A 54,570-nucleotide genomic window follows, 5' to 3' on the forward strand; every position below is an offset into this window, starting at 1 on the left:
GAGCGCTCTGCGTGGGAGCTCCTCACTGGACGCTCCGCGTCCGCTTCTGTGACGCAGAGCGTCACAGGCTGCGTTCCCACGCAGAGCGTGGGAACGATCAAAAGGCCGGCTGGCGTGAATGCAGCCCCTTTGTCATCACCTTGTGAGGCTGTAGGACAACCACCTCATGTCACGCCTGGCGCTTTGTCGCAAACCCGACACCCCGACAGCTTTGCGACAACCCACACTCCTATAAATCCGTTTTAAATCAATAGGTTGTCCTCTGGTACAGCGCTTGCAACACCCCCGTCACAGCCTAGCGACGCACCCACGGGGGTAAGCGATGAAAGCCAAGGACATTGCCGAGCTGCTCGACGAGCCCGCCTGCGAGCACAACAAGAAGGAGAAGTCCGGCTGCGCCAAGCCCAAGCCGGGCGCCACCGACGGTGGCTGTGCCTTCGACGGTGCGCAGATCGCGCTGTTGCCGATCGCCGATGTGGCGCACATTGTCCACGGGCCGATCGCCTGTGCCGGCAGTTCCTGGGACAACCGCGGCACCCGCTCCAGCGGCCCGGACCTGTACCGCATCGGCATGACCACCGACCTCACCGAGCAGGACGTGATCATGGGCCGCGCCGAGAAGCGCCTGTTCCATGCCATCCGCCAGGCGGTGGAGAGCTACGCGCCGCCGGCGGTGTTCGTCTACAACACCTGCGTGCCGGCGCTGATCGGCGACGACATCGACGCCATCTGCAAGGCCGCCAGCGAGCACTTCAATACCCCGGTGGTACCGGTCGACTCGGCCGGCTTCTACGGCACCAAGAACCTCGGCAATCGCATCGCCGGCGACGCCATGATCAAGCACGTGATCGGCAGCCGCCAGCCCGACCCGCTGCCGGCGGGCAGCGAGCGGCCCGGCATCCGCGTCCACGACGTCAACCTGATCGGCGAATACAACATCGCCGGCGAGTTCTGGCACGTGCTGCCGCTGCTCGACGAGCTGGGCATCCGCGTGCTCTGCACCCTGTCCGGCGACGCGCGCTTCCGCGAGGTGCAGACCATGCACGCCGCCGAGGTGAACATGATGGTCTGCTCCAAGGCCATGCTCAACGTCGCGCGCAAGCTGCAGGAGCGCTTCGGCACGCCCTGGTTCGAGGGCAGCTTCTACGGCATCACCGACACCTCGCAGGCGCTGCGCGACTTCGCCCGGCTGATCGGCGACGCCGACCTGTCCGCGCGCACCGAGGCGCTGATCGAGCGCGAGGAGGCGCGCATCCGCGCTGCGCTGGAGCCCTGGCGGGCGCGGCTGGAGGGCAAGCGCGTGCTGCTCTACACCGGCGGGGTGAAGTCCTGGTCGGTGATCTCCTGCCTGCAGGACCTGGGCATGAAGGTGGTCGCCACCGGCACCAAGAAGTCCACCGAGGAGGACAAGGCGCGCATCCGCGAGCTGATGGGCGACGACGTCAAGATGCTCGACGAGGGCAACCCGCGCGCGCTGCTCAAGACGGTGGAGGAGTACCGGGCCGACATCCTGATCGCCGGCGGCCGCAACATGTACACCGCGCTCAAGGCGCGCATCCCGTTCCTCGACATCAACCAGGAGCGCGAATTCGGCTACGCCGGCTACGAGGGCATGCTCGAGCTGGTCCGCCAGCTGTGCCTGACCCTGGAAAGCCCGGTGTGGGAGGCGGTACGCCGCCCCGCGCCGTGGGGCAACGTCGGCGGCGCGCCGCTGGGCGCCCCGCTGTCCGCCCCGGCCCTGGCCGCCGGCGCCTGAGGAGACCGTCATGGCCGAGATCATCAATCGCAAGAAGGCCCTGGCGGTCAGCCCGCTGAAGGCCAGCCAGACCATGGGCGGCGCCCTGGCCATCTTGGGCCTCGCGCGCAGCATGCCGTTGCTGCACGGCTCGGCCGGCTGCACGGCGTTCGCCAAGGTGTTCTTCGTCCGCCACTTCCGCGAGCCGGTGCCGCTGCAGACCACCGCCATGGACCAGGTCAGCTCGGTGATGGGCGCCGACGACAACATCGTCGAGGCGCTGAAGACCATCTGCGAGAAGCAGAACCCGGCGGTGATCGGCCTGCTCAGCACGGCCCTGGCCGAGACCCAGGGCTGCGACCTCAACAGCGCGCTGCACCAGTTCCGCCGCGAGCATCCCGAGTTCAAGGACGTCGCCGTAGTGGCGGCCAACACCCCGGACTTTTCCGGCAGCTTCGAGAGCGGCTTCGCCGCCACGGTCAAGGCCATCGTCGAGACCCTGGTGCCCGAGCGCCGCGACCAGGTCGGCCAGCGTCCGCGTCAGGTCAACGTGCTGTGCTCGGCCAACCTGACCCCGGGCGACCTGGAGTTCGTCGCCGAGAGCATCGAGAGCTTCGGCCTGCGTCCGCTGCTGATCCCCGACCTGTCCGGCTCGCTGGACGGCCACCTCGACGACGCCGCCTTCAACCCGCTGACCACCGGCGGGCTGACCGTCGCCGAGCTGGCCAGCGCGGGGCAGAGCATCGCCACCCTGGTGGTCGGGCAGAGCCTCGCCGCCGCCGCCGACGCGCTGGCCGCGCGCACCGGGGTGCCGGAGCGACGCTTCGGCCTGCTGCTCGGCCTCGACGCAGTAGATGAATGGCTGCTGGCGCTGGCCGAGATCAGCGGCAACCCGGTGCCCGAGCGCTGGCAGAAGCAGCGTCGCCAGCTGCAGGACGCCATGCTCGACACCCACTTCATGCTCGGCGACGCGCGGATGGCCATCGCCGCCGATCCCGACCTGCTGCTCGGCTTCGACCGCCTGCTGCGCGGCATGGGCGCGCGCACCGTGGCCGCGGTGGTGCCGGCGCGCTCCCCGGCGCTGGCCGAGTCGCCGCTGGCCTGCGTACAGGTCGGCGACCTCGAGGACCTGGAGCAGGCCGCGCGCGCCGGCGGCGCCCAGCTGATCCTCGGCAACAGCCACGCGCTGGCCAGCGCCGAGCGTCTCGATGTGCCGCTGCTGCGCATGGGTTTCCCGCAGTACGACCTGCTCGGCGGCTTCCAGCGCTGCTGGTCCGGCTACCGGGCGACCGCCCAGGCGCTGTTCGACCTCGCCAACCTGCTGGTCGGCCACCACCAGGGCATCGCGCCGTACCACTCGATCTACGCGCAGAAGCCGGCCGGCGAACAGCCGCAGAGGAGGCACTGAGCCATGGCCACTCCGACCCGGCAACTCGCGGTGCTCGACGGCGACGACGACGGCACCCTGCTGCAGGTGGCGTTCGCCTCCTCTGACCGGCAGACGGTCGACCAGCACTTCGGCTCGTCGCGCTCCTTCGCCATCTACGGCGTCAATCCCGAAAGCGCCCGCTTGCTCCGGGTCATCGAGTTCGGCGATCTGGAGCAGGACGGCAACGAGGACAAGCTGGTCGGCAAGCTCGCCCTGCTCGAAGGCTGCATCGCCGTGTACTGCCGCGCCTGCGGCGCCTCGGCGGTGCGCCAGCTGCTGGCCATCGGCGTGCAGCCGGTCAAGGTCGCCGAGGCGGCGCGCATCGACGAGCTGCTCGACAGCCTGCAGGCCGAGCTGCGCGAAGGCCCGTCGGCCTGGCTGGCCAAGGCCATCCAGCGCAGCCACGGCGGCGACCAGCAGCGCTTCGCGGCGATGGCCGCCGAGGCCTGGGACGAGTAGCGCCCACCCCCTTATCCAGCGAGGAATGCCCCATGTTCGAAGTCGAGGAACAACCAGCGGTGGTGCAGGACGGCGACGCCGCCCTCAGCCATCCGATCGTCAAGCAGATGGTGGTGCAGCTGCGCGCCATGGACAGCTACGGCACCTACGACACCTGGAGCGATGCCCGCGTGCTCGATCCGCTGGTGCTCACCAAGGAGCGCCGCAAGGCCATCCCGGTGGTCGGCGATCCGGACGAGACCACCATCTCGCGCATCAAGGCCTACTACAACGCCATCGCCCAGCTGGTCGAGGCGCAGACCGGGCTGCTCGCCGTGCCGGTGATCAACCTGACCCACGAGGGCTTCGGTCGCGCGCTGATCCTGGTCGGCAAGCTGGTCGCCCTGGACAAGACCCTGCGCGACGTCCACCGCTTCGGCTTCGACTCGCTCGAGGCGCTGGCCGGCGAGGCGCAGAAGCAGGTCGACAAGGCGAGCGCGCTGATCGCCGAGCACCGCGTGGTCGCCGAACTCTGAGTTGGAGGCATCGATGAGCGAAGACGAGATCAAGGCCCTCAAGAAGGACGTCAGCCAGAAGAAGCGTATCGCCACCGAATGGGCGTCGCAGATCCACGACCTGGTCGAGGATCGCCTGCTGACCGACTACCAGACGCTGCCCGAGCTCGCCCGCCAGACCCACCAGGCCTGCCTGGACTGGGCCGAGGCCAAGGCGCGCCTGGAGGCGACCGGCGCCGAGTGATCCGCTCGGTTGCCAGTGGGTTCGCCCGCACCCCGGTGCGGGCGGGCAGGGGGTCACGAGCCCCCTGCCGCTGACCCGGGCTCGGCCCGAACCTTGCGCCGCCTCATGGCGGCATCCGCCGCGTGCCGCCCACCCGGCGGCGCGACCCCGACCGCGGGTCGGGACGTTTAACCCTGAGCAGAGCGGACTTCGAGCCGCCTTTTCGACAACCGTAGGCCTGCGCCACCGCAGTGAGTGGCGCGCAGGAGATCAAACATGGCTGAGGCAATGATTACCGGGCGTACCCGGGGTGGCGCGGACTGGACTCCGGAATTCGTTACCGCCCTCGATGCCCTCAAGTGCATCGGTTGTGGCCGTTGCTACAAGGTCTGTCCGCGCGACGTGTTCACCCTGGCCGATCGCGCCGACGTGGTCGGCGAAGACGACGACATGTTCGACGAGGACGACGAGATGAAGGTGATGGTCATCCAGGACGGCATGGACTGCATCGGCTGCAAGGCCTGCGCCGCCGTGTGTCCCAAGCAGTGCCACAGCCACGCAGCCGCCGCGGCTTGAGGAGCGAGATCATGGCCAAGCCCGAGTTCCATATCTTCGTCTGTGCCCAGCGCCGTCCCGACGGCCATCCGCGCGGCAGCTGCGGCGCCAAGGGCGGCGAGGCGCTGTACAACGCCTTCGCCCAGGTGCTGATCCAGAAGAACCTGATCAATCGCATCGCGCTGACCAACACCTCCTGCCTCGGCCCCTGCCAGGCCGGCGCCAACGTGCTGATCTACCCGGGCTCGATCATGTACAGCTGGGTCGAGCCGCAGGAGGCGGCGCTGATCGTCGAGCAGCACCTGCTCGGCGGCGAGCCCTACGCCGACAAGCTCACCCCCGCGGAAATCTGGTAAGCGCCATGGCCGAGGTGCTGCTGTTCGCCCCCGAGCGTGCGTTCTTCTCCGACGGCACGCCGCAGAAACTGCGCGATCTACTCAACCTCGCCCTGTGCGCGGCGACCCCCGACGGCGTCGAGTCGCTGCTGCTGGAGGCGCGCCGGCGCTGGCCCCAGGAGCCCGACGCGCATATCGGTCTGTACAAGTTCTACTTCGTCAGCCGCCGCTACGCCGAGGCCGAAGCCGCGGTGTGGCTGGCGCTGCGCGAGGCGGCGCAGGCGGCCGGCTTCGACCGCAACTACCGGCGCCTGCATGCCGCCAGCGCCGACTGGGCGCAGCGTCGGGGCGCCGTGCGTCTGTACCTGTTCAGCCTCAAGGCGCTCGGCGTGATCCGCCTGCGCCGCGGCCGGGTGGCGCAGGCGCAGAGCGTGCTGGAGAAGCTCTTGGAGCTCGATCCGGTCGACGAGATCGGCGGCGGCGCGTTCCTGCACATCGCCCGCTCGTTCAGCGAGGAGGCGGCCTGATGAGCGTCGCCCTGGAGCAGCGCCTGCTGGAAGTCGAGCCGCTGCTGGCGGAGATCTGGCAGGCGCTGGCCGCCTGCCTGGCGCAGGCCGGCGTCGCGCAGCCGCTGGCGGTGGCCGGCACGCCGGGCAGCCGCAGCGAACTGCGCGAGGACCCCTTCGACCACAGCCAGGCGCTGTACGCCGAGTGGCGCACGCCGGGTGGCGCCCTGCAGGGCAGCGTGCTGGTCAACGGCGACGGCCAGGCCTTCGCCGAGTTCGACGTTCTGCTGCCGCACCCGCGCAAGCCGGCCTGGGTGATCGAGGCGGTCACCGCCTGGGGCCGTGGCGGCGCGCTGAAAAGCGAGCTGCGCCTGTTGCCGGCGCTCGAATCATGAACGCCGTCTACGACTGGCTGCTGGCCAGCGCGCCGGGCGATGCGCAGGTCGAGCGGCTGTGCCTGGGCCTCAACTGGACGGTCGCCCAGGTGGCCGGCCACTGTGGTTTCGCCTTCAGCCCCAAGCAGGTGCCGCGCACCCTGAGCTGGGCCGGCACCCTCGCCGGGCGGCCGAGCGGCGAGCTGCGCCCGTGGCTGCTGTCGTGGAACGCCGCCGAGGCGGCCGTCGGCCTTGCCGTGCTCAACGCCACGATCAACGGCGACTCCGCCTGCCTGCGCGAAGCCATGCCGCTGCGCGCCGAGGTGCCGGGCCATCTGCGGGTGTTCGCCCATTTCCGCCCGCAGCTGGAAGGCCGGCGGGTGGCGGTGATCGGCCACTATCCGGGCCTCGACCAGCTGTGGGCGGATCTGCCCTACCAGTGTCTGGAACGCAACCCGCAGGATGGCGATTTGCCCGACAGCGCCGCCGAGTTCCTCCTGCCGCAGGCCGACTGGGTGTTCGTCACCGCCAGCAGCCTGGCCAACAAGACCCTGCCGCGCCTCCTGGAGCTGTCGCGCCAGGCGCGGGTGGTGCTGATGGGGCCGAGCCTGCCGTGGCTGGAGGGCTGGGGCGAGTTCGGCGTCGACTACCTGGCCGGGGTGCGCGTGCTGGACGGTGCCGCCGCGCAGCAGGTGGCCGCCGAGGGTGGCGGCACCCGGCTGTTCGCCGGTCCCGTGGAGTACGCGCTGTTGGCCCTGAATCCATGATCGATCAGCAACAGGCCTACGGTCTGCCCTGGCGCATGCTGGTGTGCCACAAGCACCCGGTCAGCGCGCGCCTGCACTTCCTGATTCCCGAGGGCGGCGTGGTGCTGCCGCAGGCGCTGCCGCGCCTGGCGGTGATCGCCGCCGACGACGCCGAGTTGCCGCTGCAGAGCCATCCGGCCAGCGCGCTGCGCCATCTGCAGCAGCTGCTCGGCATCGACCGCGCCCTCGAACTGGTCAGCGACTTCCGCCTGCACCTGGAGGTGCCCGGCCTGCTGCTGCCGGTCTATCTGGCCGCGCTCGCCGGCTACGAGCTGTGCCCGCCGCCGCCCGGCACGCGCTGGATCGAGCTGCCGCAGAGCATCGGCATGCCCTGGCTGGACCGCGAGCTGCTGCGCCGGGTCTACGAGGTGCTGCTGGGTTAGCCGCTGGCTTCAGGCCACCGCTACAGGAAGAAGCGACCGGGCGCCGGCGTGAATGGTCGCCGCTGGCTGGCGATCCCGGAAACTGGCCGGTGCTTTCATGGGCGAGCCGGCGCGCACAGGCGCGGGCTTCGAGCGGGGCAGGGCGGGGAAGGCCGGGACGCCCGGCGCGTTCGGCAGGCGGCGCGGCCGCCGATGCCGGGCAGCCCCGGCTCCGGCGGCCGGTGGGCTCAGGCGCGCAGCAGCGCCTTGACCAGCTTGGCGGACAGCTGGTCCTCGGTGAACTGCGGCTCGTTCGGCGGATACAGGGCATCCTCGATGATGACGAAGCCGGACTCCTTGGCCAGGCCGATCATCTCGCGCACTTTTTCGCAGGCTTTGAGTTTCTCGCCCAGCGCCGGGTCGCTCTTGGCCTGGTCCGAGAAGGCTTTGATTTCCTTGGTGGACATGCTGCTCTCTCTATCACGATTGGCTGAAGGCAAGGCCGGCGGGCCGGGAGCGTCGGTCGCTGCTCTGCGTGCTTCGAGCGCCGCGAACGGCACCCAGGGGAGGGGGGAGGCCGCGCAGGGGTTGGCACCCGACCGACGACCCTGGCCCGCCGGGCCTTGGTCGAGGCTTGTGTTGCAACCCGGATGCCAGGAGCGATTCCTTTCAAATCAATGACTTGCGAAATCAGCCTTGTGGCATTGGCGCCAATCGTACAGGCCGCCTGTGCGGCAATCGCGACAGCCGGCGCCGGTCCTGGACGTGCTGCGACGCTTAGCGCGGCATGCTCGGACTGAAGCTGTAGAAGGCGCGCCCCTCGCAGTGCTCGTCGGTGAGCACGATGCGGTGGATCAGCCAGCGCCCGTCGTCCAGCAGCCAGGCGACCAGCGATTCGCCGTACAGGGTGCCGACGTAGAACTCCTCGTCGTCGTCGCTGCGCAGTTCGGCGATGCGGTAGTGGTGGGCGTAGTAGCAGGCGACCTGGCGGGCGTCGTAGCCGAAGCAGCGTTCGGCCTCCAGTTCCTGGTCGCGATGCACCTCGAAGCGCTGCGGCGCCACCACCGCCCCCTGCCATTCCGCCGGCAGGCGCTCGCGCCAGTGCTGGCGCATCGCCGGTTGGCGTTGCCGGCGGTCTGCGCCGTACTTGTATGGCTTGCTCGATAACATCTGCGTTTCTCCTCCGCGCGTGCTGCCGTGGCCAGCCGTTCGGCTTCCTGAAAACGGCGCCTGGCCGTCTCTCGCCCACCCGCCGCTGGGTGGTCGTTCGTTATATAGACAAAGCAATAACGATGCCGGGCTCGGCGCGCGGCGCTTGGCGGGCCGCTCGCCAGTCCTGCCGCAGAGTGCTGCGCGCCGCGTGGCGCCTGGCGCGCCAGAGCGTCGGTGAGTATGGCGCAGATCCGACATTCGGCCCGTTTTGGTGCGCCCCTGCGGGCTTTGTGTTTGTCGCAAAGCCCACAAGGCCGCGTCTGGCGGTCTGCTTCATGACAGCCGCAGCCATCCGCCGATTCTTTTCAACGGGTTGATTTGAAAGGGTTTTTTGTCGGCTAAACGGCTGGCATCGGCCTTGCACCAGCTCCTGCAACGGTTGGCCAAGCAACCGCACAACCGAGGAGACAAGCCGATGATCATCATGACCGAGAGCGCGAAAAGCGCCGTGACCCGCTTCATCAGCAGCACCGACAAGCCGGTGGCCGGCTTGCGCATCCGCGTCGAGGGCGGCGGCTGCTCCGGACTCAAGTACAGCCTCAAGCTGGAGGAAGCCGGCGCCGACGGCGACCAGGCCGTCGACTGCGACGGCATCACCCTGCTGGTCGACGAAACCAGCGCGCCGCTGCTCCAGGGGGTGACCGTGGACTTCGTGGAAAGCATGGAAGGCAGCGGCTTCACCTTCGTCAATCCGAACGCCAGCAGCAGCTGCGGCTGCGGCAAATCCTTCGCCTGCTAAGTCATCGAATCGAAGTCGCCGGCGACGACCGGCGATCCAGGAATCACCGGAGATCAGCCGTCATGTGGGATTACTCGGAAAAGGTCAAAGAACACTTCTACAACCCGAAGAACGCCGGCGCGGTGGCCGAGGCCAACGCCATCGGCGACGTCGGCTCGCTGAGCTGCGGCGACGCCCTGCGCCTGACCCTCAAGGTCGATCCGGCCACCGACGTCATCCTCGACGCCGGCTTCCAGACCTTCGGTTGCGGCTCGGCCATCGCCTCCAGCTCGGCGCTCACCGAGATGATCAAGGGCCTGACCGTCGATGAGGCGCTGAAGATCAGCAACCAGGACATCGCCGACTTCCTCGACGGCCTGCCGCCGGAAAAGATGCACTGCTCGGTGATGGGCCGCGAGGCGCTGCAGGCCGCGGTGGCCAACTACCGGGGCGAGGAGCTGGAAGACGACCACGAGGAAGGCGCGCTGATCTGCAAGTGCTTCGCCATCGACGAGGTGATGGTGCGCGAGACCATCCGCGCCAACAACCTGTCGAGCGTCGAGGACGTCACCAACTACACCAAGGCCGGCGGCGGCTGCTCGGCCTGCCACGAAGGCATCGAGCGGGTGCTCACCGAGGAGCTGGCGGCGCGCGGCGAGGTGTTCGTCGCCGCGCCGACCAAGGCCAAGGGCAAGTCGAAGTCCGGCCTGGTCAACCTCAACGCCCCGGCCCCCGCGCCGGCCGCGCCCGCTCCGGCCGAGGCCGCGCCGGCGCCGAAGATGACCAACCTGCAGCGCATCCGCCGCATCGAAATGGTCCTGGAGTCGATCCGTCCCACCCTGCAGCGCGACCACGGCGACGTCGAGCTGCTCGAGGTCGACGGCAAGAACGTCTACGTCAAGCTGACCGGCGCCTGCACCGGCTGCCAGATGGCCAGCATGACCCTCTCCGGCATCCAGCAGCGGCTGATCGAGGAGCTCGGCGAGTTCGTCAAGGTGATCCCAGTCAGCGCCGCCGCTGCCGCCCACGCCCAGCTGGAGGTGTGACATGGCCGACGTCTATCTCGACAACAACGCCACCACCCGCGTCGACGAGGAAGTCGTGCAGGCCATGCTGCCGTTCTTCACCGAGCAGTTCGGCAACCCCTCGTCGCTGCACAGCTTCGGCAACCAGGTGGGCATGGCGCTGAAGAAGGCCCGGCAGAGCGTGCAGAAGCTGCTCGGCGCCGAGCACGACTCGGAAATCGTCTTCACCTCCTGCGGCACCGAGGCCGACTCCACGGCGATCCTCTCGGCGCTCAAGGCGCAACCCGAGCGCAAGACCATCATCACCACGGTGGTCGAGCACCCGGCGATCCTCAGCCTGTGCGACTACCTGGCCAGCGAGGGCTACACCGTGCACAAGCTGGCGGTGGACAAGAAGGGCCGCCTGGATCTCGACCATTACGCCAGCCTGCTGAGCGACGACGTGGCCATCGTCTCGGTGATGTGGGCCAACAACGAGACCGGCACGCTGTTCCCGGTGCTGGAGATGGCGCAGATGGCCGACGACGCCGGCATCATGTTCCACACCGACGCGGTGCAGGCGGTCGGCAAGGTGCCGATGAACCTGCAGGACAGCGCCATCCACATGCTCTCGGTGTCCGGCCATAAGCTGCACGCGCCCAAGGGCATCGGCGTGCTCTACCTGCGCCGCGGCACCCGCTTCCGCCCGCTGCTGCGCGGCGGCCACCAGGAGCGCGGGCGGCGTGCCGGCACCGAGAACGCCGCCTCCATCGTCGGCCTGGGTGTCGCCGCCGAGCGCGCGCTGGCCTTCATGGAGCACGAGAACACCGAGGTCAAGCGCCTGCGCGACAAGCTGGAAGCCGGCGTCCTCGCCGCCGTGCCCTACGCCTTCGTCACCGGCGACCCGGACAACCGCCTGCCCAACACCGCCAACATCGCCTTCGAGTACATCGAGGGCGAGGCGATCCTGCTGCTGCTCAACAAGGTCGGCATCGCCGCCTCCAGCGGCTCGGCCTGCACCTCGGGCTCGCTCGAACCCTCCCACGTGATGCGCGCGATGGACATTCCTTACACCGCCGCCCACGGCACGGTGCGCTTCTCGCTGTCGCGCTACACGACGGAGGAGGAGGTCGACCGGGTGATCGCCGCGGTGCCGCCGATCGTCGCCCAGCTGCGCAAGCTGTCGCCGTACTGGAGCGGCAACGGCCCGGTGGAGGCCGACAAGGCCTTCGCCCCGGTGTACGCCTGAACCGGCGCGGCCCGCGCGGGCCGCGCCATCCCTCTCTTGGTCGGAGTCAGCCATGGCCCGCGTGATCATCGACGACACCACCCTGCGCGACGGCGAGCAGAGCGCCGGCGTGGCCTTCACCCCCGAGGAGAAGCTGGCCATCGCCCGCGCCCTGGCCGAGCTGGGCGTGCCCGAGCTGGAGATCGGCATTCCCAGCATGGGCGAGGAGGAGCGCGAGGTGATGCGCGCCATCGCCGGCCTCCAGCTGCCGGCGCGGCTGCTCGCCTGGTGCCGGCTGTGCGATCTGGATCTGGCCGCCGCGCGCGCCAGCGGGGTGGGCATGGTCGACCTGTCGCTGCCGGTCTCCGACCTGATGCTCCAGCACAAGCTCGGCCGCGACCGTAGTTGGGCGCTGGCCGAGGTGGCGCGCCTGGTCGGCGATGCGCGCCAGGCGGGCCTCGAGGTATGCCTGGGCTGCGAGGACGCCTCGCGCGCCGACATGGACTTCGTGGTGCGCGTCGCCGCCGTGGCCCAGGCCGCCGGCGCGCGCCGGCTGCGCTTCGCCGACACGGTGGGGATCATGGAGCCGTTCGGCATGCTCGAGCGCTTCCGTTTCCTGCGCGAGCGGGTCGATCTGGAACTGGAAGTGCACGCCCACGACGACTTCGGCCTGGCCACCGCCAACACCATCGCCGCGGTGCTGGGCGGCGCCACCCATCTCAACACCACGGTCAACGGTCTCGGCGAGCGCGCCGGCAACGCTGCGCTGGAGGAGTGCGTGGTGGCGCTCAAGCACCTCTACGCCATCGACACCGGCATCGACACCCGCGGCATCCCCGCGATCTCCGCGCTGGTCGAGCAGGCCTCCGGACGCCAGGTGGCCTGGCAGAAGAGCGTGGTCGGCGCCGGGGTATTCACCCACGAGGCGGGTATCCACGTCGATGGCCTGCTCAAGCATCGGCGCAACTACGAAGGCCTCAACCCGGACGTGCTGGGCCGCAGCCACAGCCTGGTGCTCGGCAAGCACTCCGGCGCGCACATGGTGCGCACCCGCTACCGCGAGCTGGGCATCGAGCTGGACGACTGGCAGTGCCAGGCGCTGCTCGGCCGCATCCGCGCCTTCTCCACCCATACCAAGCGCAGCCCGCAGGCCGTCGAGCTGGAGGACTTCTACCGCCAGCTCGACGCGGCGACCGGCGGACTGGCCGCAGGAGCCCTGGCATGAGCCTGTTCAGCGAGTGGCGCGACGATATCCGCTGCGTGTTCCAGCGCGATCCGGCCGCGCGCACCACCTTCGAAGTGCTCACCACCTACCCGGGCGTGCACGCGATCATGCTCTACCGGCTGAGCAACCGCCTGTGGCGCTCCGGCTGGCGCTATCCGGCGCGCCTGCTGTCGTTCGTCGCCCGCCTGGTCAGCAACGTCGACATCCATCCCGGCGCCACCATCGGCGCGCGCTTCTTCATCGACCACGGCGCCTGCGTGGTGATCGGCGAGACCGCCGAGATCGGCCAGGACGTGACCCTCTACCACGGCGTCACCTTGGGCGGCACCAGCTGGCGCAAGGGCAAGCGCCATCCGACCCTGGGCGACGGCGTGCTGGTCGGCGCCGGGGCGAAGATCCTCGGCCCGATCATGGTCGGCAGCCAGGCGCGGGTCGGCGCCAACTCGGTGGTGGTGCAGGACGTGCCGGAGGGCTGCACGGTGGTCGGCATCCCCGGCAAGGTGGTCAAGCTGCGCGAGGCCGGCCAGCTCAACCCCTACGGCTTCGACCTCGACCACCACCTGATCCCCGACCCGGTCGGCAAGGCGATCGCCTGCCTGCTCGAGCGCATCGACGGCCTGGAAAAACGCCTGGAGCAGGGCGGCCTGGTCGCCGCCGGCAGCCAGCAGCAGTTCTACCAGGGCTGCTCGCCGGACAACGCGATCTGCGAGAGCGACTGCGCCGGCGGCGCCATCGCCATCGGCCAGGGCGCCGCTCGCCGTCGCCCGGCCGCCAGCCGCAGCGAATAGCCGGGGGGCGCACCATGGATCTGCAGGATTTCAACGGCGACGGGCTGTACTTCGACGATCCGGCAGACCCGCAGGTGCACGCCTGGCTGGCCGCCGCCGCCGAGCAGTACGCCGAGGGCACCGCCGAGCAGCCGCTGCTCGCCGCCCAGGCGCTGGCGCCGGACGACCTCACCGTGCTGGTCGGCCTCTACCGCTTCTACTACTACCAGCACCGCTACGCCGACGCGCTGGCCATCGCCGAGCGGGTGATGGCGGTGGTCGGCCCGCGCCTCGCGCTGCCGGCGCACTGGCGGCAGATCGACCCGGCTGCCCTCGCCGCCGCCGCCGAGCGCGGCATCGGCCTGCTGCGCTTCTACCTGCTGGCGCTCAAGGGCGCCGGCTACCTGAGCCTGCGCCTGGGCCGCTTCGAGCAGGGCAAGGCGATGCTCGCCAAGGTGGTCGAGCTGGACGACGGCAACCGCCTGGGCGCCCGCCTGCTGCTGGAAGTGCTGGCCGAGCACGACGCCGAAATCATTCCCTTCCCCCTTGCGGCCACCGCGGAGACACGACCATGAGCGTTCAACCCTATTCGCCGGATTCCGACCTGAGCCTCGACGAGTCGCTCGAGGAGCTGGTGTCGGCCGAGGACTTCCTCGAGTTCTTCGCCATCCCCTTCGACCAGAAGGTCGTCCACGTCAACCGCCTGCACATCATGCAGCGCTACCACGACTACCTGGCCAAGGCGGGCGACCTCGAAACGCTGGCCGACGAGGCGCGCGCCGCGGTGTACCGCCAGCTGCTGGGGCGCGCCTACCAGGACTTCGTCGAGTCCGACGCGCAGACCGAGAAGGTGTTCAAGGTGTTCCACATGCACGAGCCGCAGACCACCTTCGTGTCCATCGACCAGTTGCTGAGCTGAGCAGGGGAGAGCAGCCATGAGCCTGCCGCAGTTCGAGTACGGCGACGAGGTGCGGGTGATCCGCAACGTGCGCAACGACGGCACCTACCCGGGCATGGACACCGGCACCCTGCTGATCCGCCGCGGCTCGGTGGGCTGCGTCTATGACGTCGGCACCTACCTGCAGGACCAGCTGATCTACCGCGTGCACTTCCTCGACTCGGGGCGCACGGTCGGCTGCCGCGAGGAGGAGTTGATCCTCGCCAGCGAGCCGTGGACGCCGAGCCGCTTCGAGTTCCGCGACAACGTCGTGGCCCTGCGCAGCTTCACGGTGCGCGGCGAGGTGGTGGTGGAACAGGGCCAGGTCGGCAGCGTGATGAAGGTGCTGCGCGACCTGCCCGAGGGCGTGCAGTACCACGTGCACTTCGGCGACGGCCGGGTGCTGCAGATCCCCGAGTCGAGCCTGGGGATGGCCGAATCCCACCTGGCCGAGGATGTGGAGGTGAGCGATGAGCAGTGAACTGCAGGGCATGTCCGGTGATCAGCGCTACTACCTGCTCAAGGTCGCCCACGAGCAGTACGGCTGCGCGCCGGGCGAGCTCAACGCCGAGCAGCTGCAGCGCGCCACCGGTATCGTCAGCCGCCAGCGGCGCATCGAGGAGGCGGTGCTGCGCAGCAGCGAGGCGACCGGGGTGGTCATCCCGCCGACCCAAGTCGAGGAGGCGCTGGTGCAGATCGGCAGCCGCTACGAGGACGGCGAGGCGCTGCGCCAGGCGCTGGCCAGCCACGGCCTGAGCGACGACGAGCTGCGCGTGCTGCTGGCCCGCGAGCTGAAGGTCGAGGCGATCCTCGCGCGGGTCAGCGCCAGCCTGCCGCCGATCAGCGACACCGACCTCAGCCTCTACTACTTCAACCATCCCGAACAGTTCGAGCGCCCCGCCGCCCGCGAGGCGCGGCACATCCTGATCACCATCAACCCGGACTTTCCGGAGAACACCCCGGAGGCCGCGCGGGCGCGCATCGAGGCGATCGCCAAGCGCGTGCGCCACAAGCCCGAGCGCTTCGCCGAACAGGCGCTCAAGCACTCGGAATGCCCGACCGCGCTCAACGGCGGCCTGCTCGGCCAGGTGACCGCGGGCACCCTCTACCCCGAGCTGGAGGCCTGCCTGTTTGCCCTCGCGGCGGGCGAGCTGGGCCCGGTGGTGGCCTCGCCCATGGGCCTGCACCTGATCAGGTGCGAAAGCATCACGCCGCCCCTGCGCATTTCCCTCGACGAAGCCCTGCCGCGCCTGCGCGACAGGCTCGAGGCCCGGCAGCGCAAGGCCTTCCAGCGCCAGTGGCTGGAGCGTCTGCTGCAACAATTCGCCCCCGTGGAGGGTCCGTCCCATGGCTGACACCGAGAAACCCTGCTGTTCCTTCTGCGGCGCGGAAAAGAGCCCGACCGTCCCGCTCATCGCCGGCAACGACGGACGTATCTGCGAGGCCTGCGTCAACCTTGCCCACCAGGTGGTGAGCAGCTGGGGGCAGCGCCGCAAGCTGCAGCAGCTGGCGCCGCAACTGCGCACCCCGACGGCCTACAAGCAGCACCTCGACGAGTCGGTGATCGGCCAGGAGGCGGCCAAGGAAACCCTCTCGGTGGCCGTCTACAACCACTACCTGCGCCTGCTCAACTGCGAGCGCGAACCGATTTGCCAGCTCGGCGAGCAGGTCGAGCTGGAAAAATCCAACATCCTCATGGCCGGCCCGTCCGGCACCGGCAAGACCCTGCTGGTGCGCACCCTGGCGCGCATCCTTGGCGTGCCCTTCGCCTCGGCCGACGCCACCACCCTGACCCAGGCCGGCTACGTGGGCGACGACGTCGACAGCATCATCGCCCGCCTGCTCGAGGCGGCCGGCGGCGACGTGCAGCAGGCGCAGTGGGGCATCGTCTACATCGACGAGGTGGACAAGCTGGCCAAGCGCAGCGGCGGCGGCACCGCGGTGCGCGACATCTCCGGCGAGGGCGTGCAGCAGGCGCTGCTGAAGATGGTCGAGGGCACCGAGGTGCGCATCTCCAAGGGTGGCCGGCGCAGCGAGCATGCCGAGGAGCAGGTGGTCGACACCCGCAACATCCTGTTCATCGCCGGCGGCGCCTTCCCCGGCCTCGAGGACCTGGTGCGCAGCCGCATCCAGCCGCGCAGCGGCGGCATCGGCTTCCACGCCCAGCCGCCGCGCCAGCAGAAGGCCTCCATCAACGAGCTGCTCGCCGCGCTGCTGCCCGACGATCTGCACGAGTTCGGCCTGATCCCCGAGTTCATCGGCCGCTTCCCGATCATCACCTTCCTGCAGGAGCTGGATCACGCCACCCTGCTGCGCATCCTCACCGAGCCGCGCAACGCCCTGGTCAAGCAGTACAAGCAGCTGTTCGCCTATCAGGGGGTCACGCTGGAGATCAGCGACGCGGCACTCAGCCATATCGCCGACCAGGCGCTGGTGCGCAAGACCGGTGCGCGCGGCCTGCGCGCGGTGCTCGAGGCGGCGCTGCAGCAGACCATGTTCAACATGCCGTCCAAGTCGCAGCTGCGCACCTGCACGCTGGAGCTGGTGGATGCCGAGTTGACGGTGCTGGAAACCTTCGCCGAGGCGGAGGTCGAGCTGCCGGCGGATAGCCAACCGCTGGCTGAGCAGGCGGTCGAGCCGTCGCGTCTGTCGGCCGATCTGTGAGTGTGGCAAAGCCGACAGGCTCGGGCGCGCGTCGTTTCGGGGCTGTCGACTTTCTTACAAGGATGCTGTGCTGTAATTAAAATTCCTTTTAAATCAATGCTTTGTGATTGATTGGAGAGGCCCGGCGAGTGGCCCGTTTCCTGCTGGTAGACAAGGGTCAACCTGGGGCCAGAGCCGAGAGCGGCAGCCCCGTAAACGGATTCCCAGAACGTAGTTAGAGGTGAGCTATGGCCAGGATTGGACTGTTCTTCGGCACCAACACCGGCAAGACCCGCAAGGTCGCCAAAATGATCAAGAAGCGCTTCGACGACGACACCATGGCCGATGCGCTCAACGTCAACCGCGCTTCGGCCGAGGAGCTGGCCCAGTACCAGTACCTCATCATCGGCACGCCGACCCTGGGCGACGGCGAACTGCCGGGCCTGTCGGCCGACTGCGAGAACGAGAGCTGGGAGGAGTTCCTGCCCAAGCTGGAAGGCGTCGATCTCAGCGGCAAGACCGTGGCCATCTACGGCCTGGGCGACCAGGTCGGCTATCCCGACGAGTTCCTCAACGCCATGGGCCTCCTCTACGACTTCGTCGTCGAGCGCGGTGCCAAGGTGGTTGGCGCCTGGCCGACCGAAGGCTACGAGTTCGAGGCCTCGGGAGCGGTGCGCGACGGCAAGTTCGTCGGCCTGGCCCTCGACCTCGACAACCAGAGCGGCCTGACCGAAGAGCGCCTCAACACCTGGCTGAAGCTGATCGCCGCGGACTTCGACCTGACCCTGTAAAGGCGCCCGGCTTCGGTCATGTGCTGCAACGGCCATGGCCGGCGGCCTCGCGTTACCCTTTTAACGCCTGTGCCGCGTGCCGGGTGTTGTTGCTGCGGCCTGTAAAGCGAGCCCTTGATAAGCCGTGCCCAGTTGCGTGAAATCGGGTTGGAATACCGGGACAACCATTAAACCGACAGCGGTTTAATAGGCTGCCGGGATATATCAGTCCGAAGTTTTTCGCGATCCGGCTCGGCGCGGAATCAGGTGCTTACGACTGCAGGGCAATAGCAAATAAAACGCCGCCCGAAGGCGGCGTTTTATTTGTGCAGGCAGTGGATTATTTCTTGAGCGAAAGGATCCAGCTCACCAGCATCCGGGCGTTGCCTTCGGTGATGGCTACCGCATTCGGCGGCATTGCCAGGCCGCTCACCTTGCCCTGCCAGTGGCTGGCGTAGGGGCTGGAGCCTTCGAGTACGATGCGGGTGAGGAACTCCTGCGCGCCCGGCTTGCCGGCGTACTGAGCGGCGACCTCCTTCCACGACGGACCCACCGGCTTCAGGCCGTCGGGACCGGCCTTGCCCGGCTCGATCGAGTGGCAGGCGAAGCAGCCACTCTCCGTGGCCAGCTTGTGCATGGCATCGTCGGTGGGGTTGGCCAAGGCCGATACGGCCAGGGTGAGACCCAAGGCGCCTACGACAGCTTGATGAATGGACTTCATCGCAATTCTCCCAAGTAATGAATAAATGCCGGAAAAGTGAAGCTTTCACAGGCCTGAAGTTGGGCCTGCGCTGAAAATCGCTACTTAGGGTCTGGATCTACTTCCAAGGTATTAATACTTTGGAAGTAGTTATCCGCGGTTGTTTTGCAACATTCTGTTTCAAGCAGTCTAGGGGCGCGCAATTGTCCCATTAATGATGGGAGTCAATTTTTTAGGACATTTTCCTGCCGTCCGCCAACCGGTTTTGAGTTGTCGGCTGTTTGTTCATGCGGGGCATTCCCGGCGCCCGTCGCAACAGGTCGCCGGATGCGCGGCATTGCTTTTGTCGCGAGGCGAAACGTAGGGGGGAGGGGCGCGGAACGCGGAAACAAAAAAGCCCGCACGAGGCGGGCTTTCTGTTCGATCCACCGATGGGCATCGGTATCTCGGGAGTTTGGTCGGAGCGACTGGATTCGAACCAGCGACCTTCTCGTCCCGAACGAGACGCGCTACCAAGCTGCGCTACGCTCCGTTTTGGTGGCCCGCATTGTACAGAAAAAACGAGATTACACAAGGGGTTAGCAGAAACAGAAAAGCCCGCGAGGGGCGGGCTTTTCTGGCTGATCCACCGTGTGGCGGGTGGATCGGGAATTTGGTCGGAGCGACTGGATTCGAACCAGCGACCTTCTCGTCCCGAACGAGACGCGCTACCAAGCTGCGCTACGCTCCGTTTTGGTGGAGCCGCATTCTACATAAAAAATGAAGGCGCACAAGGGGTTAGGTGAAAAATAAAAGCGCCGCAGAGGAGCTGGGCGTCGCAGCCGGTGTGGGTGCGCGCGGTGCGCTTGGTGCAATATACCGGTCACCCGTTCCATCTCGAACCCAACGCGGAGCCCCCGATGAGCAAGCATGCCGAGAGCGTTTTCGTTCCCCTCAACATCGCCGTCCTCACTGTCAGCGATACCCGCACCCAGGACACCGACACCTCCGGCGCCCTGCTGGTCGAGCGCCTGCAGGCGGCGGGGCACCAGTTGGCCGCACGCGTGCTGCTCAAGGACGACCTCTATCGCATTCGCGCCCAGGTGGCGCAGTGGATCGCCGAGGATGAAGTACAGGTAGTGCTGATCACCGGCGGTACCGGCTTTACCGGTCGCGACAGCACCCCCGAGGCGGTGGCCTGCCTGCTCGACAAGCAGGTGGACGGCTTCGGCGAGCTGTTCCGGCAGATTTCCCTGCCGGACATCGGTACTTCGACCATCCAGTCGCGGGCGCTGGCCGGCCTCGCCAACGGCACCCTGGTGTGCTGCCTGCCGGGTTCGACCAACGCCTGCCGCACCGGCTGGGACGGCATTCTCGCCAGTCAGCTGGACGCCCGCCATCGGCCGTGCAACTTCGTCGCCCACCTTAAGCAGGCGCCGGCCTGCGAGTCGCGCGGGTGAGCGCGCTGCTGTCGCTGGAGCAGGCGCTGGAGCGCCTGCTCGCCCAGGCCGTGGCCGAGCCGATCGGCGCGAGCGAGGCGATTGCCGCCGCGGCCGCAGCGGGGCGGGTGCTCGCCGAACCGCTGGTCAGCGGTCTGGACCTGCCGCCGTGGCCGAACAGCGCCATGGACGGCTACGCCCTGCGCCTGGCCGACTGGACGGGCGAGCCGCTGGCGGTCAGCCAGCAGATCTTCGCCGGCCAAGCCCCCGCGCCGCTGGCGCCCGGCAGCTGTGCGCGCATCTTCACCGGCGCGCCCATGCCCCAGGGCGCCGATACCGTGGAGATGCAGGAGAACGTCGAGGTGCTGGCCGACGGCCGGGTGCGCTTCCTCGAACCGCTGCGCGAGGGGCGCAACGTGCGCCCGCAGGGCCAGGAAATCCTTTCCGGCGAAACCTTGCTAGAGGCCGGCACCCTGCTCGGCGCCGTGGAGCTGGGGCTGATCGCCTCGATCGGCGTGGCCGAGGTCGAGGTGCGCCGCCGGCCGCGGGTGGCGCTGCTGTCCACCGGCGACGAGCTGGTCGAGCCGGGCCGGCCGCTGGGCGCCGGGCAGATCTACAACAGCAACCGTGCGCTGCTGGCCGCTGCCCTTGAACGCCTGGGCTGCGCGGTGCAGGACGCCGGCATCCTTCCCGACGACCTCGAGCGCACCCGCGGCCAACTGGCGGCGCTGGGCGAGGCCGACCTGATCCTTTCTACCGGCGGCGTGTCGGTGGGCGAGGCGGACTTCCTGGGGCAGGTGCTGCGCGAGGAGGGCGAGTTGACCCTCTGGAAGTTGGCGCTCAAGCCCGGCAAGCCGCTGACCTGCGGCCGCTACCGCGGCACTCCGCTGATCGGCCTGCCCGGCAACCCGGCGGCCACCCTGGTGACCTTCGCCCTGCTGGTGCGCCCCTACCTGCTGCGCCGGCTGGGTGTGACGCGCCTTGCGCCATTGCGCTTCGCCGTGCCGGCCGGCTTCGCCTGGCCGAAGGCGGGCGGGCGGCGCGAGCTGCTGCGCGCGCGCCTGGAGCAGGGCAGGGCGGTGCTCTACCCGAACCAGAGTTCGGGAGTGCTGCGCAGCGCCGCCTGGGCCGATGGGCTGGTGGAGATCCGCGAGGGCAGTACCCTGGCCGAGGGCGATGCGGTGACCTTCCTGCCGTTGGCCGGGTTGATCTGAGGCAGGCGGTCGCTCTGCGGGATTGGTCTACAGTGGGCGGAGTCTGATCGAAAGTCGCCGAACAGGAGTGTTGCGATGACCATGATGAAAGCCGCCGTCTTCGTCGAGCCCGGACGCATCGAGCTGGTCGACAAGCCGATCCCGCCGGTGGGGCCCAACGATGCGCTGGTACGCATCACCACGACCACCATCTGCGGCACCGACGTGCACATCCTCAAGGGCGAGTACCCGGTGGCCAAGGGCCTGACCATCGGCCACGAGCCGGTCGGGATTATCGAGAAGCTCGGCAGCAACGTGCAGGGCTACCGGGAAGGCCAGCGGGTGATCGCCGGGGCGATCTGCCCGAGCTTCACCTCCTACGCCTGCCAGGACGGCTACCCGGCCCAGGACGGCGGCTGCGCCTGCCACGGCTACAAGCCGATGGGCGGCTGGCGCTTCGGCAACAGCATCGACGGCACCCAGGCCGAGTACGTGCTGGTGCCGGACGCCCAGGCCAACCTGGCGCCGGTGCCGGACGGCCTCACCGATGAGCAGGTGCTGATGTGCCCGGACATCATGTCCACCGGCTTCGCCGGCGCCGAGGCGGCCAACATCAGGATCGGCGACGTGGTTGCGGTGTTCGCCCAGGGGCCCATCGGTCTGTGCGCCACCGCCGGCGCCAAGCTGCGCGGCGCGAGCACCATCATCGCCGTCGACGGGGTCGACGAGCGGCTGGAAGTTGCCCGTCAGCTGGGCGCCGACGTCACCCTCAACTTCCGCAAGGTCGACGTGGTCGAGGAGATCCTCAAGCTGACCGGCGGGCGCGGCGTGGACGCTTCCATCGAGGCGCTCGGCCTGCAGTCGACCTTCGAGAACGCCCTGCGCGTGCTCAAACCGGGCGGCACCCTGTCCAGCCTCGGTGTGTACTCCAGCGACCTGACCATCCCGCTGGGCGCCTTCCATGCCGGCCTCGGCGACAACAAGATCGTCACCTCGCTATGCCCGGGCGGCAAGGAGCGCATGCGCCGCCTGCTCAACGTGGTGGCCTCCGGGCGGGTCGATCTGGGTCCGCTGGTCACCCACCAGTTCAAGCTGGAGCAGATCGTCGAGGCCTATGACCTGTTCGGCCACCAGCGCGACGGCGTGCTCAAGGTGGCGATCAAGCCGTTCTGAGTTTGGGGGGAGAGAGGGGCAGGTTTCTGCCCCTCATTGTCTCAAAGCAGGCTGCTCAGGTGGCTGACGAGACGCTCCTGGTTGGCGAAGGTCAGTTCGTACATGCCGCTCAGGCCTGCAGCCTGCTCCTCGCTCAGGTCGGGGCTGAAGAGAATGAATTGGCTGCGCTCGATGCCGAGGCGCTTGCGCAGTTTCAGGTACTTGTCTATGTCCTGACGGAATTCGCCGCTTTTGCATTCGATGCAGATTGGCGTCTTGCCATCGATCAGCAAGAAAACGTCGAGCTCATGCAGGTCTTCGTTCTCGAACACCAAGTTGAGGTTGCGGGTGCAGGCCGCGACATGCTTTCTTTCCTGGAGCAGGGTGAGCGTCTTCATCAGCGCATACCACTCCAGCCACTCGCCGGCAAAAAAGCTGCGGACAGAGGATGCCGACTGGATGGTGGCGCGCCCGATCTTTTCCTGCTTCTGATAGAAGTACTTGGCGAGGAATGTGTGCTCGTACAGGCGCTTGCAGAAAGCATTGATTGCCTGGCCGTCCTTCTGGCTGAGATCGCCCAGCTTGAGGCTGAAGTTGGGAACATCCTTTTTCTGCCCCCAGCGAATCTTGTCGATCACATCGGACAGCAGTCCATAGTTGTCACCGATCTCGACGGCGATTTCATCAAAGAATCCCGAGGTATCTACCGCCTGAGGGGTCGGGCGTGCCTGGATCTTGCGCTGGCGGAACCACTCGATGATCGGTGCGTGCTGGGAGCTGTCGGCCAGTGCCGAGGTGTTGTGCAGGTCGATTTCCGAGAGGCTGGGGGCTTGGCGTGCGGTGGTGGCAGCGTCCGCGACTTCTGGCAGAGAGGCGCGCAGGCGCTTGAGTTCTTGCTGGAGTGCTCCGTACTGCTGCAGCACCTTGCGAATGAACAGAGTGGTGTCGTAGGTCTGTCCTTGAGCGTTGCAGCTGGGGCAGGGGGCAGGAGTGCCGGGCGTATGGGCCACGATTTCACTGGTATGAGCGCATTGGCCGCAGCGCAAGATAGGCATGTTGGACTCCGATTCGTCCTTGCAGAAAACGGGCGATTATAACAATCGCTTCTGGCGGGAGGTGTGCGATCACAGGCGGGTCGAGTTCTGTGGAGTGTGGCTGGAGCCACAGGCGTCGCGGCTGCTACCATTTCGCCTTTGCTCAACCGCGCATTCCGAGAGTCCCATGACCACCGTCCGCACCCGCATCGCGCCGTCGCCCACCGGCGATCCGCACGTTGGCACCGCCTACATCGCCCTGTTCAACCTGTGCTTTGCCCGTCAGCACGGCGGCCAGTTCATCCTGCGCATCGAGGACACCGACCAGCTGCGCTCCAGCCGCGAGTCGGAGCAGCAGATCTTCGACGCCCTGCGCTGGCTGGGCATCGAGTGGGACGAGGGTCCGGACGTCGGCGGCCCGCACGGGCCGTACCGGCAGAGCGAGCGCGGCCACATCTACAAGCAGTACGCCGACGAGCTGGTCGGCAAGGGCCATGCCTTCCACTGCTTCTGCACCGCCGAGCGCCTCGACGCCGTGCGCGCCGAGCAGATGGCCAACAAGGAAACCCCGCGCTACGACGGTCACTGCATGCATCTGTCCACGGACGAAGTGCAGCAGCGCCTGGCCGCCGGCGAGCCCAACGTGATCCGCATGAAGGTGCCGACCGAGGGCGTCTGCGTGGTGCCCGACCTGCTGCGCGGCGACGTGGAGATCCCGTGGGATCGCATGGACATGCAGGTGCTGATGAAGACCGACGGTCTGCCCACCTACTTCCTCGCCAACGTGGTCGACGACTACCTGATGGGCATCACCCACGTGCTGCGCGGCGAGGAGTGGCTGCCGTCGGCGCCCAAGCTGATCAAGCTGTACGAGTACTTCGGCTGGGAGCAGCCCAAGCTGGTGTACATGCCGCTCTTGCGCAATCCGGACAAGTCCAAGCTGTCCAAGCGCAAGAACCCGACCTCGATCACCTTCTACCAGCGCATGGGCTTTTTGCCCGAGGCGATGCTCAACTACCTGGGTCGCATGGGCTGGTCGATGCCGGACGAGCGCGAGAAGTTCTCGCTGGCCGAGATGATCGAGCACTTCGACGTCAGCCGCGTGTCCCTCGGCGGGCCGATCTTCGACATCGAGAAGCTGTCCTGGCTGAACGGCCAGTGGCTGCGCGAGCTGTCGGTCGAGCAGTTCGCCGCCGAAGTGCAGAAGTGGGCGCTCAACCCCGAGTACCTGATGCGCATCGCTCCGCACGCGCAGAGCCGCGTGGAGACCTTCAGCCAGCTGGCGCCGCTGGCCGGCTTCTTCTTCATGGGCGGGGTGAATCCGGACGCCAAATTGTTCGAGCACAAGAAGCTGTCGCCCGAGCAGGTGCGCCAAGTGCTGCAGCTGATCCTCTGGAAGCTGGAAGCGCTGCGCCAGTGGAGCAAGGACAACATCACCGCGATCATCCAGAAGGTCGCCGAGCATCTCGGTCTCAAGCTGCGCGACGTCATGCCGCTGATCTTCCCGGCCATCAGCGGCCAGGCCAGCTCGGTGTCGGTGCTCGACGCCATGGAGATCCTCGGCCCCGACCTTTCCCGTTTCCGCCTGCGCCAGGCCGTCGAACTGCTCGGCGGCGTGTCGAAGAAGGAAACCAAGGAGTGGGAGAAGCTGCTGGCGGAGATTGCCTGACCGGCTGAGCAGGGGGCGGCGGCCTGTGGGTGCCGCTTCCCTGCGGATAAGTGTTTGTTCTGTCGACGAAAAAAAACGAAAAAAAGTGGCGGGGGTGTTGACGGACCTGCGGGGGCGCTTTAAGATTCGCCCCGCTTCACGACGAGCACCGCTCTTCGCTGAAGTACCACGAAAGTGGGGCTATAGCTCAGCTGGGAGAGCGCTTGCATGGCATGCAAGAGGTCGACGGTTCGATCCCGTCTAGCTCCACCAAATTTCCAGCAATTCGCCGCAGTTTGCTTGGCGGATTGTACGAAGGATTGCGTCCCCTTCGTCTAGTGGCCTAGGACACCGCCCTTTCACGGCGGTAACAGGGGTTCGAGTCCCCTAGGGGACGCCACTATTCCAGCGCACTGCCATGGCGGTGCACTCGATGCAGTATCGGGGCTATAGCTCAGCTGGGAGAGCGCTTGCATGGCATGCAAGAGGTCGACGGTTCGATCCCGTCTAGCTCCACCAATTTCCAGCGATCCGCGCTGCGGGTCGTACGAAGGTCAACGTCCCCTTCGTCTAGTGGCCTAGGACACCGCCCTTTCACGGCGGTAACAGGGGTTCGAGTCCCCTAGGGGACGCCAATTTTCCCGTTCTGGGATCAAGAGGGTCATTCCGAGTTTTGGAATGACCCTTTTTGTTTTTCTCTTCCGCTATCCCCGTCTGCCCATCAGCTCGCGCCCCGCTCTGGAGCGCGCGTTGCAATGCTGCGACCGTCATCACGCTGTCAATTGATCTGGGTACGTTGCCCGCACTTTTCATGCGGGATAAGCTGGCTGGAGCCGCCATGCTGGCAGCCATACTAATAACGATTACTACCTCGGGACGGACAGACAACATGACTTTCATGCCGTGGAGCAGCGAACTCGAAGTCGGTATTGAACAGATCGACGAGCAACACCGCTGGCTGGTCAACCAGACCAATCAGCTGTATGACAGTCTGGCCAGTGCCGATACGGACGCCGCGGAGGTCGGCGCGGTGCTGGAAGGGTTGATGGATTACACGGTCAATCATTTCATCGTCGAGGAAGAGCTGTTCCAGCGGCTCGGCTATCCGGAGAGCGTCGGTCACAAGGCGCAGCACGACAAGTTCATCGCCCAGGTCATGGACCTCCTGCAGCGCCACGAGGCCGGTGAGGTGACCGGCGGCGAGACGCTGTCCCTGCTGGCCGACTGGCTGGCCCATCACATCCTCAAGGTCGACAAGGCCTACGTCGCCTTCTTCCGCGACAACGGCGTGCACTGAGCCCCCGGCTCTTGCGCCACCGGGCGAATGCCGCATCATGGCCGGCATTCTTCCGCTGGAGTCGCCCATGAACTCGCCCGTCCTCCATCTGTATCCCGACCGCGAGAGCTGCGCCGCCGCGCTGGCGCAGGTGCTGGCCGGGCGCCTGCGTGCGGCCACCCAGGGCGGCGCGCAGGCGCACTTGCTGCTGCCCGGCGGGCAGAGTCCGCTGCCCCTGTTGCAGCGCCTGGCCGCGCTGGAGCTGGACTGGTCGCAGGTCGAGCTGGCGCCCAGCGACGAGCGCTGGGTGGCCGCGGACGATGCGGCGAGCAATCTGCGGTTGCTGCGCGATGCTCTGCCGCAAGCGCATTGGCTGGATCCGCGCCAGGGACCGACCCCGCAACTGGCCGCCCAGAGGTGGGGCGAGCGTCTGCAATGCCGCTTGCCGCTCACCGCGGTGCTGCTGGGCATGGGCGAGGACGGCCACTTCGCCTCGCTGTTTCCCGACATGCCGGGACTTGCGGCGGCGCTGGCCGCCGATGCCGCCCCGTCCGCCCTGGTCGGCGTGGCGCCGGTGCAGCCATGCCTGCGCCTGACTCCGAACCTCGCCCTGCTGCTACGCAGCGACTGGCTGGGGCTGCTGGTGTTCGGCGGCGCCAAGCGCGCGCTGCTCGAGGCGGTGCTTGCCGATCATCCGCAAACCCGTACCCTGCCGGTGCATGCCCTGCTGCAACAGGCCGGTAAGCGTCTGCAGATATACTGGGCGCCCTGAGCGGATCGCCAACTGTTGCGCTCGGGCATTCGCGGTGCTGATAAACTGGCGGCGATGGCCCCACAGGCAACGCCGGCTGCGCGCCGACGAGCACGGGTGGTTCGATTCCCGGCTGGGAGGAATGAAGATGGTTCTGACGATGGATGACGTGCTGAAGCGGGCCCGCCCGGTCCTGCCGGTACTGGTGATCGAGGACGCCGGTCTGGCGGTCGATCTGGCGCGTGCGCTGTACGCCGGGGGCATCGAGGTGCTGGAAGTGACCCTGCGCACGCCGCGCGCGCTGGAGGCGCTGGCGGCGATCCGCCGCGAGCTGCCGGACCTGCTGGTGGGCGCGGGTACCCTGATCCACGCGTCGCAGTTCGCCGAGGCGCGCGATGCCGGTGCGCTGTTCGGCGTCAGCCCGGGCTGTACCGAGCGTTTGGCCAACGCCGCCGCGGACGCCGGCTTGCCCTACCTGCCGGGAGTGATGACGCCCTCGGAGGTGCTGTTCGCCATCGAGCGTGGCTACCGCTCGCTCAAGCTGTTCCCGGCCAACGGCGATGTCAGCGTGAAAATGCTGAAAAGCTTCAAGGAGCCGTTCAACGGCATCCGCTTCTGCCCGACCGGCGGGATCAACCAGGACAACCTGTTGACCTTCCTGCGCCTGCCCAACGTCGCCTGCGTGGGCGGGACCTGGGTGGCGCCGAGCAGTCTGGTGCGTGCGCGCGCCTGGGACCAGATCACCCAGTTGGCTCAGGAGGCGTGCGCCCTGGCCGCTAGCCTGGAGCGCAGTGCGTGAGCTGGCTGCGGCCGGCGCCCTTCGTGCTGGACATCGAGGTGGGCGACGAGCATATCGACGCTCTTGGCCATGCCAACAACGTGGCATACGTCGGCTGGCTGGAGCAGTGTGCCTGGGCGCACTCGCGCAGCCTCGGCCTGTCGATCGACGACTATCGCCGGCTCGACCGCGCCATGGCGGTGGTGCGTCACGAGATCGACTACCTGGCCGCCGCCTACCGCGGCGACCGTCTGCAGCTGGGTACCTGGATCGTGGAGTCCGACGGACGCTTCAGCATGGGCCGGCACTTCCAGCTGCGCCGTCCTGCCGACGGCGCCACCCTGCTGCGCGCGCGCACCCGCTTCGCCTGCATAGAATTGTCCAGCGGCCGGCCGCGGCGCATGCCGGCGGAGTTCGTCGAGCGCTACGGCCAGGCGCTGGTGGCCGACTGAGCGGATTTCGCCGCCGGCGACTCGCCCGCCGCCGCGCATCCCTTTAGAATCCGCGCCCTGTTTTCTCCCGCGAGACTCTTGTCGTGCAGATTGCCCTGGCGCCCATGGAGGGGCTGGTCGATGAAATCCTCCGCGAGTTGCTGACCGAGGTCGGCGGCGTCGACTGGTGCGTCAGCGAGTTCGTGCGCGTCTGCGAGCGCCTGCTGCCGCTGGCGAGCTTCCGCAAGCTGGCTCCGGAGCTGGAACATGGCTGGCGTACCGCCAGCGGCACGCCGATGCGCCTGCAGCTGCTCGGCTCCGACCCGGTCTGCCTAGCCGACAACGCGGCCTTCGCCGCCGAGCTCGGCGCACCGGTGGTCGATCTCAACTTCGGTTGCCCGGCCAAGACGGTGAACAAGTCGCGCGGCGGTGCGGTGCTGCTCAGGGAGCCCGAGCTGCTCCACGCCATCGTTCGCGAAGTGCGTCGCAGCCTGCCGGCCGCGGTGCCGGTGACCGCCAAGATGCGCCTGGGCTACGACAGTCCGGAGCCGGCCCTGGACTGCGCCCGTGCCCTGGCCGAGGGCGGCGCGGCCATGCTGGTGGTGCATGCGCGCACCAAGGTCGAGGGCTACCGCCCGCCGGCGCACTGGGAGTGGGTGGCGCGGGTGCAGGAGGTGGTCGACATCCCCGTCTACGCCAACGGCGAGATCTGGACGGTGGAGGACTGGCGGCGCTGCCGAGAAGTCAGCGGGGCGCAGAACATCATGCTCGGCCGCGGGCTGGTCTCGCGGCCCGACCTCGCTAGGCAGATCGCCGCCGCCAGCGCCGGCCGCGAACCCGACCCGCTGGGCTGGGACGACCTGCAGCCATTGCTGCAGCTGTTCTGGCGCAAGGCGCGGCAGAAGCTCGCACCGCGCTACGCACCGGGGCGGCTCAAGCAGTGGCTGGCGATGCTGACGCGCAGCTATCCCGAGGCGCAGGCGTTGTTCGACGGCATTCGCCGCGACAATGACTGCGCGCGGCTGGATGCGCTTCTGGGGCTGCGCAGCGAAGAGCTGCCGCGCGCCGAACTCATCTCCGCATAGGGTGGGTTAGCCGCGCAGCGGCATAACCCACCGTCGCGACCGCAGGTCGCGCATGGTCACAGTGCCGAGCCTGTCGCTCGGTCGGTGGGTTACGGCCTGCGGCCTAACCCACCCTTTACGAACCTTGCGCCGTGGCGCCCGCCCGATCCAGCAACTGCATGAACGCCCGGGCCGCATTGGACAGCGTGCGCTCGGTATGCACGATGTAGCCGAGCTGGCGAGTCAGCTGGATACCCTGCAGCGGCAGGCGCGCTACCTGCTCGTCGAGCATGGTGCGCGGCAGCACGCTCCAGGCGATGCCGATCGACACCAGCATCTTGATGGTCTCCAGGTAGTTGGTGCTCATGCTCACGTTGGGCTTGAGCCCGGCCTGCTCGAACAGGCCCTGGACGATATGGTGGGTGAAGGTGTTCTCGCCGGGGAATACCGCCGGATGGCGCGCCACCTCGGCCAGACTCACCGCGCCGCCGTGGGCCAGCGGGTGCTCGGGGGCGGCGACGAAGTCCAGCGGATCGTCCCATACCGGCACCGCGCGCACCGGCGCGGCGGTCTGCGGGGCGAGGGTGATCACCGCCAGTTCGGTACGCCCGTGCAGCACCTCCTCATAAGCCACCTCCGAGTCGAGAAAGCGGATGTCCAGCGCCACCTGTGGGTGGGCGCGGGTGAAGGCGCGCAATAAAGGTGGCAGACGATGCAGGCCGATATGGTGGCTGGTGGCCAGGGTCAACCGGCCGCCGATGTCGCCGTTGAGGTTGCTGAGCGCGCGGCGGGTGTCGTCCAGCACGCTGAGGACCTGGCGGGCGCGCGGCAGCAGGGCGCGACCGGCTTCGGTGAGGCTGACCTCGCGACCGATGCGGTCGAATAGGCGGGCATCGAGCTGCTGTTCGAGTGCGGCGATACGCTTGCTGACCGCCGGCTGGGTGAGGTGCAGGCGCTCGCCGGCTGCGGAAAAGCTGCCGGTTTCGGCAATGGCGATGAAGGTGTCGAGGCTGGCCAGGTCCATGTTCGGATTCCATCTGGTTATCCAAAGCATGAAAAATATGAATTTGCTTCATCGGTGGCAAGCCCCTAGGATCGACCGCACAAGCCCTGTGGGCATAGGAGGGCGGGCAGGCCTCGGCCTTCCGCCACCCGCACACGCAACCACCGATGAGGACCCCCCCGTGGCCGGCAAGACGCTTTACGACAAGCTCTGGGACATGCACCTGGTCAAGCAGCGCGACGATGGTTCGGCGCTGATCTACATCGACCGGCAGATCCTCCACGAAGTGACCTCGCCGCAGGCCTTCGAGGGACTGCGCCTGGCCGGCCGCAAGCCGTGGCGCGTGGACGCCAATATCGCCACCCCGGACCACAACGTGCCGACCACCAAGGCCGAGCGCCAGGGCGGCCTCGAGTCGATCCACGACGAGGTGTCGCGCCTGCAGGTGCAGACCCTCGACGAGAACTGCGACGACTTCGGCATCCTCGAATTCAAGATGAACGACGTGCGCCAGGGCATCGTCCACGTGGTCGGCCCGGAGCAGGGCGCCACCCTGCCGGGCATGACCGTGGTCTGCGGTGACTCGCACACTTCCACCCATGGCGCCTTCGGCGCGCTGGCCCACGGCATCGGCACCTCCGAGGTCGAGCACGTGCTGGCGACCCAGTGCCTGGTGGCCAAGAAGATGAAGAACATGCTGGTGAACGTGGAGGGCAAGCTGCCCGCCGGCGTCACCGCCAAGGACATCGTGCTGGCGATCATCGGCAAGATCGGTACCGCCGGCGGCAACGGCCATGCTCTGGAGTTCGCCGGCAGCGCGATCCGCGACCTGTCGATGGAAGGCCGCATGACCATCTGTAACATGGCCATCGAGGCCGGCGCCCGCGTCGGTCTGGTCGCGGTGGACGACAAGACCATCGCCTACGTCGAAGGCCGCACCTTCGCGCCCAAGGGCGCCGACTGGGATGCTGCCGTGGCGCAGTGGCAGGGTCTGGTTTCCGACGCCGACGCGCACTTCGACACCGTGGTCGAGCTGAAGGCCGAAGAGATCAAGCCGCAGGTCAGCTGGGGTACCTCGCCGGAGATGGTGCTGCCGGTCGACGCCAGCGTGCCGAATCCGGCCAACGAGGCCGATCCGGTCAAGCGCGACTCCATCGTCCGTGCCCTCAAGTACATGGGCCTGACCGCCGACCAGCCGATCACCGCGATCAAGCTGGATCGCGTGTTCATCGGTTCCTGCACCAACTCGCGCATCGAGGACCTGCGTGCAGCCGCCGAGGTGGCCAAGGGCCGCAAGGTCGCGTCGAGCGTCAAGCAGGCGCTGGTGGTGCCGGGCTCCGGCCTGGTCAAGGCGCAGGCCGAGGCCGAGGGGCTGGACAAGATCTTCGTCGAGGCTGGTTTCGAGTGGCGCGAACCGGGCTGCTCCATGTGCCTGGCGATGAACCCGGACCGCCTGGAGAGTGGCGAGCACTGCGCCTCCACCTCCAACCGCAACTTCGAAGGCCGCCAGGGCGCCGGCGGGCGCACTCACCTGGTCAGCCCGGCCATGGCCGCCGCGGCTGCGGTGACCGGCCACTTCGTCGATGTGCGCGAGCTGCTGAACTGAGGAATGACTGAATGAAAGCCTTTACCCAACACACCGGCCTGGTCTGCCCGCTGGATCGCGCCAACGTCGATACCGACCAGATCATTCCCAAGCAGTTCCTCAAGTCGATCAAGCGCACCGGCTTCGGTCCGAACCTGTTCGACGAGTGGCGCTACCTGGACGTCGGTCAGCCGAACCAGGACTGCTCCAAGCGCCCGGTCAACCGCGACTTCGTGCTGAACTTCCCGCGCTACCAGGGCGCCAGCGTGCTGCTGGCGCGCGAGAACTTCGGCTGCGGTTCCTCGCGCGAGCATGCGCCGTGGGCCCTGGAAGAGTACGGTTTCCGCACCATCATCGCGCCGAGCTACGCCGACATCTTCTTCAACAACAGCTTCAAGAACGGCCTGCTGCCGATCATCCTGCCGGAAGCGGAAGTGGACGAGCTGTTCAAGCAGTGCGAGGCGGCCGAGGGCTACCAGCTGACCGTTGACCTGGCCGCGCAGACCGTGACCCGTCCCGACGGCAAGGTGCTGTCCTTCGAGATCGATCCGTTCCGCAAGCACTGCCTGCTCAACGGTCTGGACGACATCGGCCTGACCCTGCAGGATGCCGACGCGATCAAGGCCTTCGAAGCCAAGCACCAGCAGAGCAGCCCCTGGCTGTTCGGCGCGATCAAGTAATTTCCTTTCCGCCGGGAGCGGGCGCGGCCCGCTCCCTCGCCACGACATTCAAGGACAAGCAATGAGCAAGCAGATTCTGGTTCTCCCGGGCGACGGTATCGGTCCGGAGATCGTCGCCGAAGCGGTCAAGGTGCTGGAGCTGGCCAACGAGAAGTTCTCGCTGGGCTTCGAGCTGAGCTACGACGAACTGGGCGGCGCCGCCTACGAGAAGTACGGCGCGCCGCTGGCCGACGAGACCCTGGCGCGCGCGCGCGCCGCCGACGCCATCCTGCTCGGCGCCGTCGGCGGTCCGCAGTGGGACACCCTCGACCGTCCGCTGCGTCCGGAAATGGGCCTGCTGAAGATCCGCTCGCAGCTGGGCCTGTTCGGCAACCTGCGCCCGGCGCTGCTCTATCCGCAGCTGGCCGGCGCCTCGACCCTCAAGCCGGAAGTGGTCGCCGGCCTGGACATCCTCATCGTTCGCGAGCTGACCGGCGGCATCTACTTCGGCAGCCCGCGCGAGCTGCGTGTCCTCGACAATGGCGAGCGCTACGCCCTCGACACCCTGCCGTACAGCGAGAGCGAGATCCGCCGCATCGCCAAGGTCGGCTTCGACATGGCTCGCCTGCGCGGCAAGAAACTGTGCTCGGTGGACAAGGCCAACGTGCTGGAGTCCAGCCGTCTGTGGCGCGCGGTGGTCGAGGAAGTCGCCAAGGACTACCCGGACGTCGAACTCTCCCACATGTACGTCGACAACGCCGCCATGCAGCTGGTGCGTGCGCCCAAGCAGTTCGACGTGGTGGTCACCGACAATATGTTCGGCGACATCCTCTCCGACGAGGCCTCCATGCTCACCGGCTCGATCGGCATGCTGCCGTCCGCCTCGCTGGATGCCAACAACAAGGGCATGTACGAGCCGTGCCACGGCTCGGCGCCGGATATCGCCGGCAAGGGCATCGCCAACCCGCTGGCCACCATCCTCTCGGTATCGATGATGTTGCGCTACAGCTTCGGCGAGAGCGAAGCGGCCGACGCCATCGAGCGCGCGGTCGGCAACGTGCTGGATCAGGGCCTGCGCACCGGCGACATCTGGTCGGAAGGCTGCCAGAAGGTCGGTACCCGCGAGATGGGCGACGCGGTAGTCGCCGCGCTGCGGAATCTGTAAGCTGTCCGGGAGCCGCCCCGCCGCGGGGCGGCCCCACTTTTTCGAGAAAGGTGTAGTTGCGATGAAGCGTGTTGGTCTTGTCGGTTGGCGCGGTATGGTGGGTTCCGTGCTCATGCAGCGGATGCTGGAAGAGCGCGATTTCGACCTGATCGAACCGGTGTTCTTCACCACCTCCAACGTGGGTGGTCAGGGCCCGTCGATTGGCAAGGACATTGCCCCGCTGAAGGATGCCTACAGCATCGACGAGCTGAAGACCCTCGACGTGATCCTCACCTGCCAGGGTGGCGACTACACCAGCGAAGTGTTCCCCAAGCTGCGCGAAGCCGGCTGGCAGGGATACTGGATCGACGCGGCCTCCAGCCTGCGCATGGCCGACGACTCGGTGATCGTCCTCGATCCGGTCAACCGCAAGGTCATCGACCAGTCGCTGGATGGCGGCGTGAAGAACTACATCGGCGGCAACTGCACCGTCAGCCTGATGCTGATGGCCCTCGGCGGTCTCTACGAGGCCGGTCTGGTCGAGTGGATGAGCGCCATGACCTACCAGGCGGCGTCCGGTGCCGGCGCGCAGAACATGCGCGAGCTGATCAAGCAGATGGGCGCGATCCACCACGCGGTGGCCGACGACCTGGCCAATCCGGCCAGCGCGATCCTCGACATCGACCGCAAGGTCGCCGAAACCCAGCGCAGCGCCGAGTTCCCGGTCGATCACTTCGGCGTGCCGCTGGCTGGCAGCCTGATCCCGTGGATCGACAAGGAGCTGCCCAACGGTCAGAGCCGCGAGGAATGGAAGGGGCAGGCCGAAACCAACAAGATCCTCGGTCGTAACAAGAGCCCGATCCCGGTGGACGGTCTGTGCGTGCGTATCGGCGCGATGCGTTGCCACAGCCAGGCACTGACCATCAAGCTGAACAAGGACGTGCCGCTGGCCGACATCGAGGGCCTGATCAGTCAGCACAACCCCTGGGTCAAGCTGGTGCCGAACCAGCGCGAGATCAGCATGCGCGAACTCAGCCCGACCGCCGTCACCGGTACCCTGAGCGTGCCGGTCGGCCGCCTGCGCAAGCTCAACATGGGTTCGCAGTACCTCGGTGCCTTCACCGTCGGCGATCAACTGCTATGGGGCGCCGCCGAGCCGCTGCGCCGCATGCTGCGCATCCTGCTGGAGCGCTGAGTGCCGGGCGCCACGGCGCCTGCGACGGTATGCAAAGACCCGCTTCGGCGGGTCTTTTGCTTCAGGTCAAGCTTCAGGGTAACCGGTCGTCCGTTGCCCGCCTCCGGCGCCTACCCAGTCATGGCGTCGCTCGCTAAAGTGCCACACCTTTTCTTAGAGGTCGTTCATGAGTCAAACCTTCGATATCGCCGTCGTCGGCGCCACCGGCCTGGTCGGCGAGGCGCTGCTGATGGCGCTCGACGAGCGCGAGTTCCCGATCGGCAACCTGTATCCCCTGGCGCTCGATGCGGCCATCGGCCAGGTGGCGGCATTCCGCGAGCGCAATCTGCGCGTGCGGGCGGTGGACGCCTTCGATTTCGCCAGCGTGAAGCTGGTGTTCCTGCTCGAGCCGTTGCCGGCGACGCAACTGGCGCGGATCCGTGATGCCGGCTGCGCGCTGGTCGATCTGAGCTGCGCGTTGAGCGCGGAGCAGGCGCCCTGCGTCGTGGCCGAGGTCAATCCGCAGCAGGCCGAGGCGGCCCGCTGGCTGCGCAGCCCGCTGCCGGCCGTGGTCGCGCTGGCCAGCGTGCTGGGCACCCTGCGCCAGGTACTGGCGCTGCGCCGGGTGACGGTCACCGCGTGCCTGGCGGTGTCGAGCCACGGTCGTGACGGCATCGAGGAACTGGCCCGGCAGACCGCTCAACTGCTCAATGCCCGCCCGCTCGAGCCGCAACTTTTCGATCGGCAGATCGCCTTCAACCTGCTGGCCCGCGCCAGCGCCGAGCAGCCTGACGGCCATGCCCGCGACGAGCGTCGGTTGGCCGGCGAACTGGGCGAGGTGCTCGGCGAGCCGGCACTGCCGGTGGCGGTGACCTGTGTGCAGGCCCCGGTGTTCTTCGGTGACAGTCTGGCGGTCAGTCTGCTGTGCGCCGAGCCGGTCGATCTGCCGGTGGTCCTGCACTGCCTGGACGATGCTCCGGAGCTGGAAAGGGTGGAGCAGGGCGACTATCCCACCGCGGTCGGCGACGCTCTTGGCCAGGATCTGGTGTATGTCGGCAGGGTGCGTCCGGGCCTGCTCGACCCCTGCGAACTCAATTTGTGGATTGCATCAGATAACGTGCGAAAAGGTTCGGCGCTCAATGCCGTACGGCTGGGCGAGTTGTTGCTTAAACACCCCCTCTAAAAGATACTGGGCCGAGATTTTGTAGGCCTTCTCCATCCTGGCTGGGCAATTTTCGGGGCGGCTGCGAGCGCTTCCGACTGCCGGTCACGCCACCGACTCGCTTGGCGAGACACGAAGAAACAAGGGATTACACGCTATGGTTCGGGTACGCAAACTGGTGCTAGCAATCGCCGCCGCTTCGGCGCTGACCTCCGGCATGGCGCATGCGCTGGGGTTGGGTGATATCGCGCTGAAGTCCTCCCTGAACCAGCCGCTGGAAGCCGAGATCGAACTCCTCGAGGTGCGCGATCTCGGCAATGGCGAGGTGATCCCCTCGCTGGCCCCGGTGGAGGAGTTCAGCAAGGTCGGCGTCGATCGTCCCTTCTTCCTCACCGATCTCAAGTTCACCCCGATCCTCAAACCCAACGGCAAGAGCGTGATCCGCGTCACCTCGAGCAAGCCGGTGCGCGAGCCCTACCTCAACTTCCTGGTCGAGGTGCTGTGGCCCAATGGCCGCCTGCTGCGCGAATACACCGTGCTGCTCGATCCGCCGCTGTATTCGCCGCAAACCGTGGCCGCCGCCGCGCCGCGTCTGCCGCAGGCCGCCCCGGTGGCGCCCCGCGTCAGCACCTCGGCGCCGATCAGCCGTCCGCAGCCGGTGACGTCGCGCGCTGAAGCTCCCGCGTCGGCGCCCAGCCGCATCGAAGGCAATGAGTACCGCACCGATCGCGACGACACCCTGTGGGAAGTGGCCAGCCGCGTGCGTCCGAGCGGTGCGGTGTCGGTCCACCAGACCATGCTGGCCATCCAGGATCTCAACCCGAATGCCTTCCTGGACGGCAACATCAACCGTCTGAAGAGCGGCCAGGTCCTGCGCCTGCCGAACGACGAGCAGATCCGCACGCGCAGCCAGGCCGATGCCCTGGCCCAGGTCGCGGCGCAGAACAGTGCCTGGCGCGAAGGGCGTGCCGTGCAGCCGGTCGCGGCTTCCCGTCAGCTCGACGCCACGCGCCGCAGCGAGGCCGGCAATGCACCGGCCCAGGCAGCGAGCGAGGACAACCTGCGTCTGGTTTCGGCCGCCGCCGGCAAGTCCACCAACGGCAGCGATAACGGCGCCGCGGGCAACAGCAAGGCGCTGGCCGACAAGCTGGCGCTCAACCAGGAAAGCCTGGCGACCACGCAGCGGGAGAATCAGGAGCTCAAGGAGCGCCTCACCGATCTGCAAAGCCAGCTGGACAAGCTGCAGCGCCTGATCGAGCTGAAGAACGAACAACTGGCCAAGCTGCAGGGTGGCCTGGCGGCCGAGCCGGCAGCGGAGGCGGCCGGCGCTCCGGCGGCGGCCGAGAGCAAGCCGCTCGAGACTGCCGCGGCACCCGCCCCTGCGGTGGCACCGACCAATGGCCAGCCGGGCGAGCCGGCACCGGCAGTCAGCGCAGAAGCCGTAACCCCGGCTGCGCAGCCGGAGCCTGCCGCTCCGGTCGCCGCGCCTGCCCCTGTCGCCGAGGCCGCCAAGCCGGCCGCACCGAAACCGGCGGCGCCCAAGCCCGTGGCGGTCAAGCCGGCGCCGGCACCCGTTTACGAGCCCAGCCTGGTCGACGAGATCATGGCCAATCCGCTGCTGCTGGCCGCCGGCGGCGGCGGTCTGGCCTTGCTGGCCGGCCTGGGTCTGATGATCAACTCGCGTCGCAAGTCGCTGAAGGCGGCGGCTGCCGACGAACAGGCCAGTGGGCTGTTCCAGGATCTCGAGCCGCAGGCTGACCCGTCTGTGGGGGACACTCCGGCTACTGCACCGGCTCCGGCGCGCGCTGGCGAGCCCAAGTCCGGGCCCATGAAGTCCGATCCGCTGGCCGAAGCCGAGATGTATGTCACCTACGGTCGCTTCAGCCAGGCTGCTGAGCTGCTGCGCAATGCGCTGAACGACGAACCCCAGCGTGCCGACCTGCGTCTGAAGCTGATGGAGGTCTATGCGGAGATGGGCGACCGCGAAGGCTTCTCCCGTCAGGAAACCGAGCTCGGCGAAATCGGCGGTGCACAGCCGCAGATCGATCAACTGCGTGCCCGTTACCCGCAGATTCTCGCCGCCGCTGGCGGGGTTGGCGCTGGTGCAGCGCTCGGTGCCAGCGTGGCCGATTTCGGCCTCGACGAGGTGCCGGAAGTGCTCGCCGAGTCGGTCGCAGCGGCCGACGAATTCTCCTTCGACAGCATGGCGCTGGAGTCCGAGCCGGAGGAGGCGCCGCTTGCGGCTGCCGCCGGCGGCCAGGGCGACGACTTCGACCTGAGCCTGGATGATCTGGAGGCCGAACTCGAGCGCGAGCTGGCAGCCAATCGCGATACTTCCGATGCCCTGCCGCTCGATGAGCTGACCCTGGACGGCCTGGGTGACGAGCTTGCCACCCTCGAGGTGGATGCCGGCCTGGGTGAGGCAGAGGGCTTCGATCTGGAGCTGGAGGCCACTGCTAGCCCGGCGGCTGCCGCGGAGGACGACTTCTCCTTCGATCTCGAGGAGCCGCTGTTGCAGGCGGGCAACGAGGCGGCGGTTCCGCAGACGGACGACGATCTGCTGGCTGAGCTAGATCAGTTGAGCCTGGAGGAGGCCCCCGCCGCACTGCCCGAGGCGGACGGCGACGATTTCCTGCTCGAGCTGGCCGATGTGGACCTGGCTGCTGCCTCGCCGGAGCCCGAACTCGCTGCGCTGCCGGAAATGGACGAACTGGAGCGGGAGCTGCAGGCGCTGGGCGGTACCAGCGATGCCAGCGCTGCCGAACTGGATCTGGATGCCGCCTTCGACGAGTTCCTGGCCCAGGCCGATCTGACCACCGAGCCGGTGCCCAGCGCGCCTGCGCCGGTAGCTGCGGTTGCAGCGGTTGCAGCGGCACCCGTGGTGGCTGACGAGCTGCCTTCGCTCGACGAGCTGGATATCGAAGCCGCTCCGGCGCTCACCGGCAACGAGGATTTCAACTTCCTGGCCGATACCGACGAGACGGCCACCAAGCTGGATCTGGCGCGTGCCTACATCGACATGGGCGATGCCGAAGGCGCCCGCGACATCCTGGACGAAGTGCTCAAGGAAGGTAATTCCAGCCAGCAGCAGGAAGCGCGCGAGATGATGGGGCGCATCGCCTGAGCATGACGGTTATCCATGCACAACCGACGGCAGCCGAAGTGGCTGCCGTCGGCGTTTCCAGGATCGCTCTCGGTATCGAATACAAGGGCGCCCGTTATCGCGGCTGGCAACGCCAGATAGACGGCGTGACTTCGGTACAGGAGGCGCTCGAGAAAGCTTTGTCGAAGGTGGCCGCCGAGCCGGTCTCGGTGGTCTGTGCCGGGCGTACCGACGCCGCGGTGCATGCCAGCGGTCAGGTAGTGCATTTCGACACCCGCGTCGAGCGCCCGCTCAAGGCCTGGGTCATGGGTACCAATGCGGGTCTGCCAGGCGACATCAGCGTGACCTGGGCGCAGCCGATGCCGGCGCATTTCCATGCGCGCTTCTCCGCAATGGCGCGCCGCTATCGCTACGTGATCTACAACGATCCGGTGCGACCGGCCCATCTGGCCGAGGAGATCACCTGGAACCATCGCCCGCTGGATGTCGCACGCATGCGCGAGGCGGCCCAGGCGCTGGTCGGCACCCACGACTTCACCTCGTTCCGCGCCGTACAGTGCCAGGCCAAGTCGCCGATCAAGACCGTCCACCACCTGCGGGTCATCGAGCATGGGCGGTTCATCGTCCTGGATGTCCGCGCCAACGCTTTCCTGCATCACATGGTGCGCAACATGGCCGGCGTGCTGATGACCATCGGTGCCGGCGAACGTGAGCCGCAGTGGGTGGCGGAGATCCTCGCTGCCCGTGACCGGCGCAGCGGTGGAGTGACGGCGCATCCTTATGGCCTGTACCTGGTGCAGGTCGAGTATCCCGACGAGTTTCGCTTGCCGGAACGCTATCTCGGTCCGCATTTCCTCTCGGCGCTCGACGACTGAGCGCCTGGTGCCTGAGCCGGGCCATAGGCTGACGAGGTTTCGGGCTTTTGTTACCATCGCGGCTTTATCCGCCGGAGGGTCCTCAGTTGCCAGTCGTTCGCAGCAAGATCTGCGGGATTACCCGTGTCGAGGATGCGCTGGTGGCGGCCGAGGCGGGCGCCGATGCCATTGGACTGGTGTTCTACGCCAAGAGTCCCCGGGCGGTCAGCGTGCAGCAGGCGCGGGCGATAGTCGCGGCGCTGCCGCCCTTCGTTACCACCGTGGGCCTGTTCGTCAACGCCTCGCGCTGCGAGCTTAACGAAATCCTCGAGGCGGTACCGCTGGATCTGCTGCAGTTCCATGGCGACGAGACAGCCAGCGATTGTGCGGGCTATCACCGGCCCTACATCAAGGCGCTGCGCGTTCGGCCGGGGGAGGACATCCGTGCCCGTTGCGCCGAATATCCGCAGGCGGCGGGCATGCTCCTGGATACCTTCGTTGCAGGCGTGCCCGGTGGTACCGGCGAGGCTTTCGATTGGCGGCTGGTGCCCGAGGATCCCGGGTGCCCGATCATCCTCGCCGGGGGGCTGACAGCGGAGAACGTCACTGCGGCGATCCGCCAGGTGCGCCCCTGGGCGGTGGATGTCAGCGGTGGCGTCGAGGCCGGCAAGGGCATCAAGGATGCCGAGAAAGTGCGTGCCTTTGTCGCTGCCGTGCGCGCCTGCATGTGACGGTCGCCGTGTCGCCGCCGTCCATACCTGATATCGCGGCAAGGCGAACCTTGCCGGCATGAATTACCTGCGCGCGTCGCCCTGTCGCCCGCGCGCACCCCGGTCGTCAGCAAGCGAGGCGACCCAACGTGAACCTGCCCGAGGCGCTGTGCGGTCTGACGCCGCTCGGCGCCGCGGGCCTACGGAGAACAGAGCATGAGCAACTGGTTGGTAGACAAACTGATTCCCTCGATCATGCGTTCCGAGGTGAAGAAAAGCACTGTTCCAGAAGGACTCTGGCATAAATGCCCGTCCTGCGATGCGGTGCTCTACCGTCCCGAGCTGGAAAAGACTCTGGATGTCTGCCCCAAGTGCGATCACCACATGCGCATCAATGCGCGCACTCGCCTGAACTTCTTCCTCGACCCCGAGGGGCGCGAGGAGATCGCTGCCGATCTGGAACCGGTCGATCGTCTGAAGTTCCGTGACAGCAAGAAGTACAAGGATCGCCTGGTGGCGGCGCAGAAGGACACCGGCGAGAAGGACGCCCTGGTGGCCATGAGTGGCAGCCTGCAGGGTCTGAAAGTGGTGGCCTGCGCCTTCGAATTCTCCTTCATGGGTGGTTCTATGGGCTCCATCGTCGGCGAGCGCTTCGTGCGCGCCGCCAACGTCGCGCTGGAAAAGCGCTGCCCACTGATCTGCTTCTCGGCCTCCGGCGGTGCGCGCATGCAGGAGGCACTGATCTCCCTGATGCAGATGGCCAAGACCTCGGCGGTGATCGCCCGTCTGCGCGAGGAGGGCATTCCCTTCGTCTCCGTGCTGACCGATCCTGTCTACGGCGGTGTGTCTGCCAGTCTGGCCATGCTCGGTGACGTCAATGTCGCCGAGCCGAAGGCGCTGATCGGCTTCGCCGGTCCGCGCGTGATCGAGCAAACCGTGCGCGAGAAGCTGCCGGAAGGTTTCCAGCGCAGCGAATTCCTGCTCGAGCATGGCGCCGTGGACATGATCGTCCATCGTGCCGAGCTGCGTGTGCGCCTGGCCCGCCTGCTGGCCCAGCTGACCCACCAGCCGACTCCCGTCGCGGCGAGCGCATGAATCGTAGCCTCGCCGACTGGCTGAGCTATCTCGAACAGCTCCATCCCGTGTCCATCGACATGGGGCTGGAGCGTGCCCGCCTGGTGCTACAGCGTCTCGGTTTGGCCCGGCCGGCGCCACGCGTGATCACGGTCACCGGCACCAACGGCAAGGGCTCGACCTGCGCTTTTCTCGCCAGCCTGCTGCGTGCCAGCGGGCTGCGCGTCGGCGTGTATAGCTCACCGCATCTGCTGCGCTACAACGAGCGGGTGCAATTGCCGGAAGGCGAGGCCAGCGATGCGGCGCTTTGCGAGGCCTTCGCTGCCGTCGAGGCGGCGCGCGGCGAGACTTCGCTGACCTACTTCGAGATGGGCACCCTGGCCGCCTTCTGGTTGTTCGAGCGTGCGGCCCTGGATGCCGTGGTGCTTGAGGTCGGCCTGGGTGGCCGCCTGGATGCGGTCAACCTGGTCGATGCCGACGTGGCGGTGGTCACCAGCATCGGTATCGACCATGTCGAGTGGCTGGGCGACAGTCGCGACAGCGTGGCAGTGGAAAAAGCCGGCATTTTCCGGACCGGCAAACCGGTGGTCTGCGGCGATCTGGATCCGCCGCCGGCGCTGCTCGAGCGGGCGCGTCAGCTTGGCTGTCCGCTGCGTCTGCGCGGGCGCGATTTCGATCTGGCCATCACAGCGCAAGGTTGGTATTGGCGCGGTGTCGACATCGCTGGGCATCCACTAGAGTTGGGTGAGCTGCCGCTGCTCGATCTGCCGATGGAGAATGCCGCGCTGGCTCTGCAGGTCTTTGCGCTGCTGGCCCTGCCTCTTGCCGGCGAAGCCGTGGCTGCGACCTTGTGCCAGACCCGCGTCACCGGGCGTCTGGACCGTCGCCAGCTGGTCTGGCAGGGGCGCACGTTCAACCTGTTGCTGGATGTCGGGCACAATCCCCATGCCGCTCACTATCTGGCCGGCCGTCTGGCCCAGCGCCCGCCCAAGGGACGACGACTGGCGGTATTCGGGCTGCTCGGCGACAAGGATCTTGGTGGGGTTATCGAGCCCTTGGCGGGGCTGGTCGAACACTGGGCGGTGGCGCCGTTACCGACGCCGCGCAGTCGCAGTGCCGAGGAGTTGCTGGCCGCGCTGCAGGTGCGAGGTGCCAGCGCCGACGCCTGGCCGTCGGTGGCGACGGCGATAGAGGCGCAGGCAGCCCAGGCGGGCGAGGGTGACGAGATCCTGGTGTTCGGCTCCTTCTACAGCGTGGCCGATGCCTTGCTGTGGCTTGAGCAGCAAGACTTGCCCGCCGCCGAACGTCAGGCAAACCCGGGATAAGGAGCGTTCACGCATGGCCTTGCTGGATCGAAGACTCAAGCAGCGGATCGTCGGCGCCGCCGTGTTACTGGCACTGCTGGTGGTGTTCCTGCCCATGCTGTTCCAGCGCGAGGACGAGCAGCGCCCGGTACAGGTCGAGGCGCCGCCCATGCCGGCCATGCCCGCGGTGGCGCCCGCGCCGGCGGAGCCGGTGGCCGTTCCAGAGCCGCAAGCAGCAGAGGTGCCGGTCGAGCCCACGCTGGCCGCGCCCGCGCCGGTGAATGAGCTGCCAAGCCAGCCGATTGCCGCGGCCGCTCCGCCCCAGGCAGCGCCGGCACCGGTGCCAGTTGCCAGCGAGCCTGTCACGGCGGCGCCGAGTCGCCTGGATACCGATGGTCTGCCGGTCAGCTGGACCGTGCAGCTGGCCAGCCTGTCCAGCCGCGCGCGCGCCGAAGAGCTGCAGAACAGGCTGCGCAAGCAGGGCCTCGCTGCCTACATTCGCACGGTGGAGGGGATGAGCCGGGTGTTCGTCGGTCCGCTGATCGAGCGCGGCGAGGCCGAGCGGGTGAGCGCGCAAATCGCCCGCCAGTACAAGCTCAGCCCGATCGTGGTGCGCTTTCAGCCCGAGGGCCGCTGAGCGCGGCGGGCTGACTCGTCGCCCCGCACTCTGCTAGAATCCGCGCTCTATTTCCCGCCATGTGCCAGTGAGCAACATAGTGTCATTCAACTGGGTCGACTGGGCCATCATTGCGCTGATTGCCGTTTCCGGGTTGATCAGCCTGACGCGCGGTTTCGTTCGCGAAGCTCTGTCGCTGGTGGTATGGGTGGCGGCCGGCGCAGTGGCCTGGCTGTACGGCGGTGCCCTGGCGGCCCACCTGGAGCCCTACATCGAGTTGCCTTCGGCGCGGGTGATCGCGGCGTGCGCGATCCTGTTCGTGCTGACCCTGATGGTCGGCGCCCTGATCACCCATCTGCTGGGCATGCTGGTGACGGCCACCGGGCTCAGTGGCACCGATCGATTGCTCGGAATGATCTTCGGCCTCGCCCGTGGCGCCCTGCTGGTGGTTATCGCCATCGGCCTGCTCAGCCTGGCACCGGTGCAGCAGGATCCCTGGTGGCAGCAGTCGAAACTGCTGCCAGATTTTTTGATGATTGCCGACTGGTCGAAGAGCCTGGTGCTCGGGTTCTTCCAGCAGTCGTCAGCTGCCGTCGGCCTGCCAGGCCGCTCCGGCTTTCCGCTCTAGCCTGACTTTGTAGGGGTTGTGTCGCATGTGTGGCATCGTTGGTATCGTCGGTAAGTCGAACGTCAATCAGGCGCTGTACGACGCGCTTACCGTCCTGCAGCACCGCGGCCAGGATGCTGCCGGCATCGTAACCAGCCACGAAGGTCGCCTGTTCCTGCGCAAGGACAATGGCCTGGTGCGCGACGTGTTCCATACCCGGCACATGCAGCGGCTGATCGGCAACATCGGCATCGGCCATGTGCGCTACCCGACCGCCGGCAGCTCCAGCTCGGCCGAGGCGCAGCCGTTCTACGTCAACTCGCCCTATGGCATCACCCTGGCGCACAACGGCAACCTGACCAACGTCGAGCAACTGTCGCGGGAGATCTACGAGTCCGACCTGCGCCACATCAACACCAATTCCGATTCGGAAGTGCTGCTCAACGTGTTCGCTCACGAGCTGGCGGTGCGCAACAAGCTGCAGCCGAGCGCGGATGACATCTTCGCCGCGGTGGCCGGCGTGCACCAGCGTTGCCGCGGTGGCTACGCAGTGGTGGCGATGATCACCGGCTACGGTATCGTCGGCTTCCGAGACCCCCACGGCATCCGCCCGATCGTGTTCGGCCAGCGGCACACCGACGAGGGCGTCGAGTATATGATCGCCTCGGAAAGCGTGGCCCTCGATGTACTCGGCTTCACTCTGATCCGCGATCTGGCACCGGGCGAGGCGATCTACATCAGCCCCGAAGGCCAGTTGCTGACCCGCCAGTGCGCGGAAAATCCGCAGCTGACCCCGTGCATCTTCGAGCACGTCTACCTGGCGCGTCCGGACTCGATCATGGACGGCGTATCGGTGTACAAGGCGCGCCTGCGCATGGGCGAGAAGCTCGCCGAGAAGATCCTGCGCGAGCGGCCCGACCACGACATCGACGTGATCATCCCGATCCCCGATACCAGCCGTACCTCCGCGCTGGAGCTGGCCAACAAGCTGGGCGTCAAGTTCCGCGAGGGCTTCGTCAAGAACCGCTACATCGGCCGCACCTTCATCATGCCCGGCCAGGCCGCGCGCAAGAAGTCAGTGCGCCAGAAGCTCAACGCCATCGACCTGGAGTTCCGCGGCAAGAATGTGATGCTGGTCGACGATTCCATCGTGCGCGGCACCACCTGCAAGCAGATCATCCAGATGGCCCGCGATGCCGGCGCGAAGAATGTGTATTTCTGCTCCGCGGCGCCGGCGGTGCGCTATCCCAACGTCTATGGCATCGACATGCCGAGCGCCCATGAGCTGATCGCCCACGGCCGCAGCACCGAAGAAGTGGCCGAGCTGATCGGTGCCGATTGGCTGGTCTATCAGGATCTCGACGACCTGAAGGAAGCGGTCGGCGGCGGCAAGATCAAGATCGCCCAGTTCGACAGCGCGGTGTTCGACGGCAACTACGTCACCGGCGACGTCAACGAGGCCTACCTGAATCGCATCGAACAGGCGCGCAACGACCTCGCCAAGGGCAAGCAGGGCGCCGCCAGCGCGATCATCGATCTGCACAACAACTGAGTCACAGGTGGCAGCGCCGGTCTCCGGCGCTGCCTTTCGCATAACCGGCGGCAGTGCCGGCCAGTCCGAGAGCCTTCCTGCCGCGTCGAGGAGAAGGCTTAAATGACCCAAGAATGGCAGGCCGGACGGCTGGACAGCGACCTGGACGGCGCCGGGTTCGACACCCTGGCGGTGCGCGCCGGGCAGCGGCGCAGTCCCGAGGGAGAGCACGGCGAAGCCCTGTTCATGACCTCCAGCTACGTGTTCCGCAGTGCCGCCGACGCCGCTGCACGCTTTGCCGGCGAACAGCCGGGCAACGTCTATTCCCGCTATACCAACCCCACCGTGCGCACCTTCGAGGAGCGCATCGCCGCTCTGGAGGGCGCCGAGCAGGCGGTCGCCGCGGCCTCGGGCATGGGCGCCATTCTCGCCATGGTGATGAGTTTGTGCAGCGCCGGCGACCACGTGCTGGTCTCGCGCAGCGTGTTCGGCTCGACCATCAGTCTGTTCGACAAGTACTTCAAGCGTTTCGGCATTGAGGTCGATTATCCGCCGCTGGCCGACCTGGAGGCCTGGGCAGCCGCCTGCAAGCCCAACACCAAGCTGTTCATCGTCGAGTCGCCGTCCAACCCGCTGGCCGAACTGGTCGACATCGCCGCCCTGGCGGAGATCGCCCATGCCAAGGGAGCACTGCTGGCAGTGGACAACTGCTTCTGCACGCCGGTGCTGCAGAAGCCGCTGGCTCTGGGAGCCGATATCGTCATCCACTCGGCGACCAAGTACATCGATGGCCAGGGGCGTTGCCTGGGCGGCGTAGTCGCCGGCAGTGCCAGGCACATGCAGGAGGTGGTCGGCTTCCTGCGCACCGCAGGTCCGACCCTCAGCCCGTTCAACGCGTGGCTGTTCCTCAAGGGATTGGAGACGCTCAAGGTGCGCATGCTCGCTCATTGCGCCAGCGCCCAGGCGCTGGCCGAGTGGCTGGAGCAGCAGCCGCAGGTGGCGCGCGTCTACTATGCCGGTCTGCCCAGCCATCCGCAGCACGAGTTGGCCAAGCGCCAGCAGAGCGGTTTCGGTGCGGTGGTCAGCTTCGAGGTCAAGGGCGACAAGGCCGCCGCCTGGCGGGTCATCGACAATACCCGGATGATCTCCATCACCACCAACCTGGGCGACACCAAGACCACCATCGCCCATCCAGCCAGCACCTCCCATGGCCGCCTGACCCCGCAAGCCCGCGCAGCCGCCGGGATCAGCGACAGCCTGATCCGCGTCGCGGTGGGCCTCGAGGACCTCGACGATATCAAGGCCGATCTGGCCCGCGGCCTGGCTGCACTCTGATGGCGTTGCGGGCGGACGGCCTGCGCCCGGTGGCCCTGGTCACCGGAGCAGCGCGCGGCATCGGTCTCGGTATCGCCGCCTGGCTGATCGCCGAAGGCTGGCAGGTGGTGCTCGCCGACATCGACCGGCGGCGTGGCGCGCGGGTTGCCCACGCCTTGGGCGATCAGGCCTGGTTCGTGCAGCTGGATGTCGCCGACGAGGCGCAGGTATTGCTGCGGGTGGCGGAGGTGATCGGCCAGTTCGGCCGGCTCGATGCCCTGGTCAGCAACGCCGCGCTGGCCGAGCCTTACAATCCGCCGCTGGAAAGCCTCGACCTGGAGCGCTGGAACCGCGTGCTGGCGGTCAACCTCACCGGCACCATGCTGCTCGCCAAGTGCTGTGCCCCTTATCTGCGGGCGAGTGGCGGGGCGATCGTCAACATCGCCTCGACCCGTGCCCATCAGTCGGAGCCCGACAGCGAGGCCTATGCGGCGAGCAAGGGCGGGCTGCTGGCGCTGACCCATGCGCTGGCGGTCAGCCTCGGCCCGGAGGTGCGTGTCAATGCGGTCAGTCCCGGCTGGATCGATGCGCGCGATCCGTCCGCACGGCGCGCCGAGCCGCTGCGTCCCGCCGATCATGGCCAGCATCCCGCCGGCCGGGTCGGGAGCGTGGAGGACGTGGCGGCGCTGGTGGCCTGGCTGCTGTCGGCCGAGGCCGGTTTCGTTACCGGCCAGGAGTTCGTCGTCGATGGCGGCATGAGCCGGCGCATGCTCTATCTGCCCTGAGCGCGACGTAGGTGAGTCCGGAGGAATGAAAAAAATCCTTGTGGGCTATTGACTTAGCTCGGGGTGATGCGTAAAGTTCGCCCCCGTCGCAAGGCTAATGGCTGATTAGCTCAGCTGGGAGAGCACCTGCATCACACGCAGGGGGTCGGCGGTTCGATCCCGTCATCAGCCACCAAACCTTGTCACGAAAGAAGTATTCGGACGCAAGTCCGGCCGACGCGCAGTGGTAGTTCAGTCGGTTAGAATACCGGCCTGTCACGCCGGGGGTCGCGGGTTCGAGTCCCGTCCACTGCGCCATTATTTTTCGGGTTTGCCCTTGGCAGATTCGAGATCGTAAAAGCCTAAGGGTTCTGCGATCAGACGCTTCACAACGTTGTATCGGACGCAAGTCCAACCGACACGCAGCGGTAGTTCAGTCGGTTAGAATACCGGCCTGTCACGCCGGGGGTCGCGGGTTCGAGTCCCGTCCGCTGCGCCATACGAAAAGCCCTCTGGCTGATGCCAGAGGGCTTTTTACTTTCTGCAACATTCATTTTTTCGTCATTGCGGATCTTTAGGCTGATACTCGGAGTCAGAAGACAACGAACACATCAGACAAGTAGAGGATCCACCATGGACGATTATCAGGAAGAGTTGCTGGAGTGGCGTGCCGCAGAGCGCGATCTGCCGGAGTCGGCCGACGACGCCACCGAGTTGTAGTTCCCCATCCGCTGCGTGCGGATACCCTTTTCCTCGAACAGCCCGATGCGCCGCGTGCCGTCGGGCTGTTTGCTGTTGGCGCCTTCGGTTCGTTTGAGGAGAGGGTGCCGTCTTCTCCGTCCGTCGGATGTGCCGTTGCCATGTATTGCTGTGTTGTCGGCGGCCCTGATGCATCGAGGGCTACCGTGTCACACTTTATGGCCCCTGCGGTCTTGGTGGAAAATCGTACCGGGAGCCTGCCAACCCCTTCACATTGCCTGACGGGACTTTTCTCCTAGACTCTCGCCAGCAAAAGTTCGGCGCAACGGGCAGGGTTCTTGCGTCGGAAATGGGATAGATGATTCAACCTGGGCAGGATGTGGTGTATGGGGTGCCTGTACGAGGGACGAGAATGAGCCTGCAGAAGAAGCCGCAGATGGTAGAAGCCGTGATGTTCTTCAACGAACGCGGCATCTGCAAGGAAATGCTCTATCCAGAGTTCGAAGCATTGCTGGATGGGGTGGTCAACCTGCCGGAGTTCGCCGATCAGCAGATGCGCGCGGCCTTCGTGGTGATCAATCCTCGCTTGCTGGTCAAGGCCGCGGTCTTTTTCTATCTGGACTTCGGCGACAAGGGCGAGGCCGATCGCGGCTGGAACATCCCTCTGCGCCATCTGGCCGAGCGTGGCGGCAGCGGCCCCGATCTGGGCGCCGGTCCGGTACGGCTGGCCTGTCGCAGCCAGTGCCCGGTGTCCTGGCACCAGATGCATCTGTGGGATCCCAGTCTGTCGCCTGCGCAGAACGACCTGCTGCTGATCCGCGATGCCGCCAAGCGCAACAATCTCGGCGTACTGGTCGAAGAGGACGCCCCTCAGGTGCTGGAGCCGGGCAAGCTGAAGGTGGCTCCCGAACACAAGTGGTACATGCAGCCCGACGACCTCGAGCTGATCCGCTCCTCGGAGGTGGCGCGCAAGGCCGAGCAGGCCGAGCAGGAAGAGCGCGCCAAGGCCGCCCAGTTGCTCAAGCAGCAACGTCTGCGCATCGCCAGCCTCACCCAGCAGCACGAGGAGGAGTTGGCACGCCTGCGTCTGCAGGCGGAACAGCGCGAGCAGGAGCTCCTCCAGCGCCTGCAGCAGATGGAGCAGGTACAGGCCGAGCAAGCTCAGCGCAACGAATCGCTCAAGGCGCGGCTGACCGCCCAGGCCGAGAATTTCCAGAAAGTGCGCGAGGAGATGGACCTGCGCCTGCAGGCCGCCGCACATGATGGCCGCAGCGAGCAGGAAGGTTTGCGCGCGCAGTTCGAACAGGAGGCCAAGGCACGCATCAACGCTGCGTTGCTCGAATATCAGGAGCGCCTGGCTCGCCTGGATGCCCGGCTCGCCAGCCAGGCCACCGAGGAGACCCTGCTGCGCGCCGAAGTGGTTCGACTCGCCGAGGAACGCGACCGTCTGGCCCGCGAGGGCGGCGGACAGATTCTCGAACAGCTGACCGCCCAGGGCGTGGTGTTCGTTGCCTACCATCCGGGGGCCGGCCACCTGACCATCCCGCTGCAGGACATCCCCACCTATCGACATAGTCCCATTGCCTATGTCGCCGCCAAGTGCTTCGTCAGCGAGGCGCAATACAGCCAGTGGTTGGCGCACTACCAGCAGCCGAGTTGTGTTGCCCAGCTGTCCAGCGGCAATCGCTGCGGCATGCCGATCGACCGCGTCGAGTCGCCCAGCCGCTTCGTCGTCGGCGAGGCCGACTGCTGCAGTCGGCACCGTGCCAGTGTCCGTCAGCGCACCCTCGGCAGCTGATACCGTCTGGCCGCCACCCGCCCCCCTGCAGGCGGTCCGCTGTGGCTGGCTGCGGGAGGCCGGTGTCGAACTGGCCATGCTGCGCCTTGACCTGATCGATTCGCTGATCAGCGGCAACAAGTGGTACAAGCTCGCCCCCCATCTGGCCGAGGCCCGTCGTCTCGGCGCCCCCGGATTGATCAGCCTGGGTGGTGCCCACTCCAATCACCTGCATGCCCTGGCCGCCGCCGGTGCGCGCTTCGGTTTCGCCACCGCCGGGTTGCTGCGCGGTCCTGAAGTGGATACACCCACCGTCCGCGACTTGCGCGAGTTCGGCATGCACCTGCACTGGCTGGGCTACGGTGGCTACCGCGAGCGCCACCGGGAGGGTTTCTGGGTGCCCTGGCTGGAGCGTTATCCAGATTGGCTGGCGATAGCCGAGGGTGGGTCGAGCGTCGCTGCCATGCAGTCCTGTGCCGGCCTGGTCGGCGAGATCGAGCGTGGCCTGGCCGTGCTCGGCTGGGCGGATTACCAGCAGCTGTGGGCGGCCGCCGGCAGCGGCACCACGCTGGCGGGGCTGGTGCTGGGGGAGGCTGGTCGCCATCCGGTGGTCGGCACTCTGGCGGTGCCGGCCGACCACGGGGTGGCCGGCCAGGTGGCGCGCCTGCTCGCCGCCAGCGGCTGTCCGGCGGAGTCCGGTTATCGTTTGCTGGAGGCCAGCCGCGGCGGTTTTGCTCGTCTCGACGGCACGCTGGCGCGCTTCATTCTCGCCTTCGAGGCGGAAACCGGCGTACCACTCGAGCCGCTGTACACGGGCAAGTTGCTGCTGGCCCTGCATGACGCCGTGACCAGCGGCGAGATCGCCCGCGGCAGCCGCATCGTCGCGGTGCACAGCGGAGGCCTGCAGGGGCGGCGCGCGCTGGCCGCGCGCCTGGCGCAATTGTCCCGTACCGACTGAGTTCAGGATCCCGGTGCGGCCCGCGGCCAGCGATCATCGACCAGAAACACCCGTGCCACCTCCTGCCAGTCGCCGGCGCCGTCGGGCGCCATCTGCACCAGCATGCGCGGCTCGGCATCGGCCGGCAGTTCGGCGAGCCAGGCGGCCAACCGGGCATTGCTCCAACCTTGCGTGGCCGGGCAAGCGGCGGGAGCCAGCCAGCTCATGCGCGGCAACGGTTGCCAGCAGCCGGGATGCAGCGCCTGCCAGCTCGGCCAGTCGCGACGGTGCACCCATGCGCCGCGCTGGTGGCGCGCGTCGGCGTCGACCGGGGCGCTGCAGGCGTGCGGCCAGGGATAGAACAGGTAGCCGCCCAGCCACAGGCTGGCGCGGGCGGTGCGCGAGCTGAGGTGCGCCAACGGCTCGCGCGCCGCGGGCAGGCCGGTGAGGCGCAGCTGGTGCTGCAGCAGGCGCTCCAGCTTGAGATCGAGACGGTCCAGGCGTCCCGGGCCGAGCCAGTTGGCCGTGATGCGGCCGTCCGCGTCGCTGGGTCCTAGGTAGAACTTCACCGCCAGTTCGATGTGCTGCAGGCCCTCGTCGTCTTCCACCAGCAGGTCCAGTTCGCCGAGGGTGTGGCCGTGGTCGCGGATCGCCAGGTTGGCGGCCAGCAGGCGGACGTCCGGCGCCGCCTGCAGGGCGAACTGCCAGAGCTGCTCGTAGTAGCGCCCCAGGCGGTTGCCGTTGGCGGCGGGCAGGCGCTCGAGGAGCCGCTGCGGCTGCCGGTCGAGGTCGTGCAGCCAGCCTGCCAGGCGCTTCGGTTGTGCGGCCCAGGTGCTGGCATGCAGGGGATGGCGCAGCCGCTCGCCATCCGCGCGGGCCAGCAACGAGGGGCTGAGCAGGGTCCACGCCAGGTCGCGCACGGCAGGGTGCTGCAGGCGACGGGGCAGGTCGGCGAGATCGGCAAGCGGGCTCATGCCAGCGAGCATAGCTGGTGGGGGCCGCGCCTGTCGCGGTTTGCCGCTGGCGACGCGCTTCCCCCATAATCGACTCTTCCGCAGACCGCAGCCGGCAGGATCTCCATGGAGCAATTCCGCAATATCGGCATCATCGGGCGCATGGGCAGCTCGCATGTGCTGGACACCATTCGTCGCCTGAAGCGCTACCTGATCGAGCGTCACCTGCACGTGATCCTCGAGGAGACCATCGCCGAGATGCTGCCCGGCCACGGTATGCAGACCTGCTCGCGCAAGTTGATGGGCGAGATCTGCGATCTGGTGATCGTCGTCGGCGGCGACGGCAGCCTGCTCGGCGCGGCCCGCGCCATGGCCCGCCATGGCACGCCGGTGCTGGGAATCAACCGCGGCAGCCTGGGCTTTCTCACCGACATCCGCCCCGACGAGCTGGAGATCAAGGTCAGCGAGGTGCTCGCCGGTCGTTACCTGATGGAGAGCCGCTTCCTGCTCGAGGCGCTGGTGCGCCGCGGCGAGGAGGCCATCGGCCAGAGCGACGCGCTCAACGACGTGGTGCTGCACCCCGGCAAGTCGACGCGGATGATCGAGTTCGAGCTGTACATCGACGGCCAGTTCGTCTGCAGCCAGAAGGCCGACGGCCTGATCGTCGCCACCCCGACCGGCTCCACCGCCTATTCGCTGTCGGCCGGCGGGCCGATCATGCATCCCAAGCTGGACGCCATCGTCATCGTGCCGATGTACCCGCACACGCTGTCCAGCCGGCCGATCGTGGTCGACGGCAACAGCGAGCTGAAGGTGGTGGTGGCCACCGATATGCAGATCTATCCGCTGGTCTCCTGCGACGGCCAGAACCACTTCACCTGCGCCCCCGGCGACACCCTGACCATCCGCAAGAAGGCGCAGAAGCTGCAGCTGATCCACCCGCTCGACCACAACTACTACGAGATCTGCCGGACCAAGCTGGGCTGGGGCAGCCGCCTCGGCGGGGGGCACGACTAGTGCTGCTCGACCCGGCGCGCGGCTACGACCTGATCGGCGACGTGCACGGCTGCGCGCGGGCCCTCGAGCGCCTGCTCTCCGGCCTCGGTTATAGTCGTCACAATGGCGTCTGGCGCCATCGCGAGCGCATGGCGCTGTTCCTCGGCGACATCGTCGACCGCGGTCCGCACATCCGCGAGGCCCTGCACCTGGTGCACGACATGGTCGAGGCCGGCGAGGCGCTGTGCCTGATGGGCAATCACGAGTGGTACGCCCTCGGCTGGACCACCCAGGCACAGCCTGGCAACGGCCGGCAGTTCGCCCGCGAGCACAGTCCGCGCCACGAGCGGCTGATCCACGAGACCCTGGTCCAGTTCCAGGATCATCAGGGCGACTGGCACGACTTCCTCGACTGGTTCTACCGCCTGCCGCTGTTCGTCGACGCCGGGCGCTTTCGCATGGTCCACGCCTGCTGGGACGCCGATCTGATCGCGCGTCTGCGTCGTGACTATCCGGACGGGCGCATCGACCGCGCCTTCATCCAGCAGGCCGGCGACCCCGACAGCTTCGCCGCCCACTGTTGTCAGCGCCTGCTGCGCGGCGTCGACATGCCGCTGCCGGGCGGGGTGACCCTGACCAGTCACGACGGCTTCGTACGCAACGTGTTCCGCACCAAGTTCTGGGAAGAGGACCCGCAGACCTACGGCGACCTGGTGTTCCAGCCCGATGCGCTGCCCGACGAGGTGGCCAACCTGCCGCTGAGCAACCGGCAGAAAGCCGAACTGCTGCGCTACGGCGCCGACGAGCCGCTGCTGTTCGTCGGCCACTACTGGTGCCGCGGCACGCCGGCGCCGCTGCGCCCCAACCTGGCCTGCCTCGACTACAGCGCGGTGCGCCGCGGCAAGCTGGTGGCCTACCGTCTGGACCAGGAAACCCGCCTCGATCCGGCCAAGTTCTGCTGGGTCGAGGTCAAGCGTATGGAGGCCGACTCGTGAGCCCGGTCGCCGCCCTGCGCCTGCCGTCGAGCGAGGACCTCGGCGCCTTCGTGGGCCTGCTGCAGCGTCTTGGCGTGCCGCACCGGGTCAGCGAGGAATCCGGCGAACTGGTGCTCTGGGTGCCGGACGAGACGCTGGCCGAGCAGGTACGCCAGCTCTACGGCCGCTACCCGGACGGCCTCGCCGCCAGCGAACTGCCGCCGCTGCCGACGCCACGCACGACGCCGGCCGGCACGACGCTGGCGCGCCTGCGCAGCCTGCCGGTCACCGTACTGGTGCTGGCGGCCACCTTCGCGGTGGCCCTGGCCAGCTGGTTCGGCGACAACCTGCAGCTGGTCAGCTGGCTGACCTTCAGCGATTTTCGCATCGCCGGCGACTACGC

General features: G+C 67.4%; 57 protein-coding genes and 9 tRNA genes (1 of these 66 only partly in view). 58 read left to right on the forward strand and 8 right to left on the reverse strand.

What is annotated here, in order from left to right:
- Positions 1-322: 322 nt before the first annotated feature.
- From nifE to LMJ29_RS16670, 11 genes are all read left to right on the forward strand, one after another.
- Positions 323-1,756, forward strand: coding sequence for a nitrogenase iron-molybdenum cofactor biosynthesis protein NifE (gene nifE, locus LMJ29_RS16620; RefSeq protein ID WP_229606646.1), 1,434 nt, complete (start codon positions 323-325; stop codon positions 1,754-1,756).
- 10 nt (positions 1,757-1,766) lie between these two features.
- Positions 1,767-3,143 (forward strand): nitrogenase iron-molybdenum cofactor biosynthesis protein NifN, encoded by a 1,377-nt coding sequence (gene nifN / locus LMJ29_RS16625; protein WP_229606647.1) that lies wholly within the window; start codon positions 1,767-1,769, stop codon positions 3,141-3,143.
- Positions 3,144-3,146: 3 nt separating this feature from the next.
- Positions 3,147-3,623, forward strand: a complete 477-nt coding sequence (locus LMJ29_RS16630; protein WP_229606648.1) for a NifB/NifX family molybdenum-iron cluster-binding protein — start codon at positions 3,147-3,149, stop codon at positions 3,621-3,623.
- A gap of 32 nt (positions 3,624-3,655) precedes the next feature.
- Complete coding sequence (locus LMJ29_RS16635) at positions 3,656-4,138, forward strand: NifX-associated nitrogen fixation protein (protein ID WP_229606649.1); 483 nt, start codon at positions 3,656-3,658, stop codon at positions 4,136-4,138.
- A gap of 13 nt (positions 4,139-4,151) precedes the next feature.
- The gene (locus tag LMJ29_RS16640) at positions 4,152-4,361 is read left to right on the forward strand and encodes a CCE_0567 family metalloprotein (protein WP_229606650.1); all 210 of its coding nucleotides are present in this window, start codon (positions 4,152-4,154) and stop codon (positions 4,359-4,361) included.
- A gap of 255 nt (positions 4,362-4,616) precedes the next feature.
- Positions 4,617-4,916 carry a ferredoxin III, nif-specific gene (gene fdxB, locus LMJ29_RS16645; RefSeq protein WP_229606651.1) on the forward strand — a complete coding sequence of 100 codons (300 nt, stop codon included), beginning with the start codon at positions 4,617-4,619 and terminating at the stop codon, positions 4,914-4,916.
- An 11-nt stretch (positions 4,917-4,927) separates the two neighbouring features.
- Positions 4,928-5,251, forward strand: a complete 324-nt coding sequence (locus LMJ29_RS16650; protein WP_229606652.1) for a 2Fe-2S ferredoxin — start codon at positions 4,928-4,930, stop codon at positions 5,249-5,251.
- Between the two features lie 5 nt (positions 5,252-5,256).
- Positions 5,257-5,757 (forward strand): hypothetical protein, encoded by a 501-nt coding sequence (locus LMJ29_RS16655; protein ID WP_229606653.1) that lies wholly within the window; start codon positions 5,257-5,259, stop codon positions 5,755-5,757.
- A complete protein-coding gene (locus LMJ29_RS16660) occupies positions 5,757-6,131 on the forward strand; it encodes a hypothetical protein (RefSeq protein WP_229606654.1) in 375 nt (124 codons plus the stop codon). Before LMJ29_RS16655 ends, LMJ29_RS16660 begins: the two co-directional genes overlap by 1 nt.
- A complete protein-coding gene (locus LMJ29_RS16665) occupies positions 6,128-6,877 on the forward strand; it encodes a DUF364 domain-containing protein (protein WP_229606655.1) in 750 nt (249 codons plus the stop codon). The genes LMJ29_RS16660 and LMJ29_RS16665 overlap by 4 nt, the downstream gene beginning before the upstream one ends.
- Positions 6,874-7,299 (forward strand): hypothetical protein, encoded by a 426-nt coding sequence (locus tag LMJ29_RS16670; protein ID WP_229606656.1) that lies wholly within the window; start codon positions 6,874-6,876, stop codon positions 7,297-7,299. The genes LMJ29_RS16665 and LMJ29_RS16670 overlap by 4 nt, the downstream gene beginning before the upstream one ends.
- Before the next feature lie 227 nt (positions 7,300-7,526).
- Here LMJ29_RS16670 and LMJ29_RS16675 read toward each other — a convergent pair whose 3' ends face one another.
- Together LMJ29_RS16675 and LMJ29_RS16680 are read right to left on the reverse strand one after the other, a co-directional pair.
- A complete protein-coding gene (locus LMJ29_RS16675; RefSeq protein WP_229606657.1) occupies positions 7,527-7,745 on the reverse strand; it encodes a Nif11-like leader peptide family natural product precursor in 219 nt (72 codons plus the stop codon).
- Between the two features lie 310 nt (positions 7,746-8,055).
- Entirely contained in the window at positions 8,056-8,448 is a 393-nt protein-coding gene (locus LMJ29_RS16680) for a hypothetical protein (RefSeq protein WP_229606658.1), read from the reverse strand.
- Between the two features lie 457 nt (positions 8,449-8,905).
- Here LMJ29_RS16680 and LMJ29_RS16685 point away from each other — a divergent pair, with 457 nt between their 5' ends.
- The 11 genes from LMJ29_RS16685 to LMJ29_RS16735 all read left to right on the forward strand — a co-directional run bounded on the left by LMJ29_RS16685 (position 8,906) and on the right by LMJ29_RS16735 (position 17,803).
- Complete coding sequence (locus LMJ29_RS16685) at positions 8,906-9,229, forward strand: HesB/IscA family protein (protein ID WP_229606659.1); 324 nt, start codon at positions 8,906-8,908, stop codon at positions 9,227-9,229.
- Between the two features lie 62 nt (positions 9,230-9,291).
- Positions 9,292-10,254, forward strand: a complete 963-nt coding sequence (gene nifU, locus LMJ29_RS16690; RefSeq protein WP_229606660.1) for a Fe-S cluster assembly protein NifU — start codon at positions 9,292-9,294, stop codon at positions 10,252-10,254.
- Position 10,255: 1 nt separating this feature from the next.
- Positions 10,256-11,461 (forward strand): cysteine desulfurase NifS, encoded by a 1,206-nt coding sequence (gene nifS, locus LMJ29_RS16695; protein WP_229606661.1) that lies wholly within the window; start codon positions 10,256-10,258, stop codon positions 11,459-11,461.
- 52 nt (positions 11,462-11,513) lie between these two features.
- On the forward strand, positions 11,514-12,665 hold the full coding sequence (gene nifV / locus LMJ29_RS16700; RefSeq protein ID WP_229606662.1) for a homocitrate synthase: 1,152 nt from the start codon (positions 11,514-11,516) through the stop codon (positions 12,663-12,665).
- Positions 12,662-13,453 (forward strand): serine O-acetyltransferase, encoded by a 792-nt coding sequence (gene cysE / locus LMJ29_RS16705; RefSeq protein ID WP_229606663.1) that lies wholly within the window; start codon positions 12,662-12,664, stop codon positions 13,451-13,453. The genes nifV and cysE overlap by 4 nt, the downstream gene beginning before the upstream one ends.
- Before the next feature lie 14 nt (positions 13,454-13,467).
- Entirely contained in the window at positions 13,468-14,007 is a 540-nt protein-coding gene (locus tag LMJ29_RS16710) for a hypothetical protein (protein ID WP_229606664.1), read from the forward strand.
- Positions 14,004-14,351: a nitrogenase-stabilizing/protective protein NifW gene (gene nifW, locus LMJ29_RS16715; protein WP_229606665.1), complete on the forward strand. Its 348-nt coding sequence runs from the start codon at positions 14,004-14,006 to the stop codon at positions 14,349-14,351. Before LMJ29_RS16710 ends, nifW begins: the two co-directional genes overlap by 4 nt.
- A gap of 16 nt (positions 14,352-14,367) precedes the next feature.
- Entirely contained in the window at positions 14,368-14,850 is a 483-nt protein-coding gene (locus tag LMJ29_RS16720) for a nitrogen fixation protein NifZ (RefSeq protein ID WP_229606666.1), read from the forward strand.
- Complete coding sequence (gene nifM / locus LMJ29_RS16725) at positions 14,840-15,724, forward strand: nitrogen fixation protein NifM (protein WP_229606667.1); 885 nt, start codon at positions 14,840-14,842, stop codon at positions 15,722-15,724. Before LMJ29_RS16720 ends, nifM begins: the two co-directional genes overlap by 11 nt.
- Complete coding sequence (clpX, locus tag LMJ29_RS16730) at positions 15,717-17,033, forward strand: ATP-dependent Clp protease ATP-binding subunit ClpX (protein WP_319942231.1); 1,317 nt, start codon at positions 15,717-15,719, stop codon at positions 17,031-17,033. The genes nifM and clpX overlap by 8 nt, the downstream gene beginning before the upstream one ends.
- Before the next feature lie 227 nt (positions 17,034-17,260).
- A complete protein-coding gene (locus LMJ29_RS16735; RefSeq protein ID WP_229606668.1) occupies positions 17,261-17,803 on the forward strand; it encodes a flavodoxin in 543 nt (180 codons plus the stop codon).
- Between the two features lie 319 nt (positions 17,804-18,122).
- On the opposite strand, the gene LMJ29_RS16740 is transcribed toward LMJ29_RS16735, so the two are convergent.
- The 3 genes from LMJ29_RS16740 to LMJ29_RS16750 form a co-directional block, all read right to left on the reverse strand.
- Positions 18,123-18,503: a c-type cytochrome gene (locus LMJ29_RS16740; protein ID WP_229606669.1), complete on the reverse strand. Its 381-nt coding sequence runs from the start codon at positions 18,501-18,503 to the stop codon at positions 18,123-18,125.
- Between the two features lie 434 nt (positions 18,504-18,937).
- Positions 18,938-19,014 (reverse strand) — tRNA-Pro (locus LMJ29_RS16745).
- A 121-nt stretch (positions 19,015-19,135) separates the two neighbouring features.
- Positions 19,136-19,212, reverse strand: a tRNA-Pro gene (locus LMJ29_RS16750).
- 169 nt (positions 19,213-19,381) lie between these two features.
- Here LMJ29_RS16750 and moaB point away from each other — a divergent pair.
- The 3 genes from moaB (at position 19,382) to LMJ29_RS16765 (ending at position 22,266) form a co-directional block, all read left to right on the forward strand.
- Complete coding sequence (gene moaB / locus LMJ29_RS16755) at positions 19,382-19,921, forward strand: molybdenum cofactor biosynthesis protein B (RefSeq protein WP_229606670.1); 540 nt, start codon at positions 19,382-19,384, stop codon at positions 19,919-19,921.
- Positions 19,918-21,114, forward strand: coding sequence for a molybdopterin molybdotransferase MoeA (locus LMJ29_RS16760; protein ID WP_229606671.1), 1,197 nt, complete (start codon positions 19,918-19,920; stop codon positions 21,112-21,114). Before moaB ends, LMJ29_RS16760 begins: the two co-directional genes overlap by 4 nt.
- A 75-nt stretch (positions 21,115-21,189) precedes the next feature.
- Complete coding sequence (locus tag LMJ29_RS16765) at positions 21,190-22,266, forward strand: NAD(P)-dependent alcohol dehydrogenase (protein WP_229606672.1); 1,077 nt, start codon at positions 21,190-21,192, stop codon at positions 22,264-22,266.
- A 41-nt stretch (positions 22,267-22,307) separates the two neighbouring features.
- On the opposite strand, the gene LMJ29_RS16770 is transcribed toward LMJ29_RS16765, so the two are convergent.
- Positions 22,308-23,300: a DUF1887 family protein gene (locus LMJ29_RS16770; protein ID WP_229606673.1), complete on the reverse strand. Its 993-nt coding sequence runs from the start codon at positions 23,298-23,300 to the stop codon at positions 22,308-22,310.
- Between the two features lie 166 nt (positions 23,301-23,466).
- On the opposite strand from LMJ29_RS16770, the gene gltX reads away from it, so the two are divergent.
- The 10 genes from gltX (at position 23,467) to LMJ29_RS16820 (ending at position 29,248) form a co-directional block, all read left to right on the forward strand.
- Complete coding sequence (gltX, locus tag LMJ29_RS16775; protein WP_229606674.1) at positions 23,467-24,948, forward strand: glutamate--tRNA ligase; 1,482 nt, start codon at positions 23,467-23,469, stop codon at positions 24,946-24,948.
- A gap of 176 nt (positions 24,949-25,124) precedes the next feature.
- Positions 25,125-25,200, forward strand: a tRNA-Ala gene (locus tag LMJ29_RS16780).
- 51 nt (positions 25,201-25,251) lie between these two features.
- Positions 25,252-25,327: transfer RNA gene (locus tag LMJ29_RS16785), tRNA-Glu, on the forward strand.
- Between the two features lie 43 nt (positions 25,328-25,370).
- Positions 25,371-25,446, forward strand: a tRNA-Ala gene (locus tag LMJ29_RS16790).
- A 40-nt stretch (positions 25,447-25,486) separates the two neighbouring features.
- Positions 25,487-25,562: transfer RNA gene (locus tag LMJ29_RS16795), tRNA-Glu, on the forward strand.
- Positions 25,563-25,816: 254 nt separating this feature from the next.
- Positions 25,817-26,224: a bacteriohemerythrin gene (locus LMJ29_RS16800; protein WP_229606675.1), complete on the forward strand. Its 408-nt coding sequence runs from the start codon at positions 25,817-25,819 to the stop codon at positions 26,222-26,224.
- Between the two features lie 67 nt (positions 26,225-26,291).
- Positions 26,292-26,975, forward strand: coding sequence for a 6-phosphogluconolactonase (locus LMJ29_RS16805; protein ID WP_229606676.1), 684 nt, complete (start codon positions 26,292-26,294; stop codon positions 26,973-26,975).
- 127 nt (positions 26,976-27,102) lie between these two features.
- Complete coding sequence (locus LMJ29_RS16810) at positions 27,103-27,753, forward strand: bifunctional 4-hydroxy-2-oxoglutarate aldolase/2-dehydro-3-deoxy-phosphogluconate aldolase (protein ID WP_229606677.1); 651 nt, start codon at positions 27,103-27,105, stop codon at positions 27,751-27,753.
- Positions 27,750-28,184, forward strand: coding sequence for an acyl-CoA thioesterase (locus LMJ29_RS16815; RefSeq protein ID WP_229606678.1), 435 nt, complete (start codon positions 27,750-27,752; stop codon positions 28,182-28,184). Before LMJ29_RS16810 ends, LMJ29_RS16815 begins: the two co-directional genes overlap by 4 nt.
- Before the next feature lie 83 nt (positions 28,185-28,267).
- A complete protein-coding gene (locus LMJ29_RS16820) occupies positions 28,268-29,248 on the forward strand; it encodes a tRNA dihydrouridine synthase (protein WP_229606679.1) in 981 nt (326 codons plus the stop codon).
- Positions 29,249-29,363: 115 nt separating this feature from the next.
- Here the strand turns inward: LMJ29_RS16820 and LMJ29_RS16825 are convergent, their stop codons facing one another.
- Complete coding sequence (locus LMJ29_RS16825) at positions 29,364-30,251, reverse strand: LysR family transcriptional regulator (RefSeq protein ID WP_229606680.1); 888 nt, start codon at positions 30,249-30,251, stop codon at positions 29,364-29,366.
- Between the two features lie 160 nt (positions 30,252-30,411).
- On the opposite strand from LMJ29_RS16825, the gene leuC reads away from it, so the two are divergent.
- The 20 genes from leuC to LMJ29_RS16925 all read left to right on the forward strand — a co-directional run bounded on the left by leuC (position 30,412) and on the right by LMJ29_RS16925 (position 51,265).
- Positions 30,412-31,836: a 3-isopropylmalate dehydratase large subunit gene (gene leuC / locus LMJ29_RS16830; protein WP_229606681.1), complete on the forward strand. Its 1,425-nt coding sequence runs from the start codon at positions 30,412-30,414 to the stop codon at positions 31,834-31,836.
- An 11-nt stretch (positions 31,837-31,847) separates the two neighbouring features.
- Positions 31,848-32,495: a 3-isopropylmalate dehydratase small subunit gene (gene leuD / locus LMJ29_RS16835; protein ID WP_229606682.1), complete on the forward strand. Its 648-nt coding sequence runs from the start codon at positions 31,848-31,850 to the stop codon at positions 32,493-32,495.
- A 61-nt stretch (positions 32,496-32,556) separates the two neighbouring features.
- Positions 32,557-33,639, forward strand: a complete 1,083-nt coding sequence (gene leuB / locus LMJ29_RS16840) for a 3-isopropylmalate dehydrogenase (RefSeq protein ID WP_229606683.1) — start codon at positions 32,557-32,559, stop codon at positions 33,637-33,639.
- A 61-nt stretch (positions 33,640-33,700) separates the two neighbouring features.
- Positions 33,701-34,813 (forward strand): aspartate-semialdehyde dehydrogenase, encoded by a 1,113-nt coding sequence (gene asd, locus LMJ29_RS16845; RefSeq protein ID WP_229606684.1) that lies wholly within the window; start codon positions 33,701-33,703, stop codon positions 34,811-34,813.
- Between the two features lie 166 nt (positions 34,814-34,979).
- Positions 34,980-35,975 carry an aspartate-semialdehyde dehydrogenase gene (locus LMJ29_RS16850; RefSeq protein WP_229606685.1) on the forward strand — a complete coding sequence of 332 codons (996 nt, stop codon included), beginning with the start codon at positions 34,980-34,982 and terminating at the stop codon, positions 35,973-35,975.
- A gap of 136 nt (positions 35,976-36,111) precedes the next feature.
- On the forward strand, positions 36,112-39,078 hold the full coding sequence (locus LMJ29_RS16855) for a FimV/HubP family polar landmark protein (RefSeq protein WP_229606686.1): 2,967 nt from the start codon (positions 36,112-36,114) through the stop codon (positions 39,076-39,078).
- 2 nt (positions 39,079-39,080) lie between these two features.
- Complete coding sequence (truA, locus tag LMJ29_RS16860; protein ID WP_229606687.1) at positions 39,081-39,932, forward strand: tRNA pseudouridine(38-40) synthase TruA; 852 nt, start codon at positions 39,081-39,083, stop codon at positions 39,930-39,932.
- Between the two features lie 86 nt (positions 39,933-40,018).
- Positions 40,019-40,642, forward strand: a complete 624-nt coding sequence (locus LMJ29_RS16865; RefSeq protein WP_229606688.1) for a phosphoribosylanthranilate isomerase — start codon at positions 40,019-40,021, stop codon at positions 40,640-40,642.
- A gap of 195 nt (positions 40,643-40,837) precedes the next feature.
- Complete coding sequence (gene accD, locus LMJ29_RS16870) at positions 40,838-41,716, forward strand: acetyl-CoA carboxylase, carboxyltransferase subunit beta (protein ID WP_229606689.1); 879 nt, start codon at positions 40,838-40,840, stop codon at positions 41,714-41,716.
- A complete protein-coding gene (folC, locus tag LMJ29_RS16875; RefSeq protein ID WP_229606690.1) occupies positions 41,713-43,020 on the forward strand; it encodes a bifunctional tetrahydrofolate synthase/dihydrofolate synthase in 1,308 nt (435 codons plus the stop codon). The genes accD and folC overlap by 4 nt, the downstream gene beginning before the upstream one ends.
- Positions 43,021-43,033: 13 nt before the next feature.
- Positions 43,034-43,636, forward strand: a complete 603-nt coding sequence (locus tag LMJ29_RS16880; protein ID WP_229606691.1) for an SPOR domain-containing protein — start codon at positions 43,034-43,036, stop codon at positions 43,634-43,636.
- 79 nt (positions 43,637-43,715) lie between these two features.
- On the forward strand, positions 43,716-44,243 hold the full coding sequence (locus tag LMJ29_RS16885) for a CvpA family protein (protein WP_229606692.1): 528 nt from the start codon (positions 43,716-43,718) through the stop codon (positions 44,241-44,243).
- A 25-nt stretch (positions 44,244-44,268) separates the two neighbouring features.
- Positions 44,269-45,774: an amidophosphoribosyltransferase gene (purF, locus tag LMJ29_RS16890; protein ID WP_229606693.1), complete on the forward strand. Its 1,506-nt coding sequence runs from the start codon at positions 44,269-44,271 to the stop codon at positions 45,772-45,774.
- A 102-nt stretch (positions 45,775-45,876) separates the two neighbouring features.
- Positions 45,877-47,088 (forward strand): O-succinylhomoserine sulfhydrylase, encoded by a 1,212-nt coding sequence (locus LMJ29_RS16895; protein WP_229606694.1) that lies wholly within the window; start codon positions 45,877-45,879, stop codon positions 47,086-47,088.
- On the forward strand, positions 47,088-47,852 hold the full coding sequence (locus LMJ29_RS16900; RefSeq protein WP_229606695.1) for an SDR family oxidoreductase: 765 nt from the start codon (positions 47,088-47,090) through the stop codon (positions 47,850-47,852). The genes LMJ29_RS16895 and LMJ29_RS16900 overlap by 1 nt, the downstream gene beginning before the upstream one ends.
- A 99-nt stretch (positions 47,853-47,951) precedes the next feature.
- A tRNA-Val gene (locus LMJ29_RS16905) sits at positions 47,952-48,027 on the forward strand.
- 45 nt (positions 48,028-48,072) lie between these two features.
- Positions 48,073-48,149 (forward strand) — tRNA-Asp (locus LMJ29_RS16910).
- Between the two features lie 104 nt (positions 48,150-48,253).
- Positions 48,254-48,330 (forward strand) — tRNA-Asp (locus tag LMJ29_RS16915).
- A 612-nt stretch (positions 48,331-48,942) separates the two neighbouring features.
- Entirely contained in the window at positions 48,943-50,328 is a 1,386-nt protein-coding gene (locus tag LMJ29_RS16920; protein ID WP_229606696.1) for a chromosome partitioning protein ParA, read from the forward strand.
- A 76-nt stretch (positions 50,329-50,404) separates the two neighbouring features.
- Positions 50,405-51,265 (forward strand): 1-aminocyclopropane-1-carboxylate deaminase/D-cysteine desulfhydrase, encoded by an 861-nt coding sequence (locus tag LMJ29_RS16925; protein WP_229606697.1) that lies wholly within the window; start codon positions 50,405-50,407, stop codon positions 51,263-51,265.
- A 2-nt stretch (positions 51,266-51,267) separates the two neighbouring features.
- On the opposite strand, the gene LMJ29_RS16930 is transcribed toward LMJ29_RS16925, so the two are convergent.
- The gene (locus tag LMJ29_RS16930; protein ID WP_229606698.1) at positions 51,268-52,218 is read right to left on the reverse strand and encodes a DUF1853 family protein; all 951 of its coding nucleotides are present in this window, start codon (positions 52,216-52,218) and stop codon (positions 51,268-51,270) included.
- Between the two features lie 105 nt (positions 52,219-52,323).
- On the opposite strand from LMJ29_RS16930, the gene LMJ29_RS16935 reads away from it, so the two are divergent.
- The 3 genes in view from LMJ29_RS16935 to LMJ29_RS16945 are tightly spaced (at most 2 nt apart) and all read left to right on the forward strand, a layout consistent with a single transcriptional unit that may run on beyond the window.
- The gene (locus LMJ29_RS16935) at positions 52,324-53,214 is read left to right on the forward strand and encodes an NAD(+) kinase (RefSeq protein WP_229606699.1); all 891 of its coding nucleotides are present in this window, start codon (positions 52,324-52,326) and stop codon (positions 53,212-53,214) included.
- Between the two features lie 2 nt (positions 53,215-53,216).
- On the forward strand, positions 53,217-54,188 hold the full coding sequence (locus LMJ29_RS16940; protein ID WP_229607221.1) for a metallophosphoesterase: 972 nt from the start codon (positions 53,217-53,219) through the stop codon (positions 54,186-54,188).
- Positions 54,185-54,570, forward strand: the start of a protein-coding gene (locus LMJ29_RS16945; RefSeq protein ID WP_229606700.1) for a rhomboid family intramembrane serine protease. Its footprint extends 484 nt past the window's final position; 386 of the gene's 870 nt are visible here — the first part of the coding sequence; the start codon lies at positions 54,185-54,187; its stop codon lies beyond the right edge, outside the window. The genes LMJ29_RS16940 and LMJ29_RS16945 overlap by 4 nt, the downstream gene beginning before the upstream one ends.

It is taken from the genome of Pseudomonas oryzagri, from assembly GCF_020831405.1.
Classification (GTDB): domain Bacteria; phylum Pseudomonadota; class Gammaproteobacteria; order Pseudomonadales; family Pseudomonadaceae; genus Geopseudomonas; species Geopseudomonas oryzagri.

Coding starts and splice junctions, on each gene's coding strand:
- nifU (WP_229606660.1), top strand. CDS start 9,292: ATGTGGGATTACTCGGAAAAGGTCAAAGAACACTTCTACAACCCGAAG.
- LMJ29_RS16800 (WP_229606675.1), top strand. CDS start 25,817: ATGACTTTCATGCCGTGGAGCAGCGAACTCGAAGTCGGTATTGAACAG.
- LMJ29_RS16735 (WP_229606668.1), top strand. CDS start 17,261: ATGGCCAGGATTGGACTGTTCTTCGGCACCAACACCGGCAAGACCCGC.
- LMJ29_RS16880 (WP_229606691.1), top strand. CDS start 43,034: ATGGCCTTGCTGGATCGAAGACTCAAGCAGCGGATCGTCGGCGCCGCC.
- LMJ29_RS16850 (WP_229606685.1), top strand. CDS start 34,980: ATGAGTCAAACCTTCGATATCGCCGTCGTCGGCGCCACCGGCCTGGTC.
- leuB (WP_229606683.1), top strand. CDS start 32,557: ATGAGCAAGCAGATTCTGGTTCTCCCGGGCGACGGTATCGGTCCGGAG.
- LMJ29_RS16630 (WP_229606648.1), top strand. CDS start 3,147: ATGGCCACTCCGACCCGGCAACTCGCGGTGCTCGACGGCGACGACGAC.
- nifV (WP_229606662.1), top strand. CDS start 11,514: ATGGCCCGCGTGATCATCGACGACACCACCCTGCGCGACGGCGAGCAG.
- LMJ29_RS16765 (WP_229606672.1), top strand. CDS start 21,190: ATGACCATGATGAAAGCCGCCGTCTTCGTCGAGCCCGGACGCATCGAG.
- LMJ29_RS16635 (WP_229606649.1), top strand. CDS start 3,656: ATGTTCGAAGTCGAGGAACAACCAGCGGTGGTGCAGGACGGCGACGCC.
- nifS (WP_229606661.1), top strand. CDS start 10,256: ATGGCCGACGTCTATCTCGACAACAACGCCACCACCCGCGTCGACGAG.
- leuD (WP_229606682.1), top strand. CDS start 31,848: ATGAAAGCCTTTACCCAACACACCGGCCTGGTCTGCCCGCTGGATCGC.
- LMJ29_RS16720 (WP_229606666.1), top strand. CDS start 14,368: ATGAGCCTGCCGCAGTTCGAGTACGGCGACGAGGTGCGGGTGATCCGC.
- LMJ29_RS16660 (WP_229606654.1), top strand. CDS start 5,757: ATGAGCGTCGCCCTGGAGCAGCGCCTGCTGGAAGTCGAGCCGCTGCTG.
- purF (WP_229606693.1), top strand. CDS start 44,269: ATGTGTGGCATCGTTGGTATCGTCGGTAAGTCGAACGTCAATCAGGCG.
- LMJ29_RS16855 (WP_229606686.1), top strand. CDS start 36,112: ATGGTTCGGGTACGCAAACTGGTGCTAGCAATCGCCGCCGCTTCGGCG.
- nifE (WP_229606646.1), top strand. CDS start 323: ATGAAAGCCAAGGACATTGCCGAGCTGCTCGACGAGCCCGCCTGCGAG.
- LMJ29_RS16710 (WP_229606664.1), top strand. CDS start 13,468: ATGGATCTGCAGGATTTCAACGGCGACGGGCTGTACTTCGACGATCCG.
- LMJ29_RS16650 (WP_229606652.1), top strand. CDS start 4,928: ATGGCCAAGCCCGAGTTCCATATCTTCGTCTGTGCCCAGCGCCGTCCC.
- truA (WP_229606687.1), top strand. CDS start 39,081: ATGACGGTTATCCATGCACAACCGACGGCAGCCGAAGTGGCTGCCGTC.
- LMJ29_RS16825 (WP_229606680.1), bottom strand. CDS start 30,251: ATGGACCTGGCCAGCCTCGACACCTTCATCGCCATTGCCGAAACCGGC.
- LMJ29_RS16900 (WP_229606695.1), top strand. CDS start 47,088: ATGGCGTTGCGGGCGGACGGCCTGCGCCCGGTGGCCCTGGTCACCGGA.
- LMJ29_RS16670 (WP_229606656.1), top strand. CDS start 6,874: ATGATCGATCAGCAACAGGCCTACGGTCTGCCCTGGCGCATGCTGGTG.
- nifN (WP_229606647.1), top strand. CDS start 1,767: ATGGCCGAGATCATCAATCGCAAGAAGGCCCTGGCGGTCAGCCCGCTG.
- moaB (WP_229606670.1), top strand. CDS start 19,382: ATGAGCAAGCATGCCGAGAGCGTTTTCGTTCCCCTCAACATCGCCGTC.
- LMJ29_RS16805 (WP_229606676.1), top strand. CDS start 26,292: ATGAACTCGCCCGTCCTCCATCTGTATCCCGACCGCGAGAGCTGCGCC.
- LMJ29_RS16740 (WP_229606669.1), bottom strand. CDS start 18,503: ATGAAGTCCATTCATCAAGCTGTCGTAGGCGCCTTGGGTCTCACCCTG.
- LMJ29_RS16810 (WP_229606677.1), top strand. CDS start 27,103: ATGGTTCTGACGATGGATGACGTGCTGAAGCGGGCCCGCCCGGTCCTG.
- LMJ29_RS16675 (WP_229606657.1), bottom strand. CDS start 7,745: ATGTCCACCAAGGAAATCAAAGCCTTCTCGGACCAGGCCAAGAGCGAC.
- LMJ29_RS16930 (WP_229606698.1), bottom strand. CDS start 52,218: ATGAGCCCGCTTGCCGATCTCGCCGACCTGCCCCGTCGCCTGCAGCAC.
- folC (WP_229606690.1), top strand. CDS start 41,713: ATGAATCGTAGCCTCGCCGACTGGCTGAGCTATCTCGAACAGCTCCAT.
- LMJ29_RS16895 (WP_229606694.1), top strand. CDS start 45,877: ATGACCCAAGAATGGCAGGCCGGACGGCTGGACAGCGACCTGGACGGC.
- LMJ29_RS16665 (WP_229606655.1), top strand. CDS start 6,128: ATGAACGCCGTCTACGACTGGCTGCTGGCCAGCGCGCCGGGCGATGCG.
- LMJ29_RS16935 (WP_229606699.1), top strand. CDS start 52,324: ATGGAGCAATTCCGCAATATCGGCATCATCGGGCGCATGGGCAGCTCG.
- LMJ29_RS16685 (WP_229606659.1), top strand. CDS start 8,906: ATGATCATCATGACCGAGAGCGCGAAAAGCGCCGTGACCCGCTTCATC.
- LMJ29_RS16920 (WP_229606696.1), top strand. CDS start 48,943: ATGAGCCTGCAGAAGAAGCCGCAGATGGTAGAAGCCGTGATGTTCTTC.
- LMJ29_RS16640 (WP_229606650.1), top strand. CDS start 4,152: ATGAGCGAAGACGAGATCAAGGCCCTCAAGAAGGACGTCAGCCAGAAG.
- LMJ29_RS16680 (WP_229606658.1), bottom strand. CDS start 8,448: ATGTTATCGAGCAAGCCATACAAGTACGGCGCAGACCGCCGGCAACGC.
- LMJ29_RS16655 (WP_229606653.1), top strand. CDS start 5,257: ATGGCCGAGGTGCTGCTGTTCGCCCCCGAGCGTGCGTTCTTCTCCGAC.
- clpX (WP_319942231.1), top strand. CDS start 15,717: ATGGCTGACACCGAGAAACCCTGCTGTTCCTTCTGCGGCGCGGAAAAG.
- gltX (WP_229606674.1), top strand. CDS start 23,467: ATGACCACCGTCCGCACCCGCATCGCGCCGTCGCCCACCGGCGATCCG.
- asd (WP_229606684.1), top strand. CDS start 33,701: ATGAAGCGTGTTGGTCTTGTCGGTTGGCGCGGTATGGTGGGTTCCGTG.
- nifM (WP_229606667.1), top strand. CDS start 14,840: ATGAGCAGTGAACTGCAGGGCATGTCCGGTGATCAGCGCTACTACCTG.
- LMJ29_RS16925 (WP_229606697.1), top strand. CDS start 50,405: ATGCTGCGCCTTGACCTGATCGATTCGCTGATCAGCGGCAACAAGTGG.
- LMJ29_RS16770 (WP_229606673.1), bottom strand. CDS start 23,300: ATGCCTATCTTGCGCTGCGGCCAATGCGCTCATACCAGTGAAATCGTG.
- cysE (WP_229606663.1), top strand. CDS start 12,662: ATGAGCCTGTTCAGCGAGTGGCGCGACGATATCCGCTGCGTGTTCCAG.
- nifW (WP_229606665.1), top strand. CDS start 14,004: ATGAGCGTTCAACCCTATTCGCCGGATTCCGACCTGAGCCTCGACGAG.
- fdxB (WP_229606651.1), top strand. CDS start 4,617: ATGGCTGAGGCAATGATTACCGGGCGTACCCGGGGTGGCGCGGACTGG.
- accD (WP_229606689.1), top strand. CDS start 40,838: ATGAGCAACTGGTTGGTAGACAAACTGATTCCCTCGATCATGCGTTCC.